The following is a 57,671-nucleotide window of genomic DNA, read 5'->3' on the forward strand; positions in this document are numbered from 1 at the left end:
CTCGCTCTTGTCTCGGATGATTCACTTTTACCCCCTCAATTCGCGTATGTGCCAGTTGGGGGTGCGGAATGTGGGTTATAACAATACTTAAAGCTTTATTTTATTTCTTTAGCGCTTGGCTTAACAGCTCCAGAGACATCGATCGTTGCGGTGGCGCTTCGCTTCCACAACCGCCATCGCCTGTAGCACCACAAACAGAGCGTAGTCCGCCCGCCCGTCCGCCGTCGGCCATTCTGCGGTCGCCAAATTCTTACCCTTACACTCCCGGTCATAGGAGTCTGTGATGGTTTTGCCATTGCGCGCGATCGTTGATTTGGCTATCCTATTTAGACGCCCTTACCCTGGAGCTCTAACCTGCACTACTTCAGCTATTTGCACTTGACATTTATTAAAATATGCAATAATAATGTCTTCGAGTTCTAGTTCAATAATTTCTATGAACTTGTCACTTTCATCCTTAGCATTAATTTTATCTTGGGAAGTGACCGTATACCCTGTTATTCGCAGTCTATTATTCTCTAGTATTCCATCTACTTCAACATAGCCACTTGCCCTCCAATTTCCATTTAAATTCGGCTTATTCCAAATTATTAGATATGGATAAATAGTGATTTTTGAGGCCGGAGGATGTAAAATTTTGTCAGATATAAGATTTTGAAAGTCTTCTATCGTTAGCACAATATCAGTTGTATTTTTAAAAAAACATACCCAGTTATTAGGCAGGGGATTGAGTGACTTGCTAAGCAGACGCAGGGTATCGATAAGAACAGAGGTTTCACCCCCTTGACTTTTAATCACAGTCCCGGATACTTGAATAAAATCATCAACATCAAGCAAATTGAGGTGAGAGTATCCCAAATTACCAGCCGACACATCCGTGGACTTCAGAACATCCTGACGCAAAAAAATCGGAATCTGTCCAGTCTGATCTTGGATGTACCCCAAAGTTAAGGCGTCGTCCACATGCCACAAAACTAAGCGTCCGGCAATAGTAACAGTTTGTCCTTCTTGTTTTTTATCGTCATCGATAATTGCCTTTACATAGTCAGTTTGTTCGCTATACGAAGGGTAGGGGTTGATTCCCATTTCGTGCAGCACACTAAGCTTATTCAATCGTTCATTACTAAAATTTCCACCTGAAGTATTAGACATTATTTAACCCTTCCTCATTAGCAAAAAGCTGGCGTCTAGTAACGGGCGTGGATAGCAGCGTCTAATAAATCGACTCAAACAGTTCCGTTAGGTAACTACTCAATATAAAAAGTGTACCGACACTTACCCGGCGATATTGACCGTAGCTGCCATTGTACTACGGTTGTGGGGCAAGCTGATACGCCCTAATCTTTGTCCCCTGTTTCCCAGGAAATATACCAAACATAACGCCTTGGTTAAATAGGACTTACGCATAAACTCTATCTGTAGGGTGTGCCTTGCACACCTTACCGCTACTAATAGTGTTTTTAAGCTGTTTTTGCCTAAGTCCTGTTAAAGTAGACCTCGACGTTTTTGGAAGCAAACCACAGCGCTTGGTTGTAATCAGCGATACACCTCGCTATCCGTCCAGCCTTAATTGGTAAAGAATTATTACAATTACTTGACATAAATTTTTCCAAGCATTTTTACCCTAGTTCCAAATTAACACTTGTTAAACAACAGAAGCCCACCGACCTATCTTGGGGGTGCGGATAAAGCACGAGTCTCCTTACAGGGAAACTTAGGGTGTGCTATTTTTGCACATCTTTTAATTAAACATAAAAAGCCTAGTGAAATAATTGCACATCCTAGCTAATTTTTAGAATTTATTAAGATGGTTACTGTAAAGCATTTGCGTTTATTCTGAAGTTATGAAACACCAATCCACCCAAAAAGATTTCACTCACAAGCTTCTCTTCCAAATAGAAGTAGAAACAACAATTCATAACTTATCAATTTCTCGTCGTCAGGCTCTTAGCTACCAAATGGAAGCAGTCAGATTGGTAAATAACTTGCAAAATCTGCAAGTTCAAGGATTTTTTTCGCCTCGTACAGAAACCTTAACTATCGAAAAAATATCGCAAGTATTGGAGCAAGCCGCTCACTATCTTTCTCTGGATAATACTGGCATTTATGATGCTTTGGCTTGCACTGAAAATGCCAAAGCTCTCAGAAGCAACAATTGGGAGCTACTGAAACAAGTGTACTTGCAGTATTTTGAATATATCTGGCAACCAGTAATCATTGCCCCTATTCCAGCCATGCATAACCATTCTATGCTTTGGTCTGGATTTGTTGCTGTAGTTAGCGAAGATTCAATGGAATCAGGTTTAAAGATCAACCATCCTAGCCAACTATTTCGACTCAACTCAATCCTTTACCCAAAATGTCCAGTTCGTACTGTGAAGACTCGGTTTGCAGGCGCTCACGTAATAAAAGCTACTAATATTCATCACTCTCCTTACTTTATCCCTGAGTATTTTCCAGAGCAGACAGATGTGCAGGGTCTAAGTGTTGGCTATCTTTTAAATACCTACACAGCTCAATCAGTCAGCCATACTTTGTGCGCTTTAGAGCCATTCTGGGTACCCGATCAACTCGATGAAATTCGCCATCTATTTGAGAGCCAAGATGCTAATCAAGTCCAAGCGGCATTGATCAGTTTGCATAATATGACTCACTTTCTTGGCAGTCAGCCCATGACTCATCCAAATAAAAAAAATCAATTTTTTATGCAAGGAGCAGATGAAGAGTTCCGTGCTGATAGTGGCAGTAATTTAGGGTTGGATGCTCTAGGCAATGAGCTATTTGATCGCCCACTGATTCAGGCAGTTATCTTGATGGATATTCTGGATCGTGCCTTCAAATATATACTTGCAGCACCCAGAGCTACTTGGGAGAAACTTCTTGTATCACACCACGACGTTACAGCAGGTCAAATGAGGCTCAATGCTCTCCGTTATCATGGAGCTCTCAAGCAAGAGCATACGAAAAAAGGGAGACTTTACTACCTTGACTATGAGAAATGTCTCGAATCAGATCGAAACATCATAAATGAATTAGAAGAACTCGATTATCTGGGATTAACAGATTGGGCAGCTTATCAAAGCAATCGAGGAAAAATCCTTAGTAAATACTTACGAACTAATGAAGAACAAGGTTGGTTGCTTGATTATTTTTATGACCAAGTGTATAAGGCAAATCCGTGGTTATCAGCCCAGTTAGTTTTCGACTATCCAGTTGAATTTCAACTCTTAATGGAGCCAGAAAATGCAGCATAGAGCCGCATGGCAGAAGTAAGTCATATCACATCCGAGTATCGACATTGTATCGTTCAGATTAGATTACAGGCCACCAGTGATGGCACGCGCTCGCACGAGTCAATTCACTTTTCTGACTTCCACCCGCTCTGTAGTGGTTGGATGTCTCCTGTAATTTGCTGCTGCTTTAGTAGTCGCTCGACAAAATATTTACTCACATCAACTCTGGTAGCTAGTTTTCTAATTGATGTGTTGCCATGTTTGTAAGCTTCGACCGCTTTTTCTCGAAACTTGATCGGATAAGGTTTCATTATGGCTACAGCAGGCTTTCCGGATGAGTGGCGATGGACGCTAGCAGTTATCGGGGCTTTTGTGTTAAGGGGGCTGATCAAACAGTATCGCACACAGCGCTGGCAGTTGGGTTGGCAGCCCCAAAGTTATCTATTCTTTTCTTTGCCACCTTTGGAACAGATACGTCTGTGAAACGCTACAATGTTAAATATTCTAAGAGAAATTGCAAATTATGTTCTGGGCTGACAAAATAGCTGCGGATGCACAAGGCTACCAAGTAGTCAATGATTCCAAAACACCTTCGGGAAGAGTTCACGTAGGCTCTTTGCGGGGTGTGGTCATTCACGATGTTATTTACCGAGCTTTGAAATACGCAGGTAAGTCCGTTAAATTCTTATACGGTGTCGATGATTACGATGCTCTAGATACGGTTCCTAAATACCTAGATCAGGATAAGTTTTCACCCTATCTTGGGTTCCCGTTGTGCAACGTACCTTCTCCAGAAGATACAGCCAGCGATTACGCCAAGTATTTTATGGCTGAATTTTTGGAAGTCTTTGAATATCTGGGAATAAGACCGGATGTTTACTACCTGCGCGATTTGTATCGCTCTGGGCAACTGAACCCTTATATCGATATTTTTCTCAAAAATGCTCACCTTGTAAGAGAAGCTTATAAAGAGGTGAGTAAGGCAAATCGTCCCGATAACTGGTATCCGTTTCAAATTATTTGCGAAAAGTGTGGTAAGATCGCAACAACTGAAGTCACAAACTACAACAGCTCAGAAGTTTTTTACACTTGTAAGCCAGATGCCACGAACTGGGTGCAGGGTTGCGGACATTCAGCTTGGATTTCTCCGTTTGATGGGAATGGTAAGCTGCCTTGGAAGGTTGAGTGGGTTGCCAAGTGGGATCTGTTAGGTGTAACTCTTGAGATGGCAGGTAAGGATCACTCCCAAAAAGGGGGATCGCGAGAGGTTGCAAACGCTATCTGCCATAAGGTTTTAGGGAAAAAGCCTCCCTTCCACTCTCCTTATGAATTTATCCTGGTTAATGGTACTAAGATGAGTTCATCAAAGGGAGTTGGTTCAAGTGCGAAAGAAATTGCCGAGTTATTTCCTCCTGAACTCTTACGCTTTTTGATGCTGCGTACTCAGCCAAAAACAGTTATCAACTTTGCTCCTAACTACGAAACAATCACCCGCCTTTTTCGAGACTATGATAGTTTGATCGAAAAATACCAAACTCTATCGGCGACTATTTCAGCAAAGAACCAACTGACGAAAGATTTAATGCCTATTTTTTACTCGCAGTTGAATGAGGAAATTAAAGCTTACCATCCGTTTGAATTAAGCACTATAATTTCGCTCCTTCAACTCCCACATCTTGACATAAAGAATGAGATAGCCAAACGAAGTTCTGAATCTATGAATGACTTTGACTGGCAAGTCGCAAACCAAAAGATAGCTGTGGCTGAAAAGTGGCTACAAGACTATGCAGATGACGAAGAAAAGTTGGTTCTTTACTTTGACAGAGTTCCTGAAAAAGCTCTTGAGCTAGATCAAGAGCAGGTGTTTTATCTTGAAAAGTTGAAGGAAACTTTAGAGAATATAGTGACTTGGGATAGTGAAGAGTTACAGACTACTTTGTTCTCTACAGCCAAAGAGTTAAATATCGCGCAGCCTATTGCTTTCAAGGCTATCTATCTATCTTTTATGGGGAAAGAACGCGGTCCCAAGGCTGGTGCTTTGTTGTCCTACCTCGATAAATCTTTGGTCGTTACGAGGCTCCGCGATGTAATTAAAGAAAATCTCTCAAAGATCGATAGAATTTATCTGTAAGTGTAAGCCTAGCATAAGGCGCTATAGGTTTAGCAGGTGTACAGTGTTAAGGAGGCTTCCTTCACACTATGTCATACCGATGGGAGATCACACAGGAATGAACTTTTGTAGCGATAACGTAACCGATATTGCACCGGAAATTATGGCAGCGTTGGTTGCTGCCTCTAAAGGTGCGGTCGCGCCCTATGGTCAGGATGAATACACTTCCCGATTAGAAGTCAAGTTCTCAGAATTATTCGAGACCGCAGTTACGATTTTTCCAGTAGTAACCGATGTTGCTGCCAATGCCCTGGCTCTATCTGTGATGAGTCTCCCGTTTGGTGCGATTTACTGCCACAGTGAATCAAATATCAATCTCAAAGCCTGTGGTGCAACCGAATTCTACACAGGCGGTGCCAAGTTGCTGACACTGCAAGGAGAAGACGGCAAGATTCAAGCATCTGACTTGGCAACAGTGCTTGGTCAGGCTGGTTCTGGTATCGCTCGTAAGGTGCAACCAACTGCCGTGAGCCTGACTCAGGCTACTGAAGTTGGAACGGTCTATAGCCCTGATGAAATTCACAAAATTGCTGAAGTTGCTCAGACCCATAGTCTTAGCCTGCACATGGACGGTACTCGCTTCGCTAATGCGGTGGTCAGCCTAAACTGTTCTCCAGCAGACATTACCTGGCGAGCTGGGGTTGATGTGCTGTCACTTGGTGCAACTAACAATGGTGCTATTGCTGCTGAAGCCGTAGTATTTTTCAATCGAGCCTTGGCGGAGACTTTCAGCTACCGTTGCAAGCGTGGTGGACATCTCATCTCTAAGATGTGGTTTTTGTCGGTGCAGCTCGAAGCTTACATTACGGATAATTTGTGGCTGAGAAACGCCACATATGCTAACCAGATGGCTACCAAGCTAGCAGCGGGACTCGCCTCACTACCGGGAATAAGACAACTCCATCCGGTTGAGGCGAACGAAGTCTTCATCCAACTGCCTGAAACTGTCATCCAAGGGTTAATTGCTGATGGCTTCCAATTCTACCGTTGTGGTGTTGATGATTCAAACACTATCCAGTTGGTAACTGCTTTCAACACTCTAGAAAGAGATATCAATACTTTGCTAGAGTCGGCTCGACGCTACGCTACATAGATGTGTTGGTCGAATTGATTTTCCGGCAGCACGGATTCGGCTTTCAGCCACTGGAAGCAGAAGTACAACTAAATCCACAAATATTAATATCAGAACAGCAACTATTTGGTGACCAACGCTGTTTCTGGTTGATTGAAGAGTGGGAGAGTGGGAGACTCGATAATTAATCCGTATATCCTTTCGACCTCATACTCGGATAACGAGCGTAGCATATCCGAGTATGAGGTCGAAGTCAAAATCCTTGTCGTGCCTTCCTTCTTCCTTTTTCAAGCGAGAATCTTTAGGTAAGCTTGTACTGTTTTGGACAAGCCCATTTCTAGCGCTTCCGCAATTAAAGCATGACCGATCGATACTTCTAGTATATCAGGAATCGAGCAAAATTTAGCTAAATTTTGCAAATTTAAATCATGTCCAGCATTCACCCCTAAACCTGCTGATTGAGCTGCTTGAGCTGCTAAGACATATTGTTGAAAAACAAATTCTACTCTACCTTCGCGAAAAGCAGTTGCGTAGGGTTCTGTGTACAGTTCTACTCGGTCTGCTCCAACTTCTTTTGCTAGTGGCATGAGAGCAGCATCTGCGTCCATAAACAAGCTGACTCTGATGCCATTGTCTTTTAATTTTTCAATGATTGGTAGGAGGCGATCGCGATTTTCGGGAATATTCCAACCGCTATCCGATGTTAGCACGTCGGGAGCGTCCGGCACCAAGGTACACTGAGCCGGTTTTACGTCGCAAACTATATCCATAAATGGCGGCTGAAACGGATTTCCTTCGATGTTGAACTCGACGGTTAGCATTTTGGCTAATTCGTAAACATCGGCAGCTTTGATATGCCTTTCGTCGGGGCGGGGATGGACTGTAACGCCATGAGCTCCGGCAGCAATTACTGTTTTTGCGGCTTCGGTAACGCTGGGGATGCCGATGTTTCGAGAGTTTCTGAGGAGGGCGATTCTGTTGATGTTAACGCTGAGTTTAGTCATGGGATGTTAATCTTTAAGGTTGATGCTACTATATTAATCGTTTTCGGGACAAAAGTTTGAGCCTATTGCGGTAGTGTTGGGGTGTTATCAAAGTAAAAATTAGCTTCTGCAAGCGGTAAACTTTCTGCAAAAAAAGCCTCAGCTATTTGCTGTTTTGCTGCCAAATCTTCAAGGTTGGCAATGCAGAAAAGCGGTGCGACGCGATCGACTATTTCGCGCGGAAAATCTCGGCTGAAGTATTTTAGTTCAAAGTCGTATCTGTGCGGGCGGTAAATCATGCCCAACAGTTCGACTAAGGGTAGAAGCGTCCAATTGTGATAGTTGCCGATCGCATCTACTAAATGTCCGCGATAAATCTCTTTTTTAACCAGAGGTTGCAGCAAATCGAAACGGATTTTAATTTCGTTGAATCGGGTTTGCATTTGAGATAAATGCTGGTTTTGATCCAAAAGCGGGGGTACAATTAGATTAGCTTTGTCAAAGGCTATTGGCACTTTCCCGTGTCTTTCTATTTCCAGAAAATCGTTGCGGCTGCTGCGCCGAAAAACGGCAAAATCAATTAGCAAGAACGGGGGGGCTTCTTTTAGCCGCCAGAAGCACTGCGATTGACCGTGCCAAGCGGGTTCGGGAACTCGATATTTGAGTTCGATTTCGCCAATTTCTGCGAGGGCTTTTTCAACAATATCAAAGGTTTCTTCCACGCAGTTATCTTCAACCACAACCGCAATATCGAGGTCTGACCACTCGTCGGTGTATCCGTGGGCTGCTGAACCTCCTTGCCACAAAGCGAGAACAAAATCTAAAGGTTGTAAGGTGGAAACAATCTTTTCGAGAATGATTTGTCTCATGAAATCAAGCTATACAGTTGGTTTTCCCTGGCTGGCACAAGTTTAACAAACATCGCGTGTTGAGATTGCTCCGCGACAGTTCTCCGAGGAGTTGCTAATGCTTCCCGTTGTGCACTGCTGCCAAAAATTACACTGGAAGCTGCAAGGGAAAGTGGCAATATGAGGGAAAGTGCGATCGCCCGCGATTGAAAATCAGCCTTATATGGTCAGAATCAGAAACTTGCCCGCTGTCCGGTAACATGAGAAAGGATTAATTTTTAACAGCGCGGCATGGCTACTATTTGGGAACTCGACTTTTACAGCCGTCCAATCATAGACGAGCGAGAGAAAAAAAAATGGGAAGTGTTGATCTGCGAAAGCCCGCTGAATGTAGGCGACAAGGCCGAATCTCTTTTTCGCTACTCGCAATTCTGCTCCAGTTCTACCGTAAATTCCCTGTGGCTGGCGGGTGCAATTAAAGATGCGATCGCCGCAGCACCGAAACGACCTGAAAAAATCCGCTTTTTCCGCCGCCAAATGGCGAACATGATTACCAAAGCCTGCGAGGATTTGGACATTCCCGCCGCCTGCAGCCGCCGCACCCTCGCCCTTAGCCTGTGGCTCGAAGAACGGATGCAAGACGTTTATCCCGCCGAACCGGGCTATCAACCGGTTGTGAACCCTAGCGTTCAATTTGTACCCGAAACGCCAGTTGCGCTGCCGGATGCTTTAATCGGCGAAAAATGGGCGTTTGTGAGTTTGCCGATCGCAGCTTTTGACGAAATGTCCGAGTGGGATATCGGATTTGGCGAAGCTTTCGGACTGCCGATGACACGCCTCGCCCCAGAAACGCAAATTCCGGGACTAATTATCTACTCGTCGAGAGCGAACGCCCTGGCAGGTTGGATGTCGGGTTTAGAGTTGGCTTTTCTGAAATTTGAGAGCGGCCCACCCGCTAGGCTGGTATTAGATACGGGAGCTAACGATCGCTGGATTTTAGCTAATCTCAGAGACGCAGCAACTGAGAGAGAAGCGAAAGGATTTGAAGCGGCGAAAAACCAAGCAAAAAAAGTACATTTCTTAGCAATTCAGTCGAATCCCGAATCGGAATCTTTTGCAGGATTTTGGCTGCTGCACGAACTAACTATTTAGTCATTAGTTATTAGTCATTAGTTATTAGTCATTAGTCATTAGTTATGAGTCAATATAGCTGTTAACTCTCGACTAATGACGGTAGATTATTAACTGATGACTGATGACCAATGACTGTAAAATCTGGTTATCGCCAATTACACCAGTTTTCCCAAAAGAATTTAAATGTAGACCCGTGCTCCCAACCCATATCCAGTAAGTTATTGCCAATTCTTTAATCGAAAATCGAAAATCGAAAATCGAAAATCCAACCGCCCATTACCAACCACCGAGAACAATGACCAATCAGCAATCAGCAGAACAACTGTTAGAACTAGCCACCAAAGCAGGTGCAGAAGCTGCTGAGGTATTGGAATCGCAATCGCTCTCACGGCCGGTCTTTTTTGAAGCAAACCGCCTCAAACAGCTAGAAACCGCCCAAGCAGAAGGCATAGCCCTACGGCTGTGGCGGGACGGGCGGCCGGGTTTGGCGGTGGCCTACGGGCCTGTGGAACTGCAAATTTTGGTGGACAGGGCGATCGCGCTTTCGCAACTTAACGAACCGGAAACCATCGAACTCGGCACCGGTGAGAAAGTTGTTTATCCCGATGGCGGAGTGTCGGTGCCGGCCGAACAGCTAGTAAACTGGGGCAAAGAGGCGATCGCGATCGTCCGCGAAGCCTATCCAGAAAGCCTCTGCACCGCCGAACTCGACTGCGAAATCGAGAGCACCCGCTTGGTGAACACCAAAGGCTTGGATTCGAGTCACACCGACACCACCCTCAGCGGTTACTTATCAGCAGAATTAGTGCGGGGCGAAGATTTCCTCAACATTTGGGCAGGCGAAACCGAACGCGGTACCCTCGACTTAAACACCAGCGCCAAGCGGGTTTTGCAGCGTTTAGAATGGGCGAAAGACAATGTAGCCCCCGCCACGGGCCGCGTGCCGGTGCTATTTACAGCCAAAGCAGCCGATTTGCTGTGGGGGACTGTCTGTGCGGCTTTGAACGGCAAACAGGTACTCGAAGGCGCTTCGCCTTGGAACGATCGATTAGGCCAACAAGTGACATCGCCGCTTGTCACCCTCTCGCAGCAGCCGGATATCGGGCCCTATAGCTGTCCTTTTGACGACGAAGGTACTCCCACTCGGGCGATCGTCTTTATCAACAGCGGAGTGTTGCAGCTATTTTATACCGATCGTACCACCGGTCGAGCCTTGGGCAGTGGCACCACCGGCAACGGATTTCGCCCAGGTTTGGGCAGCTATCCCACGCCGAGTTTGTTCAATGTTTTGATTAAACCAGGTTCGCTTTCGCTAATAGATTTAATCGCTAAATTAGACGACGGAATTGTAGTCGATCAAATGCTTGGCGGCAGTGCCGGAATTTCCGGCGATTTTTCAATTAACGTCGATCTCGGCTACCGAGTCAAAAAAGGTCAAATAGTCGGCAGAATCAAAGACACAATGGTAGCTGGCAATGTCTACAACGTCCTCAAACAATTGGTAGAATTGGGAGGAGACTCCGAGTGGAACGGTTCTTGCCAAACACCATCTCTAATTGTAGAAGGATTGTCCGTCATCGGCAAGAATTAAAGTCAGTTGGCATTTGGCCGTTGTCAGTTGTTAGTAGTCAGTTGTCAGTTGGCAGTTGTTAGTTGTCAGTTGTCAGTTGTCAGTTGTCAGTTGTCAGTTGTCATCAATCATCAGTTAACAGTCAACAGTCAACAGTCAACAATCAACAGTCAACAGTCAACAGTCAACAGTCAACAGTTAACAATCAACAGTCAACAGTCAACAATTCCCAATTCCCACACATAATATGCGTATTTGTTTTATCGGCGATTCTTTTGTAAACGGTACTTGCGATCCCAAATGTCTCGGTTGGACAGGACGGATTTGCGCGGCCGCTTGCGGACAAGGACACGATATTACCTACTACAATTTAGGAATAAGGGGAGAAACCAGTGCCGATATAGAAACTCGTTGGTTCAACGAAATTTCTCGCCGCTTACCTCACTATGGCGACGGCAGAATAGTATTTTCCTTTGGCGTCAACGACACTTACCTAGAAAATGAAAAAAATCGCATAGAAGTTGAAAAATCAATTGAAAATGCTCGCTGTATTCTCACGTCAGCCAAAGAAATATTTCCAGTATTAATGGTAGGGCCACCGCCAGTTATCGATGCCGATCGCACAAAGCGGATTGCCAACTTATCCGAACAGTTTTCCCAAGTTTGCAACGAGTTAAATGTGCCTTATTTAGATGTTTGCACCCCGCTGCAAAACTCAGAAATTTGGCATAAAGAACTTACCGAAAATGACGTTTCCCATCCCCGCGCCGCCGGTTACGCTGAATTGGCTAAAATAGTTCACAATTGGGACGGTTGGAAAGCTTGGTTTAAAAATATCAATATATCAGATCAAGAGACAGTAACGCTGTTCCGAGCCGTCGGCAAAAAAGAAATGGAACTGATTAAAGAAAGCGATTTTCTGGCATTTCCCCCGCGCTTATCCTTTCAGCCTACTTTTTATCCCGTAATTCACAAAGCCTATGCCATACAAATCGCGCGAGATTGGAATACAAGAGATGCAGCATCGGGATATTTCGGCTATGTCACGCGGTTTCGGGTGGCGGCAGAATTCTTAAAAAAATATCCGGTTCAAAATGTGGGCAGTTCAATACACCAAGAATATTGGATTCCCGCCGAAGAATTGGCTCAATTTAATCAAAACATTGTGGGAAAAATTGAAATTTTTGCGGAATATCAACCGTAAACTCGGAGCGAACTATAGCCTTTCTCAGAAAGATGAGGTACTCATGGGCATAGGGCATAGGGCATAGGGCATAGGCCTCCGTGGGCATAGGGCATACCTCACTTTTTTGAGAACCGCTATATGCTTGAATTTAATCAATTTTCAGGAGTGAGTTTTGACTGCTATGGCATTCTGATATAGCAGTCCTAAATGAGTCGTAAAATTTTTACCCCACCCCAACCCTCCCCTTACCAAGGGGAGGGAGTAAGAAATTCACAAATGATTTAGGATTGCTATAGATGGGGAAAGGGGAATACTGCTAGTCTTGAGACAATTGCTGTCACGTCACGAGATAGATTTGGGTAAATCGCAGACACGAAAAAACAGGGTTTGGGGCGACACTGCCGGCCAGGGGCCAGCCTGATTTAGAAGTGCCGGATTTAAAAACACTGGTGGAGGCTATAAGGTAAAAAAATCGCAGATTGATATCAAATCCGGTAGCATCGGAATTACAGCAGATTTTAGGTAAGTATAGAAGGATTTTTTGCTAAAGTGCGATCGAGCAGACAATTCTCAGGTCATCTACGCTATTTATGCCGTACATAACTATCCCTCAACAATTTAGGGAACCTTCCAGGGTCATTAAATCTCAACTTTTTTTACGACCAAAACGCCTAGCCATTTTTGAAGCTTGTCTGATCGGTTTAATTTCAGGACTCGCTGGGGTTTTGCTCAAATCAGGAGTCGGATGGCTCGGCAGTTGGCGAGTTGCTACCTCGACAGTAATTCCAGCTTGGATCTTGCTTCCGGCTGTCGGTTTATTTGGCGGGTTGCTGACAGGTTTCTTGGTTGAGCGTTTTGCTCCCGAAACTGCAGGTAGCGGCATTCCTCACGTCAAAGCTGCTCTCGGCGGAGTCAATCTTTCCTTAGATTTGAGAGTAGCTGTCGCCAAGCTTCTGACGACTATTTTAGCAGTTGGTTCCGGTTTAACTTTAGGAAGGCAAGGCCCGACTGTGCAAATAGGAGCATCTTTGGCCGGCTGGATAGGTCACTTGATGCCAACTTCCCCAGACTACCGCCGACAATTGATTGCTTGCGGTGCTGCGGCAGGATTGGCTGCTGGTTTTAACGCTCCCATTGCAGGAGTTTTGTTTGTAGTTGAAGAACTGCTGCACGACGTTTCGGGATTGACTTTAGGGACTGCAATTATCGCTTCATTTATCGGTGCAGTTGTATCGCAGCTTTTGGGCGGTGATAGTTTAAATTTGAACCTTCGCGAGTACCAAAGCAGTTTTGAGGCTCAGGAAATTCCCTTCTACATAGTGCTAGGAATTTTAGCGGGATTGCTGGGAGCTTTGTTCACTAAAGGGATTATTGCTAGCTTGCAATTTAACAGGCGATCGCTCAAATTAGCTTTGCCCGTGCGAGTGGCTCTAGCTGGTATTATTTGCGGTTCAGTAATAGCTGTTCTCCCAGAAACTTTTCGCAATAATACGGGTTTGCGGGAGTTTCTGCTGACGGGTGAAGCAAGTGGCATAACGAGTTTAATTGCTTTTATCGCACACTTTTTTCTAACAATTATATCCGCTGCTTCTGGGGCTCCGGGAGGATTGTTTTCCCCTTCCCTAGTTATGGGTTCTGCACTCGGCCACATGGTGGGCATTGTGCAGGCAGATGTCCTGGGTATCGGTTCGCCAGTAACTTACGCTTTGGCGGGAATGGGAGCGTTTTTTTGCGCGGTTACTAGAGCGCCGATTACTTCGGTAGTAATTGTGTTTGAAATTACGGCGGATTTCAAATTAGTGCTGCCTTTGATGATCTGTTCTGTAGTTGCTTATTTAGTCGCGGAAAAGGTAGAGAGTGGCTCGCTGTACACTCGCCTTTTGGAGTTTAACGGCATTCAACTGACAAAGGCAAAAGCTGCCAGTAATACTTTGAGCGACTTGTACGCAGATGACGTGATGCAGCGCCGAGTTGAAACTCTTTCGAGTTTGCTGACTTTCGATGAAGTGATGCAGGCATTTTCGCGATCGCACCACCGAGGCTTTCCAGTAGTTGAAAATGGCAAATTAGTAGGAATTGTCACTCAAACCGATTTGGCAAATGCCAGCGAGCGCCATTTGTCCGGCAACTCCCTGCTCAAAGAATTTATGACTGTACAGCCGATCGCAGTCAAAGCAAAGGATACTTTAAGCGAGGTATTGTACAGGCTCAACAACTACAATATCAGCCGTTTGCCAGTCGTAGAAGGCCGGCGTTTGGTGGGAATTATTACCCGCAGCGACATTATCCGAGTTGAATCCGATCGCCTCAGCGGAGAAACAACCCAGGGCCCGCATCCAGAACCTTCCTATGTTGTCTATCAAACCAGGGCTCCGCAAGTCGGAAACGGCCGGTTATTAGTGCCGCTTTCCAATCCCCAAACAGCACCCGCTTTGCTGCGGCTGGCCGCGGCGATTGCGCGCGATCGCAATTACGAATTAGAATGCCTGCAAATCATCATAGTACCGCGCAACAGTTCCCCCTCAGAAAGCGCAGTGCGGACAACCAAAAGCCGCCGCCTGCTACAACAAGCCGAGCGAATAATTCGCAATTGGAACTTGCCGGTACACACCCAAATACGGGTAGCTCACGACGTGCCTAACGCGATTTTGGAGACAATAAAGGAGCGACATATCGATTCAATTTTGATGGGCTGGCAAGGCGAATTTTCCACAAAAGGACGCATTTTTGGCGATGTGGTGGATACCGTAATTCGGCAAGCAGGCTGCGAGGTTATTTTGGTGAAGTGGAGCGAAAAACTATTAGCAAAACGCAAGAAAAATGAGTTTTCTGCCACTTTCAGCGGGCGGAAATATACGTCTATAGAATGGGAGTTAAATCCAGAAAAAGTTGACGGCGCAGATAATCCCGCATTGGCCATATCCTCAGATTCCTCAGCGACTCCAGAGACTGAACTTTCCCCATCGAATTCAGACATTCCAGGGCCAGAATTGGGGCTGTACACGCTGATGGGTTTGCACCGCTGGTTGGTACCTATTCGCGGCAGTTACAAGCAAGCTGCGGCTTTGCGGCTGCTACCTGCTTTGGTGGCTGCGAGTGCTGTACCGGAGATTAAATTGTGTCAGGTTCATCAGCCTTCTGTTGCAGAACCCGATCGCGGAGAATTAAAGCAAGCAGCGGAGTTTATCAAGCGCCGGGTTAGCTGTTCGATAATAGCGACTTCGGTTTGCGCTAAATCGGTTTCTGATGCTTTAATTGATTTGGCTCAGAACGATCAGTGCGATGCGATCGTCCTGGGAGCGAGCCGCGAAGGGCTGCTGAAGCAGGTGATTCACGGGAATATCCCGGAAGCTGTGGCGCGCGGGTGCGACTGTACAGTCATTTTAGTGCGATCGGCCTCTTAGCTAACCAGACGGGAATCCCCCTTCTTCCTGACATCCCTTAAATGCGTTACCGCATCCGTTGCAGAATTTCCTTCTTCTTATGGCAGCCAAAAATCGGGAATGAAAGTTTTAGTCAAACTGCGAGTAAACTGATTAATCTTTCTCCCGATTTGAATGTGCGGTTCGTCAGCTTCCACGGGAATAATTGCCGCTTTGTTTCCGATTCCGAAACGCGAAATTACCAAATTTGCCGCTTCCAAACCAGTAACATAAGCCTTTTCCTGCGACCAAGAACCGTGACGGGTCACAACCCAATCGCCGCTCATCAATACATTATCATAACTTGTTACGGCAGGCAACAAATACTGATAGCTGCCAGGGGCAAAATGCGTCACCGCCCGCGACAGCCGAATCGCGCTGCTGTCAATTACTTTTGCCTCCCGAAAAGCCGGAATGCAAGTCGCTAAATCCCGCTGAACTAAGGAAACTATTTCCTCATCTTTCAGGGGAATTAATTGATTTGCGTGATAAAAGTCAGCTTCCACAACTGTTCCCGGTTCGTCTCGAAATTCGTCGTGCAAAGCATTCAAATCAAAAAACGTCCAACCTGTAGTTGAACTAAATCCAAAACAGGCATTAGAAGGCAGGGGAATGTCAATTTTTCGGTCAAACCACAGGCGAATAGCTAACACGTCAACTGCACCCAAGTTCATTGCGTCCCGAAACTCTTGGCGGCTTTGCAAAGCTGGGCTGCTGCTGATAATTTTTTGCATTCCCGTGACACCAACTGCAAAAATAACTGCATCTGCCTCGAAGGTTTCTGCGCCGCAAACAACGCCTGTGGCTCGGTTGTTGCTGTCCACTGTTAAATCAGTAACTCGCTGCTTTGTCAATACTTTTGCACCGAGTTTTTCCAGGCGATCGACCCAGGGGCGAAAGATTTTTTCTCCCACAGTTCCGCGACACCAAACTACATCAAAATCCGGTTGGTGTGCTAAGATGAAATAATAAAGCATTCCCAAAGCGGCGGCGGCAGAACATTGTTCTCCTGGTGCAAATAAACCTACTAATAACATGGGTTCAAAAGCATCGCGGTACAGTCTTGCAGAAACGCCAAACTGTTTGAAGAGTTCGCGGGCTGTGACGCGATCGTACCTGCGCCAAGCTTCGTCGGAATTGTCGAAATCTAGGACGGCGTAGAGTAAGGGCAAGGCTGAAAGCCGATCGACTAATGGCAGCCTTTTAAATCTGGTGTAAAGAAAGGTTCCTAACGGTGTAGGAAGGCGCGGTTCGTCCTGAAAAATCGGCGATTCTACTTCCAATCCCGCCGGTGAATACTGACAAGAACGAGTCCAAGGTGTGAAGGGATCGAGTCCTAATTCCTTGACTAAGGAAAAGATGTTTTTGTAGGGATACCAGAAGCCATGAATGCCTGCTTCTACGGAACGCCCGCCGGCGGTTTTCCACCCTGCAACTAAGCCACCCGGATGAGGGCCTGCTTCTAACAAAGTTACGTCATAGCCTTGCTGGGCTAGGTGATAGGTAGCGCCTAAACCGGCCCATCCTGCACCGACGACGACTATTTTGGGGGTTGACGATTCTGCTGACATTGCGTACCTCTTGATAATTTATTCATGATGACATAATTCATAAAATGCGGATTTGATATAAAATGTGTGGGATTATGTGCTAAATTTGGCTTGAGTGAATAATGGGTGTCAAAAACCGGCAGCAAACTAACCTGTTGCTGCTCTTATTTCCCGCTACCGCATGGCTGGTCGTTTTCTTCATTTTGCCCGTGCTAATTGTACTGTTGTACAGTTTCTTAGAACGCGGTACTTACGGCGGTGTTACTTGGATATTTACTCTCAGCAACTACCAGCGTTTGTTCAGTGGACTTTTCTTAGGAGTAATTGGGCGATCGCTCTGGCTGGCTTTTCTAACAACTGCCGCTTGCTTGTTAGTTGGCTATCCCCTGGCATTCTTCATCGCCACCCGTTCTCCTCGCTGGCGAAATGCTTTGCTTTTGCTGGTAATTATTCCATTTTGGACTAATTTTTTAGTGAGAACCTACGCCTGGATCATACTCTTGCGTAGCGAAGGAGTAGTTAACACAGCCTTGCAAAGCCTGCAAATTATTAGCGAACCGTTAAATTTGCTTTTTACGCCTTTCGCTGTGGCGATCGGTCTTATTTACGGCTATTTACCTTTCATGGTTCTGCCTTTATATTCTAGCATAGAACGCTTCAATTTTTCATTGGTAGAAGCCGCTCAAGATTTAGGGGCAAATGATATTCGCACTTTCTGGCGCGTATTTTTACCATTAACAACTCGCGGTATTGTTGCAGGATCTATTTTAGTTTTTGTTCCCGCAGTCGGCGCTTTCATCACACCGGATATATTGGGCGGTTCTAAAACAGTTATGGTGGGAAATTTGATTCAAAATCAGTTTATGAAAGCCCGCGACTGGCCTTTTGGATCTGCGCTTTCTATGCTGTTGACGGTAATCATATTGATTCCGGTGTTAATTTACTTCCGCGTGTCTGACGAAACTTAAACAGGTAGATTGAGATTTACAGTTGGGTGGGGGCGGGTTTATGAGATTATTTGTCTTAGGCACAGATTGTCTGTAAAACCCGCCCCTACAGGCGAACCTATTTTTGACTAATGACTAAACTAGATATACTCGTGCGGGCGATCGGCAAAAAGTGGCTTTGGGTACAAGCTGTACTAGCATTTGCCTTTCTTTACTTGCCAATTCTCATCTTAATTATTTACTCCTTTAACGCCTCCAGATTCAATGCCGTTTGGCGTGGCTTTACCCTCGATTGGTACCGCAGTTTGTTTAGCAATGCAGGCGCGACGATTGCTACGAGTAGCAGCGCCGGAATCTTGACTGCACTCAACAACAGCTTGCTAATTGCAGCTCTTTCGACTGTGTTAGCGACAATTTTTGGTACAATGCTCGCGTTAGCACTGGAACGCTTTCATTTTCCGGGGCGCAAAGCAGTAGAAGCTTTACTGTTTTTGCCGATTATTATGCCCGAAATTACGATCGGCATTTCGCTGCTAGTTTTCTTTACCCTAGTATTTCGGATCGTAGAAAATCTCACGGGAATTCGCCTCAATCTCGGCTTACCTACCGTAATTATCGGTCACATTGTCTTTAATATTTCCTTTGTGACTATTACTGTCAGGGCGCGTTTGGCGGAACTAGACCCTCAATTAGAGCAAGCAGCTTTTGACTTAGGCGCTAACGAATGGCGGGCTTTTTGGCGCATCACTCTCCCTCTGATTTGGCCCGCTATTTTTAGCGCGGCACTGCTGGCTTTTACTCTGTCGCTAGACGATTTTGTCGTGACATTTTTTACCACAGGTGTCGGTTCGATGACGCTGCCATTATTTGTTTATGGCCTGATAAAATTTTCAGTGACGCCCGCGATTAATGCCATTTCAACTTTGATGTTGTTGGCTTCATTGTTGCTGGTTGTATCATCGTTAAAAGTTCAGAAAAGTTAAAAAAATTGCTTTCTGTGTCATAATTATTTTGGTCTGCAACTAACACAACCTATGAAACGCCTGCTGACTTTCCTACTTTTGTTTGTGATGAGCGCAACGGTGGCTTTCGGCTGTAGCCCCACAGGTGGCAACCAACAAGTGCTCAGCATTTACAATTATGCCAGTTATATCGCCCCAGAAGCGATCGCCCAATTCGAGAAAGAGAACAATGTTAAAATTCAATACGACACTTTCGAGAACAGCGACGCACTCTATGCCAAACTCAAACAGGGAAACCCCGGTTACGACTTAATATTTCCGGCCGATTACATGGTGAAAATCATGATCGCAGAAAATCTAATTGAGCCGCTGAATTTAAACAATATTCCCAACAAAAAAAACCTAGAACCTAAGTTTATAAATCAAGCTTTTGACCCGGGGAACAAATATTCGCTGCCCTACCAGTGGGGAACGATGGGAATTGGCTACAACGCGAAAACAATCCAGGGAGAAATTAACAGTTGGGCGGCGATGTTCGATCCAAAATATACCGGAAAAGTGGCGTGGCAAGACGATGCCAGATACACATTTGCAGGAGTTTTAATGTATTTAGGATTTGATCCAAATACCACCAATCCCGAAGAAATTAACAAAGCCCGCGATTTGCTGATTAAAAGTAACAATATCATTGCAGCGTTTGTCCCCGACACCGGGCAAAATCTGCTGGATCAAGGAGAAGTAAATCTGACGATGGAATGGAGCGGCGATATTTTCCAAGTGATGAAAGAAAATCCTAATCTCCGTTACGCTATTCCCAAAGAAGGAACAATCATTTTTTCTGACAACATGGCTATTCCCAAAGATGCGCCCCAGAAAGAGTTAGCGGAGAAATTTATTAACTTTATTTTGCAGCCAGAAGTAGGGGCCCAAATTTCCAATTTTACCCAATTCGGATCGCCCAACAAAGCAGCAATCGATGGAGGTTTAATCGCCCCGAACGATTTGAAAAATCCTCAAATTTACCCGCCGGCTGAGGTGTTTGACAAAATGAAATTATTGCAGGATGTCGGGCAAGCAACTGCATTGTACGATCGAGCTTGGACGGAAGTTAAAGCAGGGGCGGGAAAGTAGATATAACACAGGTTTGTGCCGGGGCGGGTTTACTTAAATTTTAAGTTTGCATGGGAGTTGCACCATCGTCAAGAACGGGCAAGATGCCCGTTCCACAAGAAAATTAAGTTTTGTGGAACGGGCATCTTGCCCGTTCCTAAACAATTAATTGAGAATGGTGCAAGATATCAGGACTCGAACTCAGATTTTTATTACTCACACATACTAACAGAATGCACGCTGTCGAAGTTTTAGAAGTTTCCAAAGTATTTAAAAGTGTCCGCAGTCAAGATTTCTTAGCTGTAGACAACATCAACCTGCAAATTTACGATCGAGAATTCTTTTCTTTACTCGGCCCTTCCGGCTGCGGCAAAACTACAACTTTGCGAATGATCGCTGGTTTTGAAATTCCCACAGCAGGCGAAATTTACATTCACGGCCAACCGATGCAAAATCGCCCACCCTTTCACCGCCCAGTAAATACGGTATTTCAAAACTATGCTTTATTTCCGCACATGACAGTAGCACAAAATGCCGCTTTTGGGTTAGAAATGGAGAATTTGCCTCAAAAAACAATTCGCGATCGCGTTGCGGAAGCCTTAGCATTAGTACAGTTAACCGAGGTAGGAAAACGCTATCCCCGCCAACTGTCAGGAGGACAGCAGCAGCGAGTAGCACTAGCAAGAGCATTAGTCAAACAGCCGTCTGTTTTGCTGTTGGATGAACCTTTAGGAGCGCTGGATTTAAAATTGCGTAAAGAGATGCAATTAGAATTAAAAAAAATGCAGCGAAAACTGGGAATTACGTTTATTTATGTAACTCACGATCAGGAAGAAGCACTAACGATGTCGGACAGAATTGCAGTGATGGATGGAGGAAAACTGCAACAAGTCGGGACGCCTGTTGATATTTATGAATATCCTAAAACGCGGTTTGTTGCTGATTTTATTGGCGACAGCAATTTTTTAAGTGGTCGAGTAGTAGAAAAGCAAAACGGTAAAATAATCGTGTTGGTTGACCAGCAGTTAGCGGTGTTAGTTGCAACAGCCGAAGATATCCCCCCTGGGAAAGTTGTTACCCTGGTGTTGCGGCCAGAAAAAGCTGCTATTTATCCGGCTAATTATGATGTTGAAAATAGTTGGCCGGGAATAGTAGAAGAGGCTATTTATATTGGCACTGATACGCGCTATACGGTGCGGTTGACTGATAAAAGTTCGATCGCCCTTCGCCGACAAAACTTGCACAGAGATGACTTGCAGCGACACCAAGTCGGCGACAGCGTTCGAGTTGCCGTGCCGCCGGAAAGTATTTGCATTTGTTGAGACTCAAGCGGGCTGAAGCCACTGAGATTCTTTGGAAGATTGAGGGGCAGACTGAAGATGCGATTCCTTCCCGGTAGAAGATAATCTACTTCTTCCTTCTGCTTCCTCCTTCTTCCTTCGCGTCCTTGGTGTCTTCGCGGTTCAATAATATAGACAGTATTGGTGCTAAACTCGCGTTTGACTTTGCAAAATTTCCTCCAACAGTCGCTCTTGACTTTTCGCAGGTTCCTTGCAAGTTAAACACTCGCAAACTAACCCGATAACACCTTCAGGCAAATCAGCCTCAATCTGACAGACAGCAGTCGGATAATACTGCGAAATCAACCCAGCAATTCGATCGGGAGTCGTGCGAATCAGGGTAGAATGCTGATACCAGTCGAGCGCCGAAAGTAGACTCGGACAAGCTTGCGGAGCATCTTGTACAATACTGCTGAAAGCTTGCAAACCTTGCTCCGCGCGATCGAGATATTCCAAATTCGGGCCCAACAGCGCGAGGCGAACCAAAGATGCGATCGCAATTCCATTCGCCGCCGGAGTTGCATTGTCTATATAGCTGCGTTCCCGCACCAACAAATCTCCGCTAGCATCCTTAGCAGTATTGTAATATCCTCCCAATTCCACGCTCCACAAAAACTCATCAAACTCTTCTTGCACCTGCCCAGCTTTCTCCAACCAAAACTGAGAATTCGGCAACTGTTTTGCCTCTTCCCCGTTGCTTAAAGTCAAACTCGCTTGATGCAAATCCAACAAAGCTTTCACAAACAAAGCATAATCTTCCGACTGCGCGGTAACAGCAGATTGTCCGTCATAATTCAACCGCTGAAACCGCCCATCCGTCCACTGATTGTCTAAAATAAAATTAGCCGCTTTCACAGCTAATTCCAGATATTCCAAATTTCCAAAAACAGCCGCAGCGCGGGCCAATCCCGAAATCATTAAGCTATTCCAAGCCGCAATCATTTTCGTGTCAGTAACTGCGGGAATTCTACCCGGCCAACTGTCGTTTTTAGCTTCTTGATTGTTGCGGGCTGGCGGAAAGGTTTTTACAGTATCGGGATTGCCACCGTAGCGAACTTGAAAGAGTTTAGCCAAAGCCGTTTCTACCGTCTTGCTCAGTTTTCCCGGATGGCGGCGCTGCAAGACATTCTTGCCTTCAAAATTGCCGCTACGACTAACAGTAAACTGTGCTTTAATTTCCGCCAATTCCTCAGCAGTTAATAGTTGTTCCAGTTCGGCATAAGTCCAGACATAAAATGCTCCTTCTTCCGGTTCAACTTCTTCCGAAGTGTTAAAGCTGTCAGCATCCTGTGCAGCATAAAAATAACCTGTCGGCGCAATCATTTCTCGCTTCAACCATTCTACTGTCCCCGCGATCGCAGTTTCAAAAGCGGGTTCTTGTATTCCCGCGCTCCACAAATTTGCTAAATACTCAACAATTTGACCGTTGTCGTAGAGCATTTTTTCAAAGTGTGGCACAGTCCAAGTCGCATCAACCGTATAGCGGTGAAATCCGCCTCCTACGTGGTCGTAAATGCCGCCCAATGCTAAGTCTAATCCGCGCTGAGTGCAGACTTGTTTGCTGTCGTATTTTGACTCAAAATTAAATCGCGTTCCCCGCAGTGCTAGCTCAGCATAAGGTATCATCGGAAAACTGGGGCCGGGGTTGCTGCCCGCAATAATTCCGGTGTTTAGTTCTAAGCCTTTTTGGAAGAGTTCGCGATTTAATTCGGCGGTTACTCCTGACAGCGCTGCCGACTGTTGGAGGTTGCCTAAAATCTCTGCTTTGAAGGCTTCTACTTTGCCTTTTTCTGTATCGTAAAAGCGGCGAATTGCTTGCAAAACTTCTAAAAATCCCGGCCGTCCGTAGCGCGGTTCTACGGGGAAATAAGTGCCTCCGTAGAAGGGAACTCGCTCGTCGGGAGTGAGAAAAACGTTGAGCGGCCAACCGCCTTGACCGGTCATCATTTGCAAGGTTTGCATATAAATGCTGTCGATATCCGGGCGTTCTTCGCGATCGACTTTTATCGGTATAAAATGCGAATTCATGTATTGGGCGATCGCGCGATCGGAAAATGCTTCCCCTTCCATCACCGTACACCAGTGGCAGCTAGAGTAGCCAATTGACAGGAAAATCGGTTTGTTTTCGCTTCGGGCCGCTTCTAGGGCTTCGTCGCACCAAGGCCACCAGTCGATCGGATTTTCGGCGTGTTTCCGCAGGTAAAGGCTTTGGGATTGAGCAAGACGGTTGACCATAATCAAATCCACTTTAACTCGTGCTGAGTAAGCTTGTCAGTTCTATAGCAGTTTAGCGCGAGATGTTTTAGTTGAGTTGTGGCTGATAATTATGTTTTAATATTAATACCAATTAAATGTGAAGTTGCACATATCTCGATCCCCCTCGCATCCCCCTTAAGAATGGGGACTTTGAGAAGAATCTTGTCCCACCCCCTACTCCCCTTATTAAGGGGGGTTAGGGGGGATCAGATTCTACGGGGCCTCATAAAAATTTGGTATAATGCTGATTATCTCGATCTAATATGAGCTTATCATCTCGGAGAACCTTCAATCAACAGCTAGGACAATTTTTGCTGAGTGCTGCTGTTCCTCCTGCTGTTCTCAAACTGAGCCAAACTGCATCCTCGGAGCCAGCTTTATTAGAAACTAATCTTAACAATTTCCTGGCTAAAGCAGACCCAGAAATAGAATTATTAGTCCCGACCTTTTTAGGTAACGACAAGCGTCGGTTCTACGGCAGAGGTGTTCCGAAAAGCTTGAAGTTAATCGACAAATTTCAACTCGGCAGCGGCAGGACTTTTCTGGGAAGGCGGTCTGTAGTTTGGAGCGGTGCCGGTTGGACAGGACAGCCGACAATTACCAGAGACGGGGGAAAAACTTATTTAATTATAGGTGCTTATGACCACAATTTGCGAAAAATAGATATTGCTACCAATAAAGAAGTTTGGCGCTATAAGTTTGATGATATAATCAAAGGCTCCTCAACGATTTATATCGATGAAAAAGCTAGCGCGGAAAACAAAATTGTAATTTTGCAAGGCAGCCGCAGTGGCGGTGGTGGCAAAAGTGTCGTGCCGAGTTTTAGGGCAATATCTTTTAGAACTGGCAAGGAACTTTGGAAATTGGACATCAGGAGAACGCCCAGCTACAGCCGCGATAATGACAGCAGCGCTTTGGACATCGGCGGTGGCGTTTTGTTCAATGCGGGGGAAAATGCGATCGGCTATTTTCTCGATAGTTCCACAAGCAATGCAAAAATCAAACAAGGCATCAAGCAGCCAAATATCTTGTCGGAAGTACAGCTTTATGCAGCAGCAGATATCAGCAAGCACCGCGGCAACTTGGTAGCTGAATCATCCCCATCAAGGCTCAAAGATAGAATATTTATAGCGGCTGGTTCCGGTCATATTTACGGTATTAGCATTGCAACTAAAAAGATTGTTTGGGATTTTTATACTGGTTCAGATTTGGATGGAAGTGCTGTAATTTCTAAATCAGGAAAACTGTTTTGTGCCATTGAAAAACAATACATTCAGGGCAACGGCGGAGTGCTGAAGCTGAATCCCAACAAGGAACCGAATGCCAGCGTCGAATGGTTTTTGCCTACCGGAAACCGCCGACTTTCTAGCTGGGAAGGCGGGATAATTGGCTCTGTGGCGTTGAATGACGAGTACAATTCAGGGGAGTTTCCGGCGCTGTTTGCCACAAATGCACTCGACGGCAATTTGTACATCGGTTCCCAAGATATGATTACAGGTAAAAAAAATTTTGTGCCTTGGCGAAACCAGTCTTACGATACTCCGGTAATAGTATTTAAAAAAGCGATTGGTTCTTCAATTTCGACTCCGATTTTTACCGATGGCAATAAACTGATCAGTGCGGGATACAACGGTGTTTATTTGTTCAATTTGAATTGGGAACGAGCGAAGTCGGGGGATCAGAATGCTTTGAGAAATGCTAAAGGGGAGTTTTACCGTTTGAAAGTAATAGAATCGGGGAGATTTAAGCCGGGTATGTCATTTGAGGCGACGCCTGTAGTTTGGGACGGAATTGTGAGGATTTGCGCCAGGGATGGCTGGATGTATACTTTGGGTTAGTTATTGGTATTTTGTACTTCTATCGGGAACAGGCTTTCCGGCCTGTTCCACAATAAGTAGACTCTGTTGTGGAACAGGCATCTTGCCTGTTCTTAAAAGGGTGTTGAAATCCGCCAAGGCCACTACCTGCCGTTTAACTGCGGGAACAGGCTTTCCGGCCTGTTCCACAATAAGTAGACTCTGTTGTGGAACAGGCATCTTGCCTGTTCTTAAAAGAGTGTTGAAATCAGCCAAGGCCACTACCTGCCGTTTAACTGCGCTTATATCTCTCATATAAAGGATGTCAGGAATTATAGGAAACCTGTTATAGAAATCCTCGCATCATTTGTGAATTTCTTACTCCCTCCCCGCGAGTTCGGGGAGGGTTGGGGTGGGGTAAAAAATTTACGACTTATTTAGGATTAATCTAGCAGCAGTACACGGGCTTGATTGGTCGCTGTTGATTTTACGAAGGTCGGGCTGGGAATGTCGATCGAACTGAAGGGGAAGAGTACGAAAAAGCGTTTGGGCGGTGGCGGTTGAAGAAACAGGTGGGAGAGTGAAAAGCGCTTTTTATCGGTATAAGGTGCGAATTCATGTATTGGACGATCGCCCGATCGCAAAATGCTTCCCCTTCCATCACCCTACACCAGTGGCAGCTAGAGTAGCGAATTGACAGAAAAATCGGTTTATTCTCCCTCCGGGCCCTTTCTGAGGCAGCGATCGCACCAGGCCCACCAGTCGATCGGATTTTCGGCGTGTTTTCGGTTTTGCTGGCTAAGCTTGTCATATTATGTCCGGTCGATTACCCCTAATACGGTAGGGGCGGGTTCACCAACAATACCTGCCCATAATTGACAATCTCAAAAACCCGCCCCTTGTATCTTAAAAGAGTGAGGACGGTCGATCGCCATATCAATCAGGCGATCGCTGATAATTTAGATGTCAAATGAGTCGATCGTCTCGGAGAAGCTTCAATCAACGGCTGGGACAATTTTTGCTGACTGCGACGGTTCCTCCTGCTGTCCTCAAACAGCGCCAAACTGAATCTGGGAATTGACGGAGTGAGAAATCCGCTGAAACCTTGATATTTAGAGGGTTTAGGCTGTTGAACCTCCCTCAAGAGAGTAGTAATTATCACAAGTTTATTGACCATTTTGATGGTAGCGAACGCGAACGATCGTGATTAGACCTTGTAGAAAGTCTAAACAGTAGCGATCGCACGCACACATTGTTTTGATGACAAGCTACTCAAACCCTTACAGCGTCAAGTATTTCTACTTGCTTATCACCCGTTACATCTGGGCATCAAGCTTTTTGGGGAAAATAATATTAACCCATTTTTAGCGAAAGCAGACCCAGAAATAGAATTATTAGTCCCAACATTTGTAGATAACGACCACCGCGCCTTCCACGGTAGACGCAGGGCAGTTTCATTCTCTTGTCGGGGCAGCCTCCCGTGGTTGCCCCAATCCCACCAAAGGCCTAACAAATCCTGTATGGGTCGGCATTCTTGGCACGACAAGAGTCAAAAGGCTGGTTTTCCTGCGAATGAAACAGCCCTGACGGTAGAGGCGTTCCGCAAACTATGTCGCAGAAAGTCGAGTCGTCCTTTTACTCGGTCAAAGTTCCAGCGTCACAGATAATAACGAGCACCGAAACCATTGGTCTCTAAATTGAGATGTTGCACCATGATCGATAAGCCTGTTTTGGGCGGCCTCTCCTGCCCACCCCCTACTCCCCACAAGAAAACTCATTCTTTGTGGAACGGGCCCGAGAGTGCGTTCTTGGTAATGGTGCAACATATAAGTCTAAATAGCGCTTGTTGCTGAATCCGAAAGCGAGAATCGACGCACCGAATATGATCCAAGATTTTGTCCTGAGTTATAGCCCACAGTCCGCAGCTTCCACTGTCACTATCGGTTTTTACCTATTTTTACCCACCCATCAACCTCTCACTTAAACTTTTATACCGTACATTCACGGATCAAAAACTTTTTAAGGGCATAATTTACAGCTTTAAAAGAGTTTTATCAGTAATTATGCTGTGTGACACCCCTGTTTAGGGAGCTGAGTTATAGCTTTTTAAAAGAGAGAAAACTCAGGAATAAAATCCGGGTGGGAGCACCCCTATTATTTGATGCACGCGATAGGAAATAGCTAGCTAGAACTCATCAATTTAGGCATTTTGCCTAAATCCCATCAGCTTATTCCCAATCTTCATCGAATCTTTATCAAAACTACTTGCATTAACTTGGGCTTTGCTTTAGATTGAATATGTGAAGGAAAAAAACCTGCTTCCAGTCAACATAAAAATAAAGGTGTCAACCATGAAATCCCCATTAAACTTAGTCAAATCTATTTTAGCTGTTGCCGGTATCGCCGCTGTTAGTGCAGTATCCGCAGCACCTGCCTCCGCCTTCAGCTTTGGTAATATCACTGGTGGCGATACGTATGGAGATGCCTATCAAAACAGCTTCTCATTTAACGTAATTGACGATGGTGGTACATCAGTTCTTTTTAACATCTTCAACTCGGGAAATGCGGCAGTCCCTGATATGTTTATCGGTAAAGTTCTCTTTGATGATAATGGCTATCTGTCTAATGCCGTGGCTAACCAGGGTAACATTGGTCAGGTATCCTTTACGGGTGGTCTTAGTAACGATCAATTGCCTCAAGGTGGTACTGGCTTCACCACAGACTATGCCTTCACAAGGGATGAGGGTCGTGGTAATAGATTGGCTGTCCAAGGTAGCGAAATGTTCGGAGTGAAGTTTACTGGAAATTATGCTAGCGTAGTTTCCGCTTTGAATGCAGGTAGTTTAAGATTAGGGTTGCACGTCCAGGGTATTGGTCGTCAGGACTATAGCGATGCTTACATGAGCACTAGCAACACTGAAGCTACTCCTGAACCTTTAACAATGCTTGCTGCTGCAGCCGCTGTTGGGTTTGGTGCTAAGTTCAAAAAGCAACGCGCTCAAGCTCAAAAAGCTGAATAGGCGATCGTTTGAACTGGTTTTCGATTCTGGCTTGATGCCACACTGATTATTTTATGTTCGAGCTAAAAACCTGGTTTCACCAAGAAACCAGGTTTTTTAGTATTTGATAGCGCGCCACAGTGAAAATCGCGGACTTGGAAGCCTATCTCAAGCGAGCATCTCATATTTGTAAAAACACTTCTTCTGGCTCCTTCCTCCTGGCTCCTGGCTCCGGGTTCCAATTTCTAGCGGAGGGCTGCTTTCATTGAGATGCTGCCGTCAAATCCCCCCTAGACAGCGCATTTAAGAACTACCGTAAGGCTGTTTCTGAAGAATTTCCGCTCTATAGCAATCCTTGCAGGAATTGTAAATTTTTTACCGCACCCCAACCCTCCCCGAAGCCGCTCTGAGGAAGAAATTCACAAATGATTTAGGATTGCTATAAAGACACGCTCGATTCTTGAAAAGCAGATAATCACCATTGAGAATGGCTCCAACTCTAACTCGCTCAGCCGTATTTACTCGAACCTCAGTGTCACACCATGCGCGGTGCCAATTGCGTCTAGTCTCAAGAAATCCAAGCCTCCTTGAGGCTACTTATTTTTAATTTTTGTTGATTCACTCGCTTTTTAGTCTTTGCTTACAGGGGCCAAGTAAGCAAGTGCTCGGCACCCAACCAATCATTTCGAGTAGCAGTCTTTTCAGTATGTGTCCTAATGCTGAGCTATGCGTTGCCTCTGAGTCTCACCATCCATCAAATTCCAGAGTGTCTACTAACCTCATCTCAAAGATTTACAGCCCTTAAAATCCTCCGAGTCCTTTCCGTAGGAGGGGTTCAAGCTACTGAGTTGTCCACCTCCCCTACTATTTTTATGATATGATCTAAGAATAGTCTGGACTGTTTTTAGTTCGTAGTCTGAAACCCTCGATTTTCCGTGGGTACTTTGATTGCCGAATCGCCTTGCAACCCTTATTCTACGGTTGACTATCAAAAACTGTCCGCAGTATGGCTCTCATCAATCAACTAATAACTAATATCTAAAATGTTCAAGAGAAAACTTTTTTGGCTCATCATTATCGCCACAGCTTTAGTAACCCTGAATATGACACTCCTGTGGAAATTCGACGATGTTGCTCATTTTTGGATGAGTATAGTTTTTTGGTGTGCTGTGGGTTCCCTGCTTTGGGACAACCAGGATATTCTCAAACAGAGTGATATAAAAAGTGACCTATTATCGATAGTCGCTGGGACGCTATTAATAGCTTTTATTTTATTTCAAAGTGCTGGGGTTTCCAGTAAATCCGATCCTTTTTTAAGACTGGCACCTTTTTTGTCGGGTTTAGGTTTGAGCCTGCTTGCAGTAGGTTATCAGAACTTAAAACTATATTGGCGTGAATTGGTAATACTATTTTTTCATGGCACCCCCAGTGTCATTACGTTACCTTTAGTGGATTTTGTTACCTCGCTTACTGCTAAGACTGCTTATTATTCTTTGTGGTATGTCGGTTTTAATGTAACACGTGACGGTAATTATGTTGCTTTACCGACAGGAAGGGTGTTGGTAAATGGGGGTTGTTCGGGTATAGAGGCAATGAATTACTTATTAGGTTTAGCTGTAGTTTGTTTGGTGATGTTTCCTACTAAACAAAATAAGGCTTTGGTAATAGGTGTCGCTGTCCTTTTTGGTTTTATTATTAATGTTTTTCGAGTGGCGGGAATGGCATTGTTAGTGGCATCTAAGCGCCTAGATTTGTTTAAATATTGGCATGAGGGTGAAGGTTCTTTAGTGGTGGGGATGATTGCGGTGATTTTGTTTGGGATATTTTATCAATTTATGTTGAAACGAGATAGCCAACTTAGTCAAAGTTCGGGAAATTAATTAGTTGCAACTTGGGGAAATATATCGGTTCTTCGATTTCCCCTCCCATAGTCAGAAGTCTCACTCAAATGTCCGGGTGTTGAAATCCGCCAATGTCACTACCTGTCCTTTAACTGCGTCTCTATCTATCATAGAAAGGATGTCAGGAATTATAGGAAACCTCTTATGGCGACAAATGAAACTCAAATAAATCAAATTTACGGTTCAGAGGATGCTCAGGGTATTTTACAGCTTGCGATCGCACGCCGACAGGATGAAGGGGAATTATCCAGAGTGCAGCTTTTCGAGATTGCAGCGGAATTGGGCATTTCCGAACAGGATATTGTAGCGGCGGAACAGCAATGGTTAGCAACTAGAGGAGAAGTTCAAGAAAAGCTGGTTTTTAACACTTACCGTCGTCGCAAATTGCAGAAAAATGTGACCAAGTACGGCATTATCAATACTTTTTTAGTTTTGTTTAATCTAGCAGGTTCGCACGAGCTTTCTTGGTCACTGTTCATTTTACTAACGTGGGGATTGGGATTGTCGCTAAATGCTTGGAATGTTTATCAAACTGAAGGGGAAGATTACGAAAAAGCGTTTCAGCGGTGGCGGTTGAAGAAACAAGTCGGAGAGTCTATTGGTACTGCGACGAATAAGTTTATGAAGTGGTTGCAGTCGTGATTTTCTATTAAGAAAAAAGCGAGCGCTTTTTCTTCTAATCAACTACCGCTAATACAAATAACTAGCCAACTCTAACACTTATGCCGGAGAGAAATCGGACAAATGATTAATAACTCCTGTATTTTTCTCCGATATTTAAATTAACTCCTATATTCTTAGCCACCATTATCTCGGAATTTTTCTACATCATTAGTTGGTACTTTTGGCAATTATTTCCAAAATCCTGAGAACAAAATTGTGAGGCAGTAGCTGATCAAAAGCAGCGCGAGATTTCCGGCAGGCCTCAGCAAAATCATCATCCGAAAGTTTATCGTGAAAAGCTTGGATATAATCTCCAATCCGATGCACTTCCGAAAAAGGAACGATAACGCAAAAATCTTCCCATTTCATCCCTCTCAACTCCGGTAACGATCTATTGGTATCAATAAAAACCGGAATTCTCCCTGCTGACATCACCTCAAAGAGGTTGTAACAGCTATTATCGTCTCCCCTCATCGCCAAGGTATAAGCATTATTCTCGATATTTTCGATAAACTCGGCTCTTTGGCGGTTTCTTTCTTCCACCGGAAGACAAAAAAAATCTCCCTTTCTTTCAATCAAAGATGTTTGTAGATTTTTCGCTTTTCGCACTTCATTAATTATTTTTTTTCTGACTAATCGTGCAATCAACCTTCGCCTTCCCAAATCCAAATTACGATTAACAAAAAGGCTGCCTGCCATCCAGTTAACCATAGAATCAGAAAATTTAATATAACGTAGTATCAGCGAATTTAGTTGGGATGGATATTCAATATTTCCCACAAAACCGACAGTAGGAATTGATGGCTTTGAGATATGTACCTTCTCTCCCAGGTCGTAACTCCATTGGGGCGTGGGTATTGCTTTTTCTTTTTTATCATTGTATGTGGGCGCTGCAAATAATATTTCTCCTTGAGAAGGCTGAAACTCCAAACAGTTTGAAAAGGTGACGAGAGTCCGTTGCGAGCGTAATACTTGGCGTTTGAATTTATAAAATTCACGTTCCTTCTTAAGACCATAATAACTTGAAATAACATGGGGAGTTACCACAATCTTTCCTGCATCTGCCAAGTTTGTAAATCGGTGAATCTTGACTAGATCCGGCAATTTATCCCTGAGCAAATTCCAAAACAGTAACTCTGGACGAGTGTCCGGCGGGCTGAGGTGCATTAGCAGTGGGGCTGGGCGTATATCAGGAAATAGTAAATCTTCATTGATCCATATTTCCAGAGGTTTGTTAAGTTGGCTACTCATTTTATTTTTACTGAATAAATTTTTTGTTTACTTTCAACCAAAATTTTGACAGGCGGGGGACTCTCCCTGCTGCAAATAATTTTAACATAGGCTATCAAAATTTTAACAGCAGGGGGTAGCGATACGCTAATTTAGAGCGTCTTACGTTTAATGAGAACCAACTACTTCTCTGTTGCTTGCAGTTGCGCCCAAAGCCAGCCCAAGTTTAACTGCAAACCCACTAAAATTAATTACTGCGACGAATTTTCCCTCGCAGCATCTTCAACCACAGGATGAATTAAAGCAGATCGGAAACCTTGCCGCATTTCCGAACTCAAATACCTGCGCTGCAAAACCTGCCATTTTTGCCAAGCTGCATAGCGATTTTCTGCCAACAAACCAGCCAATTTCGGCAACTCTTTTTTCAGATCGCGATCGACAAAATCTGTCAAAAACTCGCCTAAAACTTCACTGTCTTGAATATCGCCCAAACATTCCTGAATAGCTTTCACATCTTCGACATAAACTTCGTAAGTCTCGCTGTAAAAATTCCCAAACAGATTCATCAAATAGCGAACCCGCTTAGCTTGCTTCCGCAAATCGTGCAGAATAGTTCCCTCGGCTGCTAACTTCTCTTCCACAGCCTCAGCATTCAAATCATCAGCAACTTTAAGTTGGCCATCCTCATATTCCGTACCCAACAGCCAAGCCGGATGTAGGAAAAACTCGCTGACTTGAGGTAACAGTAAATCTGGCAAAACCTCAGCAATTGGCAAATGTTCGATCGCCTGAAACTTCGGTTTTTCCAGCCAATCCTCGATCGACTGCTTCAGCGATTCGTAGCTTTTGTGCTCTAAAATTGCCCTCACCCCTTTCAAAGCCCGCTGGCGCTGTTTGAGCAAATTCGACAAAGCCTTATCCAAAACTTCCTGTTCCTCAGTCGGCAAATTCGGGTAATAGCGGTTTTGGAGACTTTCGAGCATCACATCCAAATCCCTGAGCGTTCCCAGAATCCGCCCCACCTTACCAATTTTGCCTTCAGAAGCCTCTTTTGGCAAATCTAAAACCGGAGCAAAACCCGCCACAGCCGATCGCAAACGTCTCAATCCCACGCGCATTTGATGAAGTTCTTCCGCGTCTTTGTCTTTGAGAACTTCAGCCTCGTGCGCTACACTTTTGCGGAAATATTTCTCAATCGCCCCAGATGCAGCGTCTCCGAGAGTTTTAACTGGAGTTTTAACTTTTGCTGATGTTTTTACGTTCATGGCAGGTGTAGATTCCAGATCCCCGATCAACTTTAATTTGGATTTCAAGGCTTTGGTAGTAAAGGGTTTACATCCTAGCACACACTTTTAATTTAGGCAGCGCAGCCACAATAAATCTTAATATAAAGTGCTTGACAATTTCTCCAAAATCAGCAGTGAGCAATCTAAAATCTTCAATCTCCAATCTAAAATCTAAAATCTAAAATCTAAAATAGAATTACCCTCCCTCGCCCTTGAGCTAATAAAAATCGGATTTCTGGCGCGCTTTCCCAAATAGGTTAAGATCGCTGCAAACCGATGTTTATTCGCCAAAGGGTGAGAGAGGGTGCGATCGGGAGGACAAGTTTTAAATTAAATCAAACCCGCCCAGGCTGCCCGACTTCAAAGAGGCAGTTTAGCCTTTCCAGTCTTTCTCAGATTGCTCGAGCACGTAGGTTGCTACATCCTCGATTTGTTCGGGCTTCAAGCGGCCGGCGAAAGCAGGCATAGCATTTTTGCCCTTAGTTACCTGAGTGGTAATAGCTTCGAGAGAATTCATACCGTACTTCTCAAGAGCAGTCTTTTTCAAGGTTTTCATGGCCATAACCACGTTGCCGCCACCGATGTGACAAGCAGCACAGTTCGAGCTAAAGATTTTAGCTCCTTTAACCGCATCACCTGCCAAAGCAGGGCGACCAAAGCCGACGGTAAAAATTGCGAACGCTAATAGGGCGATCGATAAGAGTCTTTTCAACGCAGTTCTCCTCTAATGGACACGCAAAGGGTGATTCTTTAGATATTTTACCTGTTAAAACAGGCGCGATCGCGCAGTCGTATCGCCTTCTTCCGAGTAATTTACCACTTTTTGGCAGTAGCAGTTCAACTCTCAAAATTCTCCACGCCCCAGCCCGGAGCTTTCTGAGCAGCCCGGATCACAAAAGCCGCTAAATTTTCAATCTCAGCCTGTGGCATCCAGCTTTCCGGCACTTGGCGGCACCAAAAAGTCTCCTCTGTACCGTCATAAGTCATGGGTTCTCTCAGATACGCCACCAGACTATTGATATTGTTGCGGGGAGGGGTTGCCCCCTTGAGGTCAGCCAAAGACAGAGATATCGTCGGATCAGGCAAATTAGCTCCTCCGACGTGACAATTCAGGCAACTTTGCTCGAACAACACCTTGCCCGCAGACAAATCCTGAGCCGAAAACAAGCGAGTATGTCCCTCAGAGTCCAACTCCAAAGCCACAGGTTCGCTGGCTTGTAAATACCTATTCACGTAAGAATCGGCAGCAGCCAAAACAGGTTGAGGAGCCAACAGCACGATCGGCAAAATAATTAACATCCCCAACAGAAAGCAGACAAAAGCACCACGACGCAGCATGAGGGACTACAACCTTTTGCGAGAATCAATGAGCCGGAGGTAAATTTTAGATTTCAGATTTTAGAGCGAAAAACGACCACCCAGCAATTATTGCCGAACTTCAGCCCTCTCCCAATCCAAAATCCAAAATCTAAAATCTAAAATCTAAAATCGATTAGCGAGCGCCTTTGCCACCAGCCCACTGCTTGGAGACAATTTTCGGCTGCAACAGAATGTGACCGGCAATCGCGTACAAATCGTCATCCGAGAGATTTCTCATCTCAGCGAAAATATCCGCACTCTTCATGCTCGGATGCAGTTCCGAAATTTCCTCAAACCCGTCATAAGTGGTGGGATTTTTCATAAAGTCCACCAGCGACTCAATATTATTCCGGGGCGGGTTGGCCAAAGCCAGAGTTTCCGGGCTCAAATTCACGTTCGGGTCAGTTTTGGTCATGCCCGCAGCGTGACATTGAGCGCAAGCCGAATTGAACAGGCGTTTGCCTTGCTCAACTTGTTTGAGGCTCAGCACCACTGGAGTACCCTTGTCATTCAAAGGCAGAGTGCGAAGTTCAGGACTCAGTTCGATAGCCATCGCACTGCTGACAAATAACTGAAATGTCAAGAATACAGCGGTCAGAGCAATGAAATATCTTTTAAGCATGGTTCTCCTTAAAAAAATCCGGCAAATTATTGAACGCTAAGAGATCATACCTGGCAAACAGATTTGTGTTCAAAATTCCCTGAGTCTGCAACAACTGGCGAAAGTTTGTGCAGCCATACCTTTAAAGGTAGAGGAATTTTGCGATCTAATCTGCAAGAAGTTTTGAGTCGCGCCTTTTTTCGAGAGTGGACATAATTGCCTTAACATCCTCCAAAGCCAAACGGGTTTGAGGGTGCTTGTAGGCAATTTCCAACTCATCGCACAAGCGGATCACGTCTTCCACAGGGACGTTGAAGTCCTCTGCTATTTCTGCGATGGACAGGTCTGCAAAACCCATAATTTTTAGGTCGCTGACAGGTCAAAATTGAGTTGACGGCTATTAACTGAAAGCCGGACAATTTTAGAAAGCGCTGTTAGCTTGTTCTGTTAGTTTGTTCTGAGATTTTGTTCGATCGCAAGCTAACTAACCGCTAACTGCGACTAGGCATTTTTGCCCAGCCTAACTTCAGGGCCAATCAACTTCCGATCAATATCATCCCACTGCTGGGTCGTTATTACCAATAGGACTTGCGCGCTCTGGGCTCAAAACCCGGTGTCTGGGTCAATGTCTGGCTACCAAACTCAATATTTTTCCTCGAAACCGGGTTTTGAGCCATTCCTCATACCAATTTAATGTGAAGTTGCACATATCTCGATCCCCCTAAATCCCCCTTAAGAAGGGGGACTTTGAGAAGTTGCACATATCTCGATCCCCGTAAATCCCCCTTAAGAAGGGGGACGAAAGATCGGAATCTTGTCCCCCCCTTATTAAGGGGGGCTAGGGGGGATCGGATTCTACGGGGCCTCCTAAAAAATTGGTATCAGAAATTTTTCGTCTCTCCCCCGCACTCACCAACAGACAATCCTCCGGCGCAGCAGCTTAGGGAGAAAGTTTGAAAGCGTGAGTCTGCGGGGGCAAAGCGTGACTGTCACTGGCTTCGAGGGCGGGCAATTCTGAGTCGGCCAAGAAAGGCTGTGGCTGGTGGAGGCTGATGAGCTGACCGAGAGTTTTCTTTAATTGAGTCCGGGGTACGATCAAGTCTACAAAACCGTGGGCGAAGGAGTATTCGGAAGTTTGATAATTTTCCGGCAGCTTTTCCCGCAGAGTTTGTTCGATTACCCGGCCGCCAGTAAAGGCCACAGTAGCTTTTGGCTCTGCAATTATAATGTCTCCCAGCATGGCAAAACTGGCGGTGACGCCACCGGTGGTCGGGTGGGTCAAAATCGGGATGTAAAGCAGTCTCGCTTCCCGGTGACGTTCCAGAGCCCCGGAAATTTTAGCCATTTGCATCAAGCTGAGCATTCCTTCTTGCATTCTCGCACCACCGGAAGCGCAGACAATGATCACGGACAAGCGTTCCCGCGTGGCGTGTTCGATGAGGCGAGTTAGCTTTTCTCCGACTACTGAGCCCATGCTGCCGCCGATGAACTGAAATTCCATGACTCCGAGGGCGACTGGCAAATTTTCGAGTTTGCCGATGCCTGTTTCTACGGCGTCTAGGTGGCCTGTTTTTTCTTGAAATTCTCGGAGTCGATCGCTATATTTTTTTCGATCGCGAAATTTCAGGGGATCGGTGGCGTGCAGTCCTTCGTTAATGGGTACCCACGTATTGGGATCGATCAACTGCTCGATGCGATCGTCACTGTAAACTCTGATATGATGCCCGCATTCCAAGCAAACCATTTGATTTGCTCGCAGGTCTTTGGTATAACTCAGGGCATCGCAAGCTTCGCATTTATTCCAAAGTCCGTCCGCAATTTCTCGTTCCGGCCGTTCTTGGGAGTTCGGTACTGATTTTCGTCGATTTGCAAACCAATCAAATAGAGACATTAAAACTTGGTATTTGTTAACTGTTGACTGTTGACTGTTGACTGTTGACTGTTGACTGTTGGCTGTTGGCTGTTGTTATTTGTGAGTTGTTAGCTGCTACCAATAACTAATAACTAATAACTAATAACCAATAATCCATAACAACAGACAATAAACAACAGACTTGACTACTGACTATTGTCCTCTTCAACTGGACTGATGAGGAGCCATGCTGTTCGCTGGTGTTGTGGAAGAACTTGCAGGGCTGTAGCACTTCCAGCCCCGAAATAAGATGCTATGCCCAAGTCTACAATCCGGGCCGGGATTTCATGAGCAGCTAGGAGCTGCTGCATTAATTCCGCTTCCCAACGAAAGCTAGTAGTTGTAAGTGTAATCCAAGACACGGAACAATTTTACCAATTTTTGAGACAATATAATGTTCGATCGCGCCTGACTACGGGCACATCAGAAACTAAAATTCGGGAAAAACAACTGCCAGTAACTAGATAAGATCGCTTCGCCCCACAGAGCAGTAATTGCTGTACCGAGAGCCAGAAAGGGGCCGAAAGGCATGGGTTGACGCCGATCGAGTAACCCGATAGCGATCGCCCCACCACCAACAAAAGCTCCGGCGACACAGGCAATAAATCCCGCTAGCAGCAAGTATTTCCAGCCCAGCCAAGCTCCCATCAAGGCGGCTAATTTGGTATCTCCGGCGCCCATAGCATTCTGCCCCAGACCGATTGTCCCGGCGAGTCCGATCGCGTCAAACAGCCACAACCCGACAACTGCTCCCGCGATCCCGTCGAGTACCAGATAGTTTACCGAGTCGATCAAACTAAATGTCGGCCACCAACCTTTCGCCATTTGGAAAACCAATCCGAGCACCAAACCCGATCGAGTTAAAGAATTAGGCAAAGTCATTGTATCGCAATCAATCAAAGACAAAGCCAACAGCCAGCTAAACAAAGCCCAAAAACCAAGAGTTTGCACTGTTACGCCAAACCGCCAGAAGATGAGCAAAAACAGCAAACCCGTAGCTGCTTCCACCAGCGGATAGCGGGCAGAAATCCGACTGTGGCAGTGATTGCAGCGTCCCCGCAGCCACAGCCAACCGAAAACGGGTATATTTTCGTAATTTCTGAGTTGATTTAAACATTTGGGACAGCGAGAAGGAGGGTGGATCACCGACAAACCGGCAGGCAACCGATAGACTACCACATTTAGAAAGCTGCCAATAGCCGCTCCGAAAATAAAGACGATCGCCGTGACAAGGGAATTAAAGATAAGTTCCATTAAGTTGTCTGTTGACTGTTCACTGTTGACTGTTCACTGTTCACTGTTGACTGTTGTCTGTGGTTATTTATTAATTGTTAGATTGTGTCCGGTCAATTACCAATAAGGTTTGTAGTAGGGACTTTAGTCAAAAGTAAAATTATGAGGACTAAAGTTCTCACTACAAACCTATTTTTTGACACTCGTTCGAGCCAACATAAATATTAGTTGTCAATGCCCCATGCCCCATGCCCCATGCCCCATGCCCCATGCCCCATGCCCAATGACCAATTACTAATTAATACATTTGAGATTCAATTTCGTCAAAAGTAACAAAACGTTCACCAGGCAATAAAATCGGCTGCGAAGCAAAAATTAACTGACCTCGATCGCTTCCTTGACTGACAACTACACCCGCCGGACGCTGCATCTGCTCGGAATGCACTTTCAGATACATACCATAGGCTGATCGAGCAGCTCGGATCAAATCGGGAGCTAGCAAGCTGTGACTTTCGGAAGTTTCTATAGTGGGTTCTGGGTTTGGCTGGTATGGAGTCACTGGAAACTTATCATAATGGTATAGGCCGAGTTATTGGTGTGGCCTCTAGATTGATCGAACTTACCCTATTTTTTAAGAATAAACTTAGGTGGAAATTATTAATAGATTAACCTACAATCCTCCCTTGGCTGCGATCGAACTGCGGCTGCGATCGCTCCTTTCGGCTCAACTGTACGCTGCTGCGTGGGTAGATCCGTCCCCCGCCACGCTAATGGGGGTTTTCGATCACCTGCGAACTCTGCGCTACATCCTCCACGACTACGTGCCCCGGCCCGTGTCCGAATCTCCGCCCAACCCCGGCGAGGTGCGCTACCAGTGGCAAACAGGCACCTTGCTGTTCACCGATTTGGCAGGGTTTACGTCGCTGTTGGAAGCGAATGCGACCCAGGGGCGCAAAGGAGCGGAAAGCCTGCTGGGCGTGATTAACGACTATTTTGCCTCGATGATTGAAATTGTCAGCAAATCGGGCGGGGATTTGCTGGAGTTTACCGGAGATGCGATGCTGGTGCAGTTTCCGTCAGGGGTTTACCAAGAGGATACAGCGAGGGCGGTGCGGGCTGGTTTGCGGATGCAGCGGGCGATGGCTGAATTTGCCAATATTGAAACGGCGCGGGGTGTTTTGTCTTTGAGGATGCGGGTGGGCATCCACTGCGGCCGCTATATTAGTGCTGACATCGGTACGCCGCTACGGATGGCTCACGTACTGCTGGGGCATTCAGTTCAGCAAGCCAAGCAAGCTGAGGGTTGTGGGACTGTGGGGCGGGTGTGTGTGACTGAAACTGCTAGAGAGTCTGTGGGAGAGCAATTTCGTTTTGAACCGGGCAAACCGGGTTATTTTTTGGTGGCGGACGATTTCACGGACGATCGACTCGGAGAGTATGATATCACTTTGACTCGGCGGCGGATGCCGAGTTCGGTATTGCTCGATCGCAGCGTTGCGGGTTTGGTAAGCGAAATCGGGCAAGCTGTGAATCGGCTTGAACCCCTTGCTAGTTATATTCCCAAAACTATCCTGAGACTGCTGGTGGAAAATGCAGACAGGCGGAAAATTCCGCCGGATTTTCCTGAACCGACGGTGATGTTTGTCAACTTGATAGGTTTACCGGAGTCTGTGGAGAAAGCTTCGCCCCAGGAAGAAGTCAATCTGGTAGTGAGTTTTTCTCGGGTGTTTGCGTCGATCGATGCTGTAGTCTCAGCTAAAGGGGGCGTGTTGCAAAAAGTAACGGCGCACTTAGATGGTTCGGATATGCTGATTTATTTTGGCGTGCCCGACGCTCACACGGATGACGCCAGCCGCGCGGCTAGTGCGGCGATTGCCATCCGAGATATTATTGCAGGTTTGCCTCTGGTAATTATCGGGGCTGAAGAAGTAAAAGTAAGCTGTCAAATTGGGCTATCCCTGGGGCCGGTGTTTGCTGCTGAGGTTGGGGAACCGCGAGGGCGCAGGGAGTTTAATATCCTCGGCGATACGGTGAATACGGCTGCTCGGTTGATGAGCAAGGCGGGGGAAAACCAAATTTTGATTGGTGAAAGGGTGTGTGAGTCGATCGGGCTAAACTTCATTTGCGAGGCTTTGGGAGCTGTTTCTCTGAAGGGGAAATCTGCTCAAACTCCGATTTTTGCTTTGCAAGGTGCAAAAGGGGAGAAGGGAAAAGGGGGCGTTTAAATAACTTTGCTGGGCAATAATCGCATACTACTGGTCAATTGAGAGCATGACCAACCATTACCGCATCATTATTATGCGCGATCGTACCCCAAAATCCTAAAATACGATAAATCGATAAAATTAGCGTATATTCCCTGTAATACCGACAAGTTTTAATAAATCTGTAAAAATAAAATTACCCGCCATCTGCTTAACTATTAACTCCGGTAAATTTATCGATATACAGTGGTATACTGCCAGTAAAGTTACTCTCAATCCCTTTCTTGTTGGCATTTATGTTGATTAAGCTCGCAGAAACCCACCTCTTAGGTATTTTGAGCTACTGCCGCCAAATTTTCCTTTCTCGGAGAGTTCGCAGTCTTTCCCTGCTCTTTGCAACCGGACTCGGCTTGAGTTTGGTAGTGGCAGCTTGTTCTCCTACCGCTACCACGCAGGACACAGCCACTGCGAACACTTACGCACCTCCAAAAAGCGTTACAGTTAGCATCGGCTATCAAAAATCAGCTACCGTTCTCAACGCTCTCAAAACCAAAGGCGACTTAGAAAAAGCTTTAGCAGCCTCCAAATCTTCTGTAAAATTTGTAGAATTTCCTGCTGGGCCTCCTCTATTAGAAGGAATGAACGCAGGTAGTATTGACTTTGGCTACACAGGAGAAGCACCGCCAGTTTTTGCTCAAGCTGCTGGAACCCCATTAGTTTATGTTGCTTACGAAACTTCAAATCCTAAGTCGGAAGGTATCCTAGTTCCCAAGGATTCACCTATAAAAACTGTTGCCGATCTTAAAGGCAAAAAAGTAGCTTTTGCCAAAGGTTCTAACACACACTACCTCCTAGTTAAAGCCTTAGAAGCGGCTGGACTTCAATATAGCGACATCAACCCAGCTTTCCTCAAACCAGCAGAAGCCCGCGCCGCTTTTGAAGGGGGAAATGTCGATGCTTGGGCAATTTGGGACCCGTACTTAGCCGCAGCAGAAAAATCCGCAGGCGCGAGACTTATAACAGATGCAACAGGAATCGCTGCCAATCGAGGTTACTATCTTGCCCGCAAGAGTTTTGTGGACGAACATCCTGAGATTTTGAAACTCATTTTAGATGAAGTCAAAAAGGTAGATCGATGGGCTGCAGACAATCCAGTAGAAGTGGCTAAATTTCTGGAGACGCAATTAGGGATAGAAGCCTCCGTGTTAGAAGTGTCTGAAAAGCGACGCAAATATGGCGTTTTTCCCCTCAGCGATGAAGAGATTGCTGGACAGCAACAAATTGCTGATACCTTCCAAAAACTGCAACTTATTCCTAAGCCCGTCCAAATTAAAGAAATCGTCTTGAAAGATGGTAAGTAGGGTCATTAGCCAGGAGAAATTAACGTGAATACTCAATGGATAAAAACTGATGTGCTTGTAATTGGTGGCGGTACGGCTGGCACGATGGCTGGTATCAAAGCTAAACAGGCAAATCCTGACAGCGAAGTGCTAATTTTAGAAAAGGCAAATATTCGCAGAAGTGGTGCGATCGCAATGGGAATGGACGGTGTAAACACTGCCGTCATTCCCGGCCATTCTACACCAGAACAGTACGTTCGCGAAATTACCCTTGCTAATGACGGCATCCTCAACCAAAAAGCCGTTTATCAAACTGGAAAATTAGGCTATGAAGTCATCCAAGAGTTAGAAAGTTGGGGAGTAAAATTTCAGAAAGATGCCCAAGGTAACTACGACTTAAAACAAGTTCATCGGGTCGGCAAATATGTTTTGCCAATGCCCGAAGGCAAAGACCTCAAACAAATTTTAACCAGACAGGTAAAACGCCACAAAGTTAAAGTTACCAATCGAGTGATGGCAACCCGCGTTTTAGTTCAAGCAGGACGCGCTACAGGAGCCCTTGGCTTTGACGTGCGAAATGGGGATTTTGTAGTAATTCAAGCAAAAGCTGTCATTCTTTCTACAGGTGCTTGTGGTCGTTTAGGACTACCCGATTCCGGCTATCTTTATGGCACCTATGAAAATCCGACTAATGCCGGAGATGGCTACTCAATGGCTTACCACGCTGGAGCAGAACTCACTAACATTGAGTGTTTTCAAGTCAACCCGCTAATTAAAGATTATAACGGCCCTGCTTGCGCTTATGTCGCCGGACCCTTCGGCGCTCATACTGCTAATGCCGAAGGTCATCGCTTCATTAGTTGCGATTATTGGAGCGGTCAAATGATGCTGGAAATCTGGAATGAATTACACTCTGGTAAAGGCCCAATTCAATTAAAAATGACTCATCTCGATGAAGATACTATCGCTGAAATAGAGTCAATTCTTTGGTCAAATGAGCGGCCGAGTCGAGGTCGATTTCACGAGGGTAGAGGGGAAAATTATCGCGAGCACGGCGTTGAAATGCACATTTCTGAAATTGGGCTATGCAGCGGCCACAGCGCCTCTGGTGTTTGGGTGAATGAAAAGGCAGAAACAACTGTGCCCGGACTCTACGCAGCGGGAGATATGGCAAGCGTTCCTCATAATTATATGATCGGGGCTTTTGTGTTCGGTAGAATAGCAGGAACTAATGCCATTGACTACATCCAAAGTTTAGATTATGTCGAGCCTGACGCTGATTTTCTGGAAGCAGAAAAAGCGCGGGTTTATGCACCTTTAAACCTGCCCAATGGAATCCCTCACACGCAAGTAGAATATAAGTTACGGCGCTTAGTGAATGATTATTTACAACCACCCAAAGTAGGAAACAAAATGGAGATTGGGCTGAAAAATTTTGTCCGTTATCAAGAAACTCTACAGGAAATGGGCGCTCGCGATCCTCATGAGTTAATGCGCTGCATGGAGGTTCACTTTATTCGAGACTGTGCGGAGATGGCGGCCAGGGCTTCTTTGTATCGCTGTGAGACTCGTTGGGGGCTTTATCATTATCGGCTAGATTACCCTGATAAAAATAATGAAGAGTGGTTTTGCCATGTTAATTTGAAAAAAGAGGAATCTGGAGAAATGAGCTTGTTTAAGCGTCCCGTTGAACCTTATATTGTGGAGGTTGATTTACATAAAGAGGATTATAATGTTGTAGCGCGTTGACTTATAGTAATATTAGGTTATTTGTCCCCGTCATTGGGACAAATAACACTAAGGTTACTATACATTCAAGTGGGATGTGAGATATTGTCTAGTTGATTGATTTGTAGAGCGAGAAGATATTGTAGCGTGCGTCAGTTCTAAATAATTTGTGAGTTATCCAAAACTTTGGATCTAACGCACCCGACCCCTATAATCAGTTCCATAAACCCACTCTATCCCACTTGACAATCGGATAACTCTATTCACCATTAACCATCGCACCTAACTATGGCTTTAATTACACAACGAGTTGATGTTCCAGTCACCGTAGATGAGTCTAAGTGTTTGGAAAAGTGCCAGGTCTGCATTGATGTTTGTCCTTTGGATGTACTGGCAAAAAATCCCGAAACAGGGAAAGCTTACATGAAATACGATGAATGTTGGTTTTGTTTGCCTTGTGAAAAAGAATGTCCAACGAACGCCATAACGGTTAAAATTCCCTTCTTGTTGCGCTAAGTTTTTCTAGTTTCTATAAAGTGTAAAAATTCATGATTACTGAGAATGATAGTGAATTAAATCAATGGCTAGAAATGCTGCGATCGCCAGAACTAAGCGATCGCCTTGTGGCTGTTAAAAATTTACAATATTTGGGTGAGGAAGAAGCTACAAATGCCCTACTTCTCGCCCTGTCAGATGACAGTACGGCCGTTCAAAAAATTGCCATATCTGCCCTTTGGGAAATTGGCAATCCTGTAGCTATTCCTGCTTTTATTGACTGTCTAGGTTCCGCCGATGCCGATATTCGCCAAGAAGCATTATCTGCATTAAATGAATTAGTTTCACCAACTGACTTACGGCAACTACTAGATGCACTCCACCGCGACAATGTTAATATCCAACTCAATATCTTAACCTTGTTGCGGAAGATTCACGATGCTCAGTCTTTACCCGATATTTTACCATTTTTTGCATCCGATGTTCCTGAATTGAGAGCAACAGCAGTAACCACTCTCAGCTATCTCAATCAGGTGGAAAAATGCCCCCAAGCTTTGGCTTTAATATCTGATACAGATTTAAATGTTCGCCGTGCTACGGCTTTAAGTTTAGGACATTTAAAAGATCCAGAAGTCATCTCAATTTTGTGTCAAGCACTCAAAAGCGATACTGACTGGCAAGTGCGACGAAATTCAGCTAAATCTTTGGCAATTCATGCCGATTGTGCGGCAATTTTGGCACTGGAAACAGCGGTAAGCGACGAACACTGGCAAGTTCGCAAATTCGCGCTACAAGCGTTGCAAAAAATTCCCGATGAACGAGTCATGCCTGCTTTGATTAGAGCCTTAGCTGATGAATATTCAGATGTGCGGAAAGAAGCTGCGATCGCCCTCGGTAATCTCAGCAATCCTGCCGCGATGCCTGCGCTGCAACAATCTCTGGATGATCCCGATAAAGAGGTTACTATTTTCTCTCAAAAAGCGATTCAAAAAATTCAAACATTACTGCAAAATTCCCAAAATGGTTGATTCTTCCTCTTTACCAAAAACCCACTTACATCTACCCTCGGACAATCCCAATTCTGTGGAAAAATTACGACAGCAAGAAGTTGTCAACTATCTCAAACAAGTCATCGAACCCACACTCAAAAATGATATCATCAGTTTGGGAATGGTGCGAAATTTGCGAATAGTTGAAAATTACATTTATTTGCGCCTTTATATTGGATCGCATCAGCAAGACTTGCCAAAAATAATTGAATCTGTTTTATCGCCTGTAAGCTGGTGCAAAAAAACTTATATTCAAACTTGCACGATAGCCAACGTGCGAACTACCTTAGCTATTTCTAGCGGCAAAGGTGGGGTTGGAAAATCTACAACGGCTGTGAATTTAGCAACAGCGTTAAAATTACAGGGAGCCAAGGTAGGCTTGCTAGATGCTGATGTTTACGGCCCCAATATTCCTCAAATGTTAGGCTTAGGACAAGCCGATGTAGAGACAATTAATACTGCTAAAGGTGAGAAATTTTTACCCCTGGAAGCACAGGGAATTAAAGTGATGTCAGTGGGTTTATTAGCCGAGCCAGAACGTCCTTTAGCATGGCGAGGCCCAGTTCTCCACAAAATTATTACGCAGTTTATTCAAGATGTAGAATGGGGCGAATTAGATTATTTACTCATTGATTTACCCCCCGGTACCGGAGATGCTCAAATTACCATTGTGCAAGAAAGTCCTATTTGTGGAGTGATTCTCGTTACTACGCCGCAACAAATATCTATTTCCGATGTCCGTCGCAATATTTATATGTTTCGCCAAGTAGGGGTTCCAGTGCTTGGGATTATTGAAAATATGAGTTATTTAATCTGCGATCGGGATGAAAAGCCCCTGCAAATTTTTGGTAGTGGTGGCGGTAAACAACTAGCAGAAGAACTCCAAGCGCCCCTCCTTGCCCAGATTCCTCTAGATCCGCGCATCTGTGCGGGAGGTGATACAGGAAAACCCCTAACAATTGCAGATCCGAACTCGGCGGTATCTCAGATTTTTATGCAGATAGCAGCAGTGCTAAATGCTACTTTTTCTCCGGCGAGTGCAACTGATATATTGCCCGCGAATATTAATCATGTAAGTAACTAGAGAAGTAATACAAACAAAAATCTACAGAATGTGCTTGCATTTTTGAAGCCATCTGTGGAATAATAGGAGCTTGTCAGAGTTATCTACGGTATATCGCTCGACTTTTCGGAGTATGCTAGTCAATAATGATTAGCTCAGTTCTTGCATGGCTATTACGTTTCTTGGTTTTCCGCACTTAAATTCAGGAATAGACAATGTTAACCCCATTGAAAGAAAACCGATTTCCAGGCAGATTGAGACATCTTTGGAGCAAACTCAAACATAGTTCTATCAAGACCTTTGCTTTACTTTTTGCAATTGGCTTCAGTTTGAGTTTGACAGTCTCAGCCTGTGCTCCTACTCAGCAAACAAATACAACTACAGCCCCAACTTCTGCTGCCACATCGGTGGCTAGTTCTAACTCACAACAGAGCAATGTAATTCGGATTGGCTATCAAAAATATGGAACTCTAAGCATCCTTAAATCACGAGGCAGTTTAGAGAAGCGTTTGGCCTCGCAAAACATTTCTGTACAGTGGCTTCAATTTCCCGCTGGTCCTCAATTACTAGAAGCTTTGAATGCAGGCAGTATTGACTTTGGTCATACAGGAGAAGCACCGCCTATTTTCGCACAAGCCGCTGGCGCACCATTAGTATATGTTGCTAATGAGCCTCCTAATCCTAAAGGCGAAGCTATCTTAGTACCGAAAGATTCTCCCATTCAAGATGTGGTTGGGTTGAAAGGCAAAAAAGTTGTATTTAATAAGGGTTCAAACGTGCACTACCTAGTAGTAGAAGCATTAAGAGCAGCCGGATTAAAATATAGCGACATTCAGCCTATTTACTTGCCGCCAGCAGAGGCGCGGGCAGCTTTTGAACAAGGTAGCGTTGATGCTTGGGCGATTTGGGACCCGTTTTTTACAGTAGCGAAACGAGCTACTGATGCTCGCGTTCTTAAGGATGGAGAAGGGCTTGTAGCTAATCGGGAATTCTATCTAGCTGCTAAACCTTTTAACGACCAATATTCTGACCGGACTAAGGCAATTTTAGAGGAACTTCAAAAAATCGATGAATGGGCGGCGACTCAACCAACTGAGGTAGCAAAACTGCTATCTCCCGCTCTTGGTATTGACGTTCCAACTTTAGAGGAAGTGGCACGGAGACGGCCTTACGGCGTGCAGCCCATTACAGCGGAAGTCATCACTTATCAACAAAAAGTTGCTGATACTTTCTTGGATTTGAAGCTGCTTCCCAAACAGATCAAAATTAGTGAAGTGGCTCAGGTAACTAAACAATAAATAGTGATGGAGACTAAGGCAAATGGAATTATTTTGGTTTATCCCAACTCACGGAGACGGACGGTATTTAGCGAGCGGAATTGGAGGGCGATCTGGCAGTTTGTCCTACTTAAAGCAAATCGCCCAAGCCATTGACCATTTAGGATTTACGGGCGCTCTACTTCCGACGGGACGCTCTTGCGAAGACGCATGGGTAGTGGCTTCTTCCCTCATGTCTGTAACGGAAAAAATGCGTTTTTTAGTAGCAATTCGTCCGGGATTAATGTCTCCTGGGGTAGCAGCACGGATGGCAGCAACCTTTGACAGATTATCTAACGGGCGCTTGCTGATTAATGTGGTTACGGGCGGCGATCCGGTTGAATTAGCTGGAGATGGAGTGCATCTGAGTCACGACGCACGTTATGAATTGACTGATGAATTCTTGACTGTTTGGAGGGCAATGCTTGAAGCAAGTAACTCGACTAATGTGCGAGAGCAAGAAGTCGATTTTAGCGGTGAATATCTCCAAGTTAAGGGCGGGAAAGTTCTATTTCCACCTGTACAAACTCCTTATCCTCCGTTATGGTTTGGCGGTTCGTCGCCGATCGCACAACAAATTGCAGCAAAACATATTGATGTTTATCTGACATGGGGAGAACCGCCACAACAAGTGGCAAAAAAAATTGAAGCTGTGAAAAAATTAGCTGCAGAACAGGGTAGAACTGTGCGGTTTGGGATTCGCCTTCACGTCATTGTACGCGAAACTGAAAGCGAGGCTTGGGAGGATGCAAATCGATTGATTAAATATGTCGATGAAGATGCGATCGCGGCCGCCCAAAAAGCTTATGCCAGAATGGATTCTGAAGGGCAAAAGCGGATGACTCAACTGCACGCAGGCAACCGCGAAGCTCTAGAAATTAGCCCCAATTTGTGGGCCGGAATTGGGTTAGTAAGAGGCGGTGCTGGTACTGCTTTAGTCGGAGATCCCGATACCGTTGTCGAGCGAATATTGGAATATTCCGACTTGGGGATTGAAACTTTCATTTTTTCCGGTTATCCCCACTTAGAAGAAGCGTATCGAGTCGCTGAATTGCTATTCCCCCGCTTGCCGTTGAAGAACCAACCGACTGTAAATCAACCGCAAATGTTTAGTCCTTTTGGCGAAATTGTTGCCAACGAAAAGTTTCTCCACCAACAAGTTATTCCTACGAGTGCGTCATGAATAAAAAATGGCTCAACAACCCCTATTTTCAGCAGGTAATCCCCTGGATTGTCCCAATGCTCCTGATTGTTAGCTGGCAATTATTGGTGCAGGTGGGTTGGCTTTCCACAAGAGTTTTACCCGCCCCAACAGGTGTTTTAAGTGCCGGAGTTAGATTGGCAATTACCGGGGAACTGTTTCACCATATCGGAATTAGTGCTTGGCGTGCCGTCGTTGGTTTCATCATCGGCGGAGGAATTGGTTTGACTCTTGGTTTCGTCAATGGTCTGGTTCCAATCGCCGAAAAGCTGCTAGATACTTCTGTACAAATGGTTCGTAATGTTCCCCACCTCGCCTTAATTCCCCTAGTGATTTTGTGGTTTGGAATTGGCGATCCGGCTCGATTGTTTTTGGTAGCTTTGGGTGTATTCTTTCCAATGTATATCAATACATTTCACGGCATCCGCAGCGTAGATGCCGGATTGATTGAAATGGGAAAAGTTTATGGATTGAGTACCACGTCTCTTTTGTGGAAAATTATTTTGCCTGGGGCCTTGCCTTCAATTTTGGTAGGTCTGCGATATTCATTGGGGATTATGTGGCTGACGCTGATTGTCGCAGAAACAATTGCTGCGGATTCTGGTATTGGTTACATGGCAATGAATGCTCGCGAGTTCTTGCAAACTGATGTTGTGGTGTTGAGCATTATTATGTATGCTTTGTTGGGTAAGTTTGCAGATGCGATCGCCAGGAAGTTAGAAGAGAAATGGCTTGCTTGGCATCCCAATTATCAGCCAGCTTAGCGAGAAAAAAGCAGCAATAAGAAAGAAAGATGAGAGTGTCCCATTTTTCTTTCTTAGTTACTCTAGAATTTACAGCTACAAACCCCTGTACAACTATGAGCCATTTGATTGAATACGAAGACGCAAATTATGAAGTACGCGCAGTCTATGACGACATTCGTGCCACACGCAAAACCGAGTACATCAACAACTTTTGGAAAGCGATCGCCAACCATCCACCTACCCTGCAACGTACCTGGCAGAATGTGAAGGAGGTGATGACGGGTCCGGGAGAACTCGATCCCCTGACCCGCGAGTTAATCTACATTGCTGTCAGCGTTACAAATGGTTGCCAATACTGCATTTCATCTCATACAGCCGCAGGGCGAGCCAAGGGAATGGATGATGCCATATTTGGGGAACTGATGGCGATCGTGGCAACCGCAAACGCTACCAATCGACTGGCAAATGGCTATCAAATTCCGGTGGATGAACAATTCAAATTATAAAAGGCGTTCAATCTTAACTACTTATAATCCATCTCTATGGCAACTGAATTAACAGTAGATGTTTCTCAGATTCCCGTTATCGATATTAGTTCGCTGGTATCGGATAATGGCCTAGATGCTGTTGCAAACCAAATCCGACAAGCTTGCCGCGACACAGGTTTTTTTTACATTGTTGAGCATGGTGTAGACAAAGGCTTGCAAAACCGTTTGGAGCAACTGAGCCGTCAGTTTTTTGCTCTAGATTTAGAAACCAAAATGCAAATTCGGATGGCGCTGGGCGGTCGGGCATGGCGCGGCTACTTTCCGGTTGGAGGTGAACTGACGAATGGTAAACCAGATTTGAAAGAAGGAATTTATTTCGGATCGGAATTGAATCAAACCCATCCGGCTGTTCAAGCAGGTGTTCCCATGTTTGGAGCGAATCTGTTTCCAGAGATTCCCCTGTTTCGCGAAACAGTGTTGGAGTATCTAGCAGTTATGACCCAAGTGGGTCACGCAGTAATGGCTGGAATTGCCCTGAGTTTGGGCGAAGATGCCTCTTATTTTCGCGATCGCTATACGAGTGATCCCCTGATTTTATTTCGCATCTTTAACTATCCACCACAAAGCAATCCGCAAGAGCAATCCTGGGGAGTGGGAGAGCATACCGATTACGGTTTGCTCACGATTCTCAAGCAGGATGATTTAGGTGGGTTGCAAGTGAAGACAAAATCAGGCTGGATTGATGCTCCCCCGATCGCCAACTCATTTGTTTGTAACATTGGCGATATGCTCGATCGTCTCACCTGTGGACTTTATCGGTCTACTCCTCATCGAGTCAAGAATGTGTCAGGACAGGCTCGCCTCTCATTTCCATTCTTCTTCGATCCCAATTTCAATGCTGAACTCCACCCGATCGAAATCAAGGGAGCGATCGTCGGTGACAACAAGAACGAACGTTGGGATAAAGCCAGCGTTCACGAGTTTCGCGGCACTTACGGCGATTATGTCCTGAACAAAGTTGCAAAGGTTTTTCCCCAATTGCGCCAGCAAGTTTTGTAAACAGTCACCCATTGGTGACAAGTTAAGGCTCAAAGCCAGTTGTCAAGGGGATTTTCGGAGGTAGCTCAAAGAAAAAAGGTTCTCCACTGCCGACATTATAACTCTAATGTCAACTGGGGCTTAAATCCCTGCCAGATGAAAGGATAAGAAGCAAGTTCTTATCCTTGGTAGTCAGCGATCGCTTTTTGCCCTATAACTACTGCAACTATTACCAGGGGAAGACACTCATCCACTTGGATCAATGATTTTATTTCAATCGCTGCTAGCTGGGCGATCGCGCTTATTCTACTAAATTCCCTGCTTTCTTAACAGCTTGTTTCAAGTCTTCAAAGGTAATATTACCCTCTTCATCTCGATACGTCGCTAGCAGTTCCGCAGGGCTAGTACCTGTTTCTGCTAAAATGACTGCATTTAACCCAGGACTTAAAAAAAGCTCATTACTCGATATTTTGCCATCTTGATCGCCATCCAAGGCATTAAAAAGAGATTGAAGCTCTTGCTCAGTTGCCATAAGTTTCTATTTGAATTAGTTTTTTCAATTCAATATCCCATAATATTGAAAAAGATGCAAGGAAAGTTACCTTTTACCCTGGCAGATACAAGCTGTTGCTGTCGTTTGGGCGTGTGCGTGTAGATACCTGGAAGTAGTCGCTACCGATTCATGCCCTAACGTCTGCTGCACCAAATGAATCGGCGCGCCCCTGTCTAGTGAATGCGAAGCGTGGGCGTGACGCAACCAATGGGGCTGACCTTTCCTGTAATCCCAGCGCGGTTCCCCAGCATCGTCTTCACCCCCGCTATTTGGAAGGTAGAAGATATCAGGTGTTTTGCTTTATCCAACATCTACCCACAAGCGGGGATTTTTAATTACCTGGTTTCCAAATTACTTCTTCAACTTTGAGCTGCTTGGGAATTAACCCGAGTTCAAAAAAAGTATCCGCAATTTCCTGTTGCTCGGCCACCATATCAGCTTGGATCGGTTCAAATCCATAACTCCGCCGTCGAGTTACTACATCTAAGATAGAAGCATCAATTTTCAGAAGGGGAGCGAGAATCTTGACTACTTCTGCGGGATTCGCATCCGCCCAAGTCGCTACTGCTTGAGTTTCTTCTCTAATTGCCTCAATAATTTTGAAATTAGACTGAGCAAATGAGCGATTAGCTAAGTAAAAATCTCGGTTAGCTGCTAGTCCTTTACTATCTTTAACAACACGAACATCTTTTGGCGCTTGAGCTGCTGCATAAAACGGGTCCCAAATTACCCAAGCATCTACGTTACCTTGTTGGAAGGCAGCTCTGGCATCGGCTGGTGTCAGGTTGGCAGGCTCAATCTCAGTCCATTTTATCCCTGCGGATTTCAGTGCTTTTGCTAACAGGTAATTGGCGCTTGAACCTTTTGTAAAAGCTATTTTCTTACCCCGCAAATCTGCCAGGGTTTGAATTGGTGAATTAGCAGGAACTAAAATACCTGAACTGCGGTCTTTGGGGGCGCTACCGCCAATGTAAAGTAGGGGTGCGTTAGCAGCCTGGGCAAAGACTGGAGGAGCGTCCCCGGTGCGCCCGATGTCGATGCTGCCGGCGTTTAGCGCTTCCAACATCGGGGGGCCTGCCTGAAATTCTTTCCACTCAACGGATATGCCTAGAGGCTGCAAGCGTTTCTCTAACCCGCCTCTGGCTTTGACTAGCGTGAAGGGGTCTAATTTCTGATGGCCGATGCGGACTACCTGAGCTTGAGCTGCTGCGGAGGAAGCGGCGGGGCTTGCAGATCCCGTAGGGGTGGGAGTATTGCAGGAGGCGATCGCCCAATTTAAGCTGATTCCCAATAGAAATAGCGCTGCTAGGGAAAGGTGCGATCGCCATAATTGAGCAAGGAATGAAATCAGTCTTTTGAGCATAAACAATAATATTGTTTGTTGGTAACTTTCCGATCAGAGACTTCCAACTAATTCGGGTTTGCCAGTTTGCAGGGCACCAACAAACTCTTGCAACTGCGATCGCAATCCTTGTTCTGTTTCCTCTTCAAGTTGTACGCTTGTTTCGTCATAACTTTGGATCTGCGTGTCTAAAACATAGACACCAGCCAAGATATGACTAGCGCCCAGCTCGGATAACACTGGTTTGAGGGCGTAGTTAATTGCTAATAAGTGACCCAGCGTACCTCCGGTGGCTATGGGGAGAATAACTTTACCAGCTAAACTCTTCTGCGGGAGCAAATCTAAGTAAGCTTTGAGTACGCCTGTGTAGGCTGCTTTGTAAACAGGTGTGGCGATGATTATGCCCTTGGCTTCTACTACTAAATCATTGACTGCTTTTAAGTCTGGGTTCGCGAATTGTCCGTAAATTAATACCTCTGGCGGGAGATCGCGGATGTTGATAGAGGCCGTACTCAGTCCCTCTTTCTCGACAGCGCGGCGGGCGTATTCCAGCACGGCAAAGGAGCGGGATGGATGAGACGGGCTACCTGCGATCGCAATAACATTAGGCATTTAATAGTCCTCCTATTTTTGACTCATTTAAAAATGAACGATTTCCTGTATCGCTTATAATACGGTAAGTGTGTAGATTTACCGTATTTAATAGATAGTAAGCTAGCACAGTCAATTTTAAAAAGCAAGTAAGTTGAGATGTAAAGTTTGATAACTCTTAGGCAAATTTTGCGCGATCGCGAATCTCGGCGGGAATCAACTGTCAGGTTTTTTCTTCCAAATACAGCATAATCCCACCGGACTCAAAAACAGAACCTTTACAGGAACAGGGTTTGCTTGTTCTGAACAATTATTTATCAAAGCCGCAGAAGTTCGGCGAAAAATTATCTTGCTTTTTGTAGATACCTATGCAATAATCTTGTTTAATCACAAACTCCTGTAATTGGACAGAGTTACCGTAGATTAAATTTAGAAATGCTAATCTGCTATTCACCACCACCGATGAGTAGGAGACGAATTGGCATTTGCTCAACAGCCACCTTTGACAGCGAAAAAGGTTTTTAGCCTGTGGCATAGATTGCGATATGGAGGTTTTTTAGAATGGAATCACCACTCTCAGGAATAGGTCTAGAATTAGTAGGACTCCAGAAGTCATTTGGAAATATTAAAATTTTGCGGGATATCAACATAGAAATAAATCCCGGAGAATTTGTAGCAATTGTAGGTCGCAGCGGATGTGGCAAAAGTACCTTACTGCGCTTAATCGCCGGACTAGAAGTTCCCACTCAAGGCACTGTCTTTCTAGATGGAAAGGCGTCCCGCAAACTCAACTCTAAAGTGACAATGATGTTTCAGGATGCACGGCTACTACCTTGGCAAAAAGTGGTGGCAAATGTGAAATTAGGGCTACTCACGGCCAAAGAAAACACGCACTACAAAGCGATGCAAGTCCTTGACGCGGTAGGGCTTGGCGATCGCGCCAACGATTGGCCGGCGGTACTCTCCGGCGGTCAAAAGCAGAGAGTTTCTTTAGCAAGAGCCCTTGCCTGCGAACCTGATTTACTGCTGCTTGATGAACCCCTCGGCGCGTTGGATGCTTTGACTCGCATTGAGATGCAGCAATTGTTAGAAAATTTATGGCAAGAAAAAGGATTTACCGCGCTACTGATCACTCATGACGTAGAAGAAGCAGTGCTGCTAGCTGACCGAGTTATTTTAATAGAAAATGGTCAGATTGCAATGGACTGTTCTATTGATATGCCGCGACCGAGGCAGAGAGGAAATGCTCTATTTGCTGCGAAAGTAGAGGCGATTTTGCAGCGCGTTATGGGTCAAAAAGAAAGTAGCAAAGATGCAGAGAAAGTTGCCATAGGTAGATACAAAAAACCCAACTATGTAAAGATAAGTAAATACGGATAAGGGATCTACCAAGGTAACTCAGATATGGGCGCTCGTTTAAGAATTTTTCTGACTCGCGAGCTCTTCGTCAGCCAATCCGATGCACCCGGATTGGATATCACTCGCATAGACTAAACTCCGATCGATACTTCACCGTTCCGCTGCAATCCTGCAAAGCTCCACTTTCTAACTCCAACACCATAAACGCTTCATCGGGCACATCATATTCACATTTTAAGCTCTTTCTACTAGCAGGAAGGAACCCAAAACGCGGATAAAAATCTGGATGACCAAGCACAACTACTGCTTGAAATCCCGATCGTCTGCACTCTTCTAAACCCTGCTGGATCATCAGCGTTCCTAAACCTTGGCGCTGATATTCGGGAAGAACTGCGACTGGCGCCAACCCCAGAATCGACAAATTCCTAGAACATTTTCCTTCGACGACAACCGGACTGAAGAAAATGTGTCCGACAATGCGATCGGATTGTACCGCAACGAAGGCAAATGTAGATGCAATTCCCCGCAATCGATCGACTAAGTTAGCCTCATTTTCTCGCCCGAATGCCGCAATATTAATGTTGCGAACAGCTTCTACATCTTCTGGCTTTTCGGTACGGATATCCATAGCTTAGATTAATGGTTGTGCGGCCGCTCTGGCAGACAAATTACTACAGAAATTGTTTCTATCTTTCGATAGCGATCTCAATCAAATTATAGCGCCCCTGAAGCCTTTTTCCTCTTTTTGAGTTATATATTTTGGGCAACCAATTATACAACGACTTGCAGAGGAATGCCAAATCGTTGCAAAAGTCGATCGATCGCTTCCAATCTTAACCCCCGGACAGTCTCCTTTATCGTCACAGCGTTTTAATGCAATTAAAGCGCTCCACTGGTTATGCTGATTCTAAATGAGTAACCGGAATTTGTTCGGTTCTTTCAGGCAATCTCGCTCCAGTTGCAACGGCATGAACCGCATGAAGAATATCGGCTGAATAGTATCGATTGCCGCAGTTATCGCAAACACCGATGGTCACATCTTCAAGAATGACAAATCCATTTTTATGTTTGAATGCCTCGCGCTTGACAGTGCGGGGTTGAACGGTTCCTTCGCAATACTCACATCTGTATTTATACATACGATTAGCCATTAAGTTGAGTGACTTCATAAAGCCTGATGATTAGATAACGTCCGTTACTAGCGAAACGTCCAACCACTCCAACAGGTGTTTGTCGATCCAGTGCAGTCCCCACTACTACATATTTTGTACCTCTGGGGTCGTCTTTTTCAACCAGGATAATCTGACCCAAAGCATCCAGGATACAAGCCCCCGGATTCATCCGTCCAGAAATAAAAAACCTGTATCCGATGAAACTTGCCGAACGTATTTATCCGTGGGGTCAATGCTTCAATTCTTTAATCTAAAATCTAAAATCTAAAATCTAAAATCGCTTGACCGCTCAGAACCGCCTCTTCTACATCCAGGATAGTCAGCAAGTCCTCAGCCATTTCTTCCATTGCGTGGGCTGACATATCGTACTGGCGGAGGCGAATTTTCTCTCTGATACGGTCAATATCGTTGCGGGGCACTGGCTGATTAATGTTACATCCAGGCAATCCTAGCAAGTTATTGTTCAAAAATCTATCATTTTCACTTTCTTAAATATCTGGTTTTACTTCCTTCGACCCGACTTACTAACTACTCTTATTGCGGTACAAGCTGACCGGAAGACAATCGCTTAATGCCCTCCATCGCTGTAGTTTCTCCGGCTTTGTCGCCGCCCTCGCGGGCAATTTTTAAAGCTCCCTCGTAGGATTCTAGAGCTTGAGCATTTTGACCGAGACTTTCATGAATTGCGCCCATATTGTTGAGCAAGCGTCCGATACTTGTCTTGTCACCGATAGATTCTAACATCGGTATTGCTTGCTGAAAATAGATCAGCGCTTGAGTATCTTTGCCGAGTTTGCGGGAGGTAAGTGCCATGTTGTTGAGGAGGCGGCCGACGCCAGCCCGGTCTCCGATTTCCCGGCGAATTGCTAAAGCTTGGTGGTAAAATTCCATCGCTCTATTAAAGTCGCCGATGTTGTAGTAGACCCCGCCCATGTTATTGAGGGTACGACCTAAATCGCGCCGATCGCCGGCGGCCGTGCGAATCGTCCGCGCTTGCTGGTAAAATTCGATCGCCTTGGCGTAATTGACCTGTTCTGCGTACACGGCCGCGATGTTGTGGAGGGATTCTCCAATTTCAATTTGGTCGTCGGTAGTTTTGGCAAGTTCCAAAGCTTCTTGGTGCAGTTTCATCGCTTCGGAAAAATTGTCCCCAATCCGGTTGACGAAACCTATGAGATTGAGAGTGCGCGCGGTACGACGCCCTCCGCTGATTTCTCGGTGAA

58 protein-coding genes and 1 pseudogene (1 of these 59 running past the window's edge) are annotated in these 57,671 nt (G+C 45.3%); 30 read left to right on the forward strand and 29 right to left on the reverse strand.

The features are described from left to right. Window positions 1–120: 120 nt before the first annotated feature. Window positions 121–246: a hypothetical protein gene (locus tag QUB06_RS12000; RefSeq protein WP_333435447.1), complete on the reverse strand. Its 126-nt coding sequence runs from the start codon at window positions 244–246 to the stop codon at window positions 121–123. Window positions 247–336: 90 nt separating this feature from the next. Then, on the reverse strand, window positions 337–1,152 hold the full coding sequence (locus tag QUB06_RS12005) for a hypothetical protein (RefSeq protein WP_333435448.1): 816 nt from the start codon (window positions 1,150–1,152) through the stop codon (window positions 337–339). 692 nt (window positions 1,153–1,844) lie between these two features. Here QUB06_RS12005 and QUB06_RS12010 point away from each other — a divergent pair. Then, window positions 1,845–3,254 (forward strand): hypothetical protein, encoded by a 1,410-nt coding sequence (locus tag QUB06_RS12010; protein WP_333435449.1) that lies wholly within the window; start codon window positions 1,845–1,847, stop codon window positions 3,252–3,254. Between the two features lie 104 nt (window positions 3,255–3,358). Here QUB06_RS12010 and QUB06_RS12015 read toward each other — a convergent pair whose 3' ends face one another. Continuing rightward, the gene (locus tag QUB06_RS12015) at window positions 3,359–3,544 is read right to left on the reverse strand and encodes a hypothetical protein (protein ID WP_333435450.1); all 186 of its coding nucleotides are present in this window, start codon (window positions 3,542–3,544) and stop codon (window positions 3,359–3,361) included. Between the two features lies 1 nt (window position 3,545). Between QUB06_RS12015 and QUB06_RS12020 the strand changes: the two genes are divergently transcribed. The 4 genes from QUB06_RS12020 (at window position 3,546) to QUB06_RS12035 (ending at window position 6,663) form a co-directional block, all read left to right on the forward strand. After that, entirely contained in the window at window positions 3,546–3,716 is a 171-nt protein-coding gene (locus QUB06_RS12020; protein WP_333435451.1) for a hypothetical protein, read from the forward strand. A 40-nt stretch (window positions 3,717–3,756) separates the two neighbouring features. Continuing rightward, entirely contained in the window at window positions 3,757–5,364 is a 1,608-nt protein-coding gene (lysS, locus tag QUB06_RS12025) for a lysine--tRNA ligase (protein WP_333435511.1), read from the forward strand. A 97-nt stretch (window positions 5,365–5,461) separates the two neighbouring features. Continuing rightward, window positions 5,462–6,496: a low specificity L-threonine aldolase gene (locus QUB06_RS12030; protein ID WP_333435452.1), complete on the forward strand. Its 1,035-nt coding sequence runs from the start codon at window positions 5,462–5,464 to the stop codon at window positions 6,494–6,496. Between the two features lie 2 nt (window positions 6,497–6,498). Then, window positions 6,499–6,663: a hypothetical protein gene (locus tag QUB06_RS12035; protein WP_333435453.1), complete on the forward strand. Its 165-nt coding sequence runs from the start codon at window positions 6,499–6,501 to the stop codon at window positions 6,661–6,663. A 99-nt stretch (window positions 6,664–6,762) separates the two neighbouring features. On the opposite strand, the gene QUB06_RS12040 is transcribed toward QUB06_RS12035, so the two are convergent. After that, complete coding sequence (locus QUB06_RS12040) at window positions 6,763–7,479, reverse strand: pyridoxine 5'-phosphate synthase (RefSeq protein ID WP_333435454.1); 717 nt, start codon at window positions 7,477–7,479, stop codon at window positions 6,763–6,765. 62 nt (window positions 7,480–7,541) lie between these two features. Beyond that, window positions 7,542–8,327, reverse strand: a complete 786-nt coding sequence (locus QUB06_RS12045; RefSeq protein ID WP_333435455.1) for a nucleotidyltransferase domain-containing protein — start codon at window positions 8,325–8,327, stop codon at window positions 7,542–7,544. A gap of 270 nt (window positions 8,328–8,597) precedes the next feature. On the opposite strand from QUB06_RS12045, the gene QUB06_RS12050 reads away from it, so the two are divergent. The 5 genes from QUB06_RS12050 (at window position 8,598) to QUB06_RS12070 (ending at window position 15,600) form a co-directional block, all read left to right on the forward strand. Further along, window positions 8,598–9,458, forward strand: a complete 861-nt coding sequence (locus QUB06_RS12050; protein WP_333435456.1) for a Tab2/Atab2 family RNA-binding protein — start codon at window positions 8,598–8,600, stop codon at window positions 9,456–9,458. Window positions 9,459–9,735: 277 nt separating this feature from the next. Next, a complete protein-coding gene (locus QUB06_RS12055; protein ID WP_333435457.1) occupies window positions 9,736–11,031 on the forward strand; it encodes a TldD/PmbA family protein in 1,296 nt (431 codons plus the stop codon). A 6-nt stretch (window positions 11,032–11,037) separates the two neighbouring features. After that, complete coding sequence (locus QUB06_RS12060; RefSeq protein WP_333435458.1) at window positions 11,038–11,256, forward strand: hypothetical protein; 219 nt, start codon at window positions 11,038–11,040, stop codon at window positions 11,254–11,256. A gap of 1 nt (window position 11,257) precedes the next feature. Continuing rightward, complete coding sequence (locus QUB06_RS12065; protein ID WP_333435459.1) at window positions 11,258–12,214, forward strand: GDSL-type esterase/lipase family protein; 957 nt, start codon at window positions 11,258–11,260, stop codon at window positions 12,212–12,214. Window positions 12,215–12,786: 572 nt separating this feature from the next. Further along, window positions 12,787–15,600 (forward strand): chloride channel protein, encoded by a 2,814-nt coding sequence (locus QUB06_RS12070; protein ID WP_333435460.1) that lies wholly within the window; start codon window positions 12,787–12,789, stop codon window positions 15,598–15,600. A 77-nt stretch (window positions 15,601–15,677) separates the two neighbouring features. Here QUB06_RS12070 and QUB06_RS12075 read toward each other — a convergent pair whose 3' ends face one another. Beyond that, complete coding sequence (locus tag QUB06_RS12075) at window positions 15,678–17,189, reverse strand: FAD-dependent oxidoreductase (protein ID WP_333435461.1); 1,512 nt, start codon at window positions 17,187–17,189, stop codon at window positions 15,678–15,680. A 101-nt stretch (window positions 17,190–17,290) separates the two neighbouring features. On the opposite strand from QUB06_RS12075, the gene QUB06_RS12080 reads away from it, so the two are divergent. The 4 genes from QUB06_RS12080 to QUB06_RS12095 all read left to right on the forward strand — a co-directional run bounded on the left by QUB06_RS12080 (window position 17,291) and on the right by QUB06_RS12095 (window position 21,509). Beyond that, window positions 17,291–18,136 carry an ABC transporter permease gene (locus QUB06_RS12080; RefSeq protein ID WP_333435462.1) on the forward strand — a complete coding sequence of 282 codons (846 nt, stop codon included), beginning with the start codon at window positions 17,291–17,293 and terminating at the stop codon, window positions 18,134–18,136. A 110-nt stretch (window positions 18,137–18,246) separates the two neighbouring features. Next, window positions 18,247–19,098, forward strand: coding sequence for an ABC transporter permease (locus QUB06_RS12085; protein WP_333435463.1), 852 nt, complete (start codon window positions 18,247–18,249; stop codon window positions 19,096–19,098). A gap of 51 nt (window positions 19,099–19,149) precedes the next feature. Further along, window positions 19,150–20,208, forward strand: a complete 1,059-nt coding sequence (locus QUB06_RS12090; protein WP_333435464.1) for a spermidine/putrescine ABC transporter substrate-binding protein — start codon at window positions 19,150–19,152, stop codon at window positions 20,206–20,208. A 212-nt stretch (window positions 20,209–20,420) separates the two neighbouring features. Further along, a complete protein-coding gene (locus tag QUB06_RS12095; RefSeq protein ID WP_333435465.1) occupies window positions 20,421–21,509 on the forward strand; it encodes an ABC transporter ATP-binding protein in 1,089 nt (362 codons plus the stop codon). Window positions 21,510–21,674: 165 nt separating this feature from the next. On the opposite strand, the gene QUB06_RS12100 is transcribed toward QUB06_RS12095, so the two are convergent. Beyond that, window positions 21,675–23,762, reverse strand: a complete 2,088-nt coding sequence (locus QUB06_RS12100) for a thioredoxin domain-containing protein (RefSeq protein WP_333435466.1) — start codon at window positions 23,760–23,762, stop codon at window positions 21,675–21,677. A 284-nt stretch (window positions 23,763–24,046) separates the two neighbouring features. On the opposite strand from QUB06_RS12100, the gene QUB06_RS12105 reads away from it, so the two are divergent. Continuing rightward, on the forward strand, window positions 24,047–25,621 hold the full coding sequence (locus QUB06_RS12105) for an outer membrane protein assembly factor BamB family protein (protein ID WP_333287139.1): 1,575 nt from the start codon (window positions 24,047–24,049) through the stop codon (window positions 25,619–25,621). Here the strand turns inward: QUB06_RS12105 and QUB06_RS12110 are convergent, their stop codons facing one another. The 3 genes and pseudogenes from QUB06_RS12110 to QUB06_RS12120 all read right to left on the reverse strand — a co-directional run bounded on the left by QUB06_RS12110 (window position 25,622) and on the right by QUB06_RS12120 (window position 26,756). Continuing rightward, window positions 25,622–25,855, reverse strand: coding sequence for a hypothetical protein (locus tag QUB06_RS12110; protein WP_333287141.1), 234 nt, complete (start codon window positions 25,853–25,855; stop codon window positions 25,622–25,624). It abuts the gene before it with no gap. Window positions 25,856–26,171: 316 nt separating this feature from the next. Then, a pseudogene (locus tag QUB06_RS34685) lies at window positions 26,172–26,346 on the reverse strand (DUF255 domain-containing protein); the annotation flags it as partial. Window positions 26,347–26,519: 173 nt separating this feature from the next. After that, a complete protein-coding gene (locus QUB06_RS12120) occupies window positions 26,520–26,756 on the reverse strand; it encodes a hypothetical protein (RefSeq protein WP_333435467.1) in 237 nt (78 codons plus the stop codon). 1,174 nt (window positions 26,757–27,930) lie between these two features. On the opposite strand from QUB06_RS12120, the gene QUB06_RS12125 reads away from it, so the two are divergent. From QUB06_RS12125 to QUB06_RS12135, 3 genes are all read left to right on the forward strand, one after another. Then, complete coding sequence (locus tag QUB06_RS12125; protein ID WP_333435468.1) at window positions 27,931–28,599, forward strand: PEP-CTERM sorting domain-containing protein; 669 nt, start codon at window positions 27,931–27,933, stop codon at window positions 28,597–28,599. A gap of 1,022 nt (window positions 28,600–29,621) precedes the next feature. Then, window positions 29,622–30,458, forward strand: a complete 837-nt coding sequence (crtA, locus tag QUB06_RS12130; RefSeq protein ID WP_333287148.1) for a cyanoexosortase A — start codon at window positions 29,622–29,624, stop codon at window positions 30,456–30,458. 165 nt (window positions 30,459–30,623) lie between these two features. Further along, complete coding sequence (locus QUB06_RS12135) at window positions 30,624–31,121, forward strand: 2TM domain-containing protein (protein WP_333287149.1); 498 nt, start codon at window positions 30,624–30,626, stop codon at window positions 31,119–31,121. A gap of 189 nt (window positions 31,122–31,310) precedes the next feature. Here the strand turns inward: QUB06_RS12135 and QUB06_RS12140 are convergent, their stop codons facing one another. The 10 genes from QUB06_RS12140 to QUB06_RS12185 all read right to left on the reverse strand — a co-directional run bounded on the left by QUB06_RS12140 (window position 31,311) and on the right by QUB06_RS12185 (window position 39,322). After that, window positions 31,311–32,210: a hypothetical protein gene (locus QUB06_RS12140; protein WP_333435469.1), complete on the reverse strand. Its 900-nt coding sequence runs from the start codon at window positions 32,208–32,210 to the stop codon at window positions 31,311–31,313. A gap of 413 nt (window positions 32,211–32,623) precedes the next feature. Next, window positions 32,624–33,637, reverse strand: a complete 1,014-nt coding sequence (locus tag QUB06_RS12145; protein WP_333435470.1) for a CHAD domain-containing protein — start codon at window positions 33,635–33,637, stop codon at window positions 32,624–32,626. A 394-nt stretch (window positions 33,638–34,031) separates the two neighbouring features. Beyond that, complete coding sequence (gene petJ, locus QUB06_RS12150) at window positions 34,032–34,370, reverse strand: cytochrome c6 PetJ (protein ID WP_333142200.1); 339 nt, start codon at window positions 34,368–34,370, stop codon at window positions 34,032–34,034. Window positions 34,371–34,495: 125 nt separating this feature from the next. Further along, window positions 34,496–34,996 (reverse strand): photosystem II cytochrome PsbV2, encoded by a 501-nt coding sequence (psbV2, locus tag QUB06_RS12155; protein WP_333287153.1) that lies wholly within the window; start codon window positions 34,994–34,996, stop codon window positions 34,496–34,498. Between the two features lie 154 nt (window positions 34,997–35,150). After that, window positions 35,151–35,639 carry a photosystem II cytochrome c-550 gene (gene psbV / locus QUB06_RS12160; protein ID WP_190663569.1) on the reverse strand — a complete coding sequence of 163 codons (489 nt, stop codon included), beginning with the start codon at window positions 35,637–35,639 and terminating at the stop codon, window positions 35,151–35,153. A 145-nt stretch (window positions 35,640–35,784) separates the two neighbouring features. Continuing rightward, on the reverse strand, window positions 35,785–35,976 hold the full coding sequence (locus QUB06_RS12165) for a hypothetical protein (protein WP_006633443.1): 192 nt from the start codon (window positions 35,974–35,976) through the stop codon (window positions 35,785–35,787). Between the two features lie 582 nt (window positions 35,977–36,558). After that, entirely contained in the window at window positions 36,559–37,509 is a 951-nt protein-coding gene (accD, locus tag QUB06_RS12170; RefSeq protein ID WP_333435471.1) for an acetyl-CoA carboxylase, carboxyltransferase subunit beta, read from the reverse strand. Between the two features lie 167 nt (window positions 37,510–37,676). Further along, window positions 37,677–37,892: a hypothetical protein gene (locus QUB06_RS12175; RefSeq protein ID WP_333102041.1), complete on the reverse strand. Its 216-nt coding sequence runs from the start codon at window positions 37,890–37,892 to the stop codon at window positions 37,677–37,679. A gap of 61 nt (window positions 37,893–37,953) precedes the next feature. Then, on the reverse strand, window positions 37,954–38,784 hold the full coding sequence (locus QUB06_RS12180; protein ID WP_333287155.1) for a prepilin peptidase: 831 nt from the start codon (window positions 38,782–38,784) through the stop codon (window positions 37,954–37,956). A gap of 277 nt (window positions 38,785–39,061) precedes the next feature. Continuing rightward, entirely contained in the window at window positions 39,062–39,322 is a 261-nt protein-coding gene (locus QUB06_RS12185; RefSeq protein WP_333306515.1) for a hypothetical protein, read from the reverse strand. Window positions 39,323–39,410: 88 nt separating this feature from the next. Between QUB06_RS12185 and QUB06_RS12190 the strand changes: the two genes are divergently transcribed. The 11 genes from QUB06_RS12190 (at window position 39,411) to QUB06_RS12240 (ending at window position 51,452) form a co-directional block, all read left to right on the forward strand. Beyond that, the gene (locus tag QUB06_RS12190; RefSeq protein WP_333435472.1) at window positions 39,411–40,988 is read left to right on the forward strand and encodes an adenylate/guanylate cyclase domain-containing protein; all 1,578 of its coding nucleotides are present in this window, start codon (window positions 39,411–39,413) and stop codon (window positions 40,986–40,988) included. 275 nt (window positions 40,989–41,263) lie between these two features. Further along, window positions 41,264–42,328, forward strand: a complete 1,065-nt coding sequence (locus tag QUB06_RS12195; protein ID WP_333435473.1) for a sulfonate ABC transporter substrate-binding protein — start codon at window positions 41,264–41,266, stop codon at window positions 42,326–42,328. Between the two features lie 24 nt (window positions 42,329–42,352). Then, entirely contained in the window at window positions 42,353–44,056 is a 1,704-nt protein-coding gene (locus QUB06_RS12200; protein ID WP_333435474.1) for a fumarate reductase/succinate dehydrogenase flavoprotein subunit, read from the forward strand. Between the two features lie 267 nt (window positions 44,057–44,323). Next, window positions 44,324–44,551 (forward strand): 4Fe-4S dicluster domain-containing protein, encoded by a 228-nt coding sequence (locus tag QUB06_RS12205; protein WP_332959817.1) that lies wholly within the window; start codon window positions 44,324–44,326, stop codon window positions 44,549–44,551. A 32-nt stretch (window positions 44,552–44,583) separates the two neighbouring features. Then, window positions 44,584–45,558 carry a HEAT repeat domain-containing protein gene (locus QUB06_RS12210; protein WP_333435475.1) on the forward strand — a complete coding sequence of 325 codons (975 nt, stop codon included), beginning with the start codon at window positions 44,584–44,586 and terminating at the stop codon, window positions 45,556–45,558. Further along, window positions 45,551–46,663, forward strand: a complete 1,113-nt coding sequence (locus tag QUB06_RS12215; protein ID WP_333435476.1) for an Mrp/NBP35 family ATP-binding protein — start codon at window positions 45,551–45,553, stop codon at window positions 46,661–46,663. Before QUB06_RS12210 ends, QUB06_RS12215 begins: the two co-directional genes overlap by 8 nt. A gap of 194 nt (window positions 46,664–46,857) precedes the next feature. Then, window positions 46,858–47,940, forward strand: coding sequence for a sulfonate ABC transporter substrate-binding protein (locus QUB06_RS12220; protein ID WP_333435477.1), 1,083 nt, complete (start codon window positions 46,858–46,860; stop codon window positions 47,938–47,940). Between the two features lie 22 nt (window positions 47,941–47,962). Continuing rightward, window positions 47,963–49,141, forward strand: a complete 1,179-nt coding sequence (gene ssuD / locus QUB06_RS12225) for an FMNH2-dependent alkanesulfonate monooxygenase (protein ID WP_333435478.1) — start codon at window positions 47,963–47,965, stop codon at window positions 49,139–49,141. Continuing rightward, a complete protein-coding gene (gene ssuC / locus QUB06_RS12230; protein ID WP_333435479.1) occupies window positions 49,138–49,923 on the forward strand; it encodes an aliphatic sulfonate ABC transporter permease SsuC in 786 nt (261 codons plus the stop codon). The genes ssuD and ssuC overlap by 4 nt, the downstream gene beginning before the upstream one ends. A 95-nt stretch (window positions 49,924–50,018) precedes the next feature. Next, entirely contained in the window at window positions 50,019–50,411 is a 393-nt protein-coding gene (locus QUB06_RS12235) for a carboxymuconolactone decarboxylase family protein (protein ID WP_333435480.1), read from the forward strand. A gap of 36 nt (window positions 50,412–50,447) precedes the next feature. Beyond that, entirely contained in the window at window positions 50,448–51,452 is a 1,005-nt protein-coding gene (locus QUB06_RS12240; RefSeq protein WP_333435481.1) for a 2-oxoglutarate and iron-dependent oxygenase domain-containing protein, read from the forward strand. Window positions 51,453–51,732: 280 nt separating this feature from the next. Here QUB06_RS12240 and QUB06_RS12245 read toward each other — a convergent pair whose 3' ends face one another. The 4 genes from QUB06_RS12245 to ssuE all read right to left on the reverse strand — a co-directional run bounded on the left by QUB06_RS12245 (window position 51,733) and on the right by ssuE (window position 53,938). Next, on the reverse strand, window positions 51,733–51,963 hold the full coding sequence (locus QUB06_RS12245; RefSeq protein WP_333220482.1) for an EF-hand domain-containing protein: 231 nt from the start codon (window positions 51,961–51,963) through the stop codon (window positions 51,733–51,735). Between the two features lie 66 nt (window positions 51,964–52,029). Next, entirely contained in the window at window positions 52,030–52,188 is a 159-nt protein-coding gene (locus tag QUB06_RS12250) for a tyrosine-type recombinase/integrase (RefSeq protein WP_272030862.1), read from the reverse strand. 127 nt (window positions 52,189–52,315) lie between these two features. After that, window positions 52,316–53,347 carry a sulfonate ABC transporter substrate-binding protein gene (locus QUB06_RS12255; RefSeq protein ID WP_333435482.1) on the reverse strand — a complete coding sequence of 344 codons (1,032 nt, stop codon included), beginning with the start codon at window positions 53,345–53,347 and terminating at the stop codon, window positions 52,316–52,318. A gap of 33 nt (window positions 53,348–53,380) precedes the next feature. Next, on the reverse strand, window positions 53,381–53,938 hold the full coding sequence (gene ssuE / locus QUB06_RS12260; protein WP_333435483.1) for an NADPH-dependent FMN reductase: 558 nt from the start codon (window positions 53,936–53,938) through the stop codon (window positions 53,381–53,383). 540 nt (window positions 53,939–54,478) lie between these two features. Between ssuE and QUB06_RS12265 the strand changes: the two genes are divergently transcribed. Then, complete coding sequence (locus QUB06_RS12265) at window positions 54,479–55,297, forward strand: ATP-binding cassette domain-containing protein (RefSeq protein WP_333435484.1); 819 nt, start codon at window positions 54,479–54,481, stop codon at window positions 55,295–55,297. A gap of 97 nt (window positions 55,298–55,394) precedes the next feature. On the opposite strand, the gene QUB06_RS12270 is transcribed toward QUB06_RS12265, so the two are convergent. The 5 genes from QUB06_RS12270 to QUB06_RS12290 form a co-directional block, all read right to left on the reverse strand. Beyond that, window positions 55,395–55,904 carry an N-acetyltransferase gene (locus tag QUB06_RS12270; RefSeq protein WP_333435485.1) on the reverse strand — a complete coding sequence of 170 codons (510 nt, stop codon included), beginning with the start codon at window positions 55,902–55,904 and terminating at the stop codon, window positions 55,395–55,397. 268 nt (window positions 55,905–56,172) lie between these two features. Further along, a complete protein-coding gene (locus QUB06_RS12275) occupies window positions 56,173–56,415 on the reverse strand; it encodes a YgiT-type zinc finger protein (protein ID WP_333056915.1) in 243 nt (80 codons plus the stop codon). Between the two features lie 4 nt (window positions 56,416–56,419). After that, a complete protein-coding gene (locus tag QUB06_RS12280; protein WP_333435486.1) occupies window positions 56,420–56,617 on the reverse strand; it encodes a hypothetical protein in 198 nt (65 codons plus the stop codon). 88 nt (window positions 56,618–56,705) lie between these two features. Further along, on the reverse strand, window positions 56,706–56,915 hold the full coding sequence (locus QUB06_RS12285; protein ID WP_333435487.1) for a hypothetical protein: 210 nt from the start codon (window positions 56,913–56,915) through the stop codon (window positions 56,706–56,708). Window positions 56,916–56,982: 67 nt separating this feature from the next. Next, window positions 56,983–57,671: the 3' portion of a tetratricopeptide repeat protein gene (locus tag QUB06_RS12290; RefSeq protein ID WP_333287165.1), read on the reverse strand. 376 nt of this gene lie beyond the right edge of the window; 689 of the gene's 1,065 nt are visible here — the last part of the coding sequence; the start codon falls outside the window, past its right edge; the stop codon is at window positions 56,983–56,985.

Origin of the sequence: Microcoleus sp. D2_18a_D3, from assembly GCF_036702455.1 — a bacterium.
Classification (GTDB): domain Bacteria; phylum Cyanobacteriota; class Cyanobacteriia; order Cyanobacteriales; family Microcoleaceae; genus Microcoleus.

Excerpts from the sequence above, each read along its gene's own strand:
- QUB06_RS12005 (WP_333435448.1), bottom strand. The coding sequence starts at position 1,152 with ATGTCTAATACTTCAGGTGGAAATTTTAGTAATGAACGATTGAATAAG.
- QUB06_RS12010 (WP_333435449.1), top strand. The coding sequence starts at position 1,845 with ATGAAACACCAATCCACCCAAAAAGATTTCACTCACAAGCTTCTCTTC.
- QUB06_RS12015 (WP_333435450.1), bottom strand. The coding sequence starts at position 3,544 with ATGAAACCTTATCCGATCAAGTTTCGAGAAAAAGCGGTCGAAGCTTAC.
- QUB06_RS12020 (WP_333435451.1), top strand. The coding sequence starts at position 3,546 with ATGGCTACAGCAGGCTTTCCGGATGAGTGGCGATGGACGCTAGCAGTT.
- lysS (WP_333435511.1), top strand. The coding sequence starts at position 3,757 with ATGTTCTGGGCTGACAAAATAGCTGCGGATGCACAAGGCTACCAAGTA.
- QUB06_RS12030 (WP_333435452.1), top strand. The coding sequence starts at position 5,462 with ATGAACTTTTGTAGCGATAACGTAACCGATATTGCACCGGAAATTATG.
- QUB06_RS12040 (WP_333435454.1), bottom strand. The coding sequence starts at position 7,479 with ATGACTAAACTCAGCGTTAACATCAACAGAATCGCCCTCCTCAGAAAC.
- QUB06_RS12045 (WP_333435455.1), bottom strand. The coding sequence starts at position 8,327 with ATGAGACAAATCATTCTCGAAAAGATTGTTTCCACCTTACAACCTTTA.
- QUB06_RS12050 (WP_333435456.1), top strand. The coding sequence starts at position 8,598 with ATGGCTACTATTTGGGAACTCGACTTTTACAGCCGTCCAATCATAGAC.
- QUB06_RS12055 (WP_333435457.1), top strand. The coding sequence starts at position 9,736 with ATGACCAATCAGCAATCAGCAGAACAACTGTTAGAACTAGCCACCAAA.
- QUB06_RS12065 (WP_333435459.1), top strand. The coding sequence starts at position 11,258 with ATGCGTATTTGTTTTATCGGCGATTCTTTTGTAAACGGTACTTGCGAT.
- QUB06_RS12070 (WP_333435460.1), top strand. The coding sequence starts at position 12,787 with ATGCCGTACATAACTATCCCTCAACAATTTAGGGAACCTTCCAGGGTC.
- QUB06_RS12075 (WP_333435461.1), bottom strand. The coding sequence starts at position 17,189 with ATGTCAGCAGAATCGTCAACCCCCAAAATAGTCGTCGTCGGTGCAGGA.
- QUB06_RS12080 (WP_333435462.1), top strand. The coding sequence starts at position 17,291 with ATGGGTGTCAAAAACCGGCAGCAAACTAACCTGTTGCTGCTCTTATTT.
- QUB06_RS12085 (WP_333435463.1), top strand. The coding sequence starts at position 18,247 with ATGACTAAACTAGATATACTCGTGCGGGCGATCGGCAAAAAGTGGCTT.
- QUB06_RS12090 (WP_333435464.1), top strand. The coding sequence starts at position 19,150 with ATGAAACGCCTGCTGACTTTCCTACTTTTGTTTGTGATGAGCGCAACG.
- QUB06_RS12095 (WP_333435465.1), top strand. The coding sequence starts at position 20,421 with ATGCACGCTGTCGAAGTTTTAGAAGTTTCCAAAGTATTTAAAAGTGTC.
- QUB06_RS12100 (WP_333435466.1), bottom strand. The coding sequence starts at position 23,762 with ATGGTCAACCGTCTTGCTCAATCCCAAAGCCTTTACCTGCGGAAACAC.
- QUB06_RS12105 (WP_333287139.1), top strand. The coding sequence starts at position 24,047 with ATGAGCTTATCATCTCGGAGAACCTTCAATCAACAGCTAGGACAATTT.
- QUB06_RS12120 (WP_333435467.1), bottom strand. The coding sequence starts at position 26,756 with ATGGTCAATAAACTTGTGATAATTACTACTCTCTTGAGGGAGGTTCAA.
- QUB06_RS12125 (WP_333435468.1), top strand. The coding sequence starts at position 27,931 with ATGAAATCCCCATTAAACTTAGTCAAATCTATTTTAGCTGTTGCCGGT.
- crtA (WP_333287148.1), top strand. The coding sequence starts at position 29,622 with ATGTTCAAGAGAAAACTTTTTTGGCTCATCATTATCGCCACAGCTTTA.
- QUB06_RS12135 (WP_333287149.1), top strand. The coding sequence starts at position 30,624 with ATGGCGACAAATGAAACTCAAATAAATCAAATTTACGGTTCAGAGGAT.
- QUB06_RS12145 (WP_333435470.1), bottom strand. The coding sequence starts at position 33,637 with ATGAACGTAAAAACATCAGCAAAAGTTAAAACTCCAGTTAAAACTCTC.
- psbV2 (WP_333287153.1), bottom strand. The coding sequence starts at position 34,996 with ATGCTGCGTCGTGGTGCTTTTGTCTGCTTTCTGTTGGGGATGTTAATT.
- psbV (WP_190663569.1), bottom strand. The coding sequence starts at position 35,639 with ATGCTTAAAAGATATTTCATTGCTCTGACCGCTGTATTCTTGACATTT.
- QUB06_RS12165 (WP_006633443.1), bottom strand. The coding sequence starts at position 35,976 with ATGGGTTTTGCAGACCTGTCCATCGCAGAAATAGCAGAGGACTTCAAC.
- accD (WP_333435471.1), bottom strand. The coding sequence starts at position 37,509 with ATGTCTCTATTTGATTGGTTTGCAAATCGACGAAAATCAGTACCGAAC.
- QUB06_RS12180 (WP_333287155.1), bottom strand. The coding sequence starts at position 38,784 with ATGGAACTTATCTTTAATTCCCTTGTCACGGCGATCGTCTTTATTTTC.
- QUB06_RS12195 (WP_333435473.1), top strand. The coding sequence starts at position 41,264 with ATGTTGATTAAGCTCGCAGAAACCCACCTCTTAGGTATTTTGAGCTAC.
- QUB06_RS12205 (WP_332959817.1), top strand. The coding sequence starts at position 44,324 with ATGGCTTTAATTACACAACGAGTTGATGTTCCAGTCACCGTAGATGAG.
- QUB06_RS12210 (WP_333435475.1), top strand. The coding sequence starts at position 44,584 with ATGATTACTGAGAATGATAGTGAATTAAATCAATGGCTAGAAATGCTG.
- QUB06_RS12215 (WP_333435476.1), top strand. The coding sequence starts at position 45,551 with ATGGTTGATTCTTCCTCTTTACCAAAAACCCACTTACATCTACCCTCG.
- QUB06_RS12220 (WP_333435477.1), top strand. The coding sequence starts at position 46,858 with ATGTTAACCCCATTGAAAGAAAACCGATTTCCAGGCAGATTGAGACAT.
- ssuD (WP_333435478.1), top strand. The coding sequence starts at position 47,963 with ATGGAATTATTTTGGTTTATCCCAACTCACGGAGACGGACGGTATTTA.
- ssuC (WP_333435479.1), top strand. The coding sequence starts at position 49,138 with ATGAATAAAAAATGGCTCAACAACCCCTATTTTCAGCAGGTAATCCCC.
- QUB06_RS12235 (WP_333435480.1), top strand. The coding sequence starts at position 50,019 with ATGAGCCATTTGATTGAATACGAAGACGCAAATTATGAAGTACGCGCA.
- QUB06_RS12240 (WP_333435481.1), top strand. The coding sequence starts at position 50,448 with ATGGCAACTGAATTAACAGTAGATGTTTCTCAGATTCCCGTTATCGAT.
- QUB06_RS12245 (WP_333220482.1), bottom strand. The coding sequence starts at position 51,963 with ATGGCAACTGAGCAAGAGCTTCAATCTCTTTTTAATGCCTTGGATGGC.
- QUB06_RS12255 (WP_333435482.1), bottom strand. The coding sequence starts at position 53,347 with ATGCTCAAAAGACTGATTTCATTCCTTGCTCAATTATGGCGATCGCAC.
- ssuE (WP_333435483.1), bottom strand. The coding sequence starts at position 53,938 with ATGCCTAATGTTATTGCGATCGCAGGTAGCCCGTCTCATCCATCCCGC.
- QUB06_RS12265 (WP_333435484.1), top strand. The coding sequence starts at position 54,479 with ATGGAATCACCACTCTCAGGAATAGGTCTAGAATTAGTAGGACTCCAG.
- QUB06_RS12270 (WP_333435485.1), bottom strand. The coding sequence starts at position 55,904 with ATGGATATCCGTACCGAAAAGCCAGAAGATGTAGAAGCTGTTCGCAAC.
- QUB06_RS12275 (WP_333056915.1), bottom strand. The coding sequence starts at position 56,415 with ATGTATAAATACAGATGTGAGTATTGCGAAGGAACCGTTCAACCCCGC.
- QUB06_RS12280 (WP_333435486.1), bottom strand. The coding sequence starts at position 56,617 with ATGAATCCGGGGGCTTGTATCCTGGATGCTTTGGGTCAGATTATCCTG.